The 57,671-nt window shown below is 60.1% G+C and carries 41 protein-coding genes (2 of these 41 running past the window's edge); 25 read left to right on the top strand and 16 right to left on the bottom strand.

The features are described from left to right. Nucleotides 1-1,241: the 3' portion of an MATE family efflux transporter gene (locus AB4P97_RS27315; protein WP_395601862.1), read on the top strand. 109 nt of this gene lie to the left of the window's left edge; only the last 1,241 of its 1,350 coding nucleotides appear in the window; the start codon falls outside the window, past its left edge; it ends in the stop codon at nt 1,239-1,241. On the opposite strand, the gene AB4P97_RS27310 is transcribed toward AB4P97_RS27315, so the two are convergent. The 7 genes from AB4P97_RS27310 to AB4P97_RS27280 all read right to left on the bottom strand — a co-directional run bounded on the left by AB4P97_RS27310 (nt 1,235) and on the right by AB4P97_RS27280 (nt 8,816). Next, nucleotides 1,235-2,110, bottom strand: a complete 876-nt coding sequence (locus AB4P97_RS27310) for an alpha/beta hydrolase (RefSeq protein WP_395601861.1) — start codon at nt 2,108-2,110, stop codon at nt 1,235-1,237. The genes AB4P97_RS27315 and AB4P97_RS27310 overlap by 7 nt on opposite strands. 17 nt (nt 2,111-2,127) lie before the next feature. Beyond that, nucleotides 2,128-2,922 (bottom strand): DUF4123 domain-containing protein, encoded by a 795-nt coding sequence (locus AB4P97_RS27305; protein ID WP_115145888.1) that lies wholly within the window; start codon nt 2,920-2,922, stop codon nt 2,128-2,130. Next, complete coding sequence (locus AB4P97_RS27300; protein ID WP_395601860.1) at nt 2,919-4,262, bottom strand: type VI secretion system Vgr family protein; 1,344 nt, start codon at nt 4,260-4,262, stop codon at nt 2,919-2,921. Before AB4P97_RS27300 ends, AB4P97_RS27305 begins: the two co-directional genes overlap by 4 nt. A 233-nt stretch (nt 4,263-4,495) precedes the next feature. After that, on the bottom strand, nt 4,496-6,409 hold the full coding sequence (speA, locus tag AB4P97_RS27295; RefSeq protein WP_042557480.1) for an arginine decarboxylase: 1,914 nt from the start codon (nt 6,407-6,409) through the stop codon (nt 4,496-4,498). 219 nt (nt 6,410-6,628) lie between these two features. Continuing rightward, the gene (locus AB4P97_RS27290) at nt 6,629-7,000 is read right to left on the bottom strand and encodes a translation initiation factor Sui1 (protein WP_016984929.1); all 372 of its coding nucleotides are present in this window, start codon (nt 6,998-7,000) and stop codon (nt 6,629-6,631) included. Between the two features lie 187 nt (nt 7,001-7,187). Next, on the bottom strand, nt 7,188-7,745 hold the full coding sequence (locus AB4P97_RS27285) for an NUDIX hydrolase (protein WP_042557479.1): 558 nt from the start codon (nt 7,743-7,745) through the stop codon (nt 7,188-7,190). Nucleotides 7,746-7,748: 3 nt separating this feature from the next. Beyond that, nucleotides 7,749-8,816: a DUF2333 family protein gene (locus AB4P97_RS27280; RefSeq protein WP_042557478.1), complete on the bottom strand. Its 1,068-nt coding sequence runs from the start codon at nt 8,814-8,816 to the stop codon at nt 7,749-7,751. 423 nt (nt 8,817-9,239) lie between these two features. Between AB4P97_RS27280 and gcbA the strand changes: the two genes are divergently transcribed. The 12 genes from gcbA to AB4P97_RS27220 all read left to right on the top strand — a co-directional run bounded on the left by gcbA (nt 9,240) and on the right by AB4P97_RS27220 (nt 25,502). Further along, on the top strand, nt 9,240-10,910 hold the full coding sequence (gene gcbA / locus AB4P97_RS27275; protein WP_047299544.1) for a diguanylate cyclase GcbA: 1,671 nt from the start codon (nt 9,240-9,242) through the stop codon (nt 10,908-10,910). 51 nt (nt 10,911-10,961) lie between these two features. Then, the gene (locus AB4P97_RS27270) at nt 10,962-12,908 is read left to right on the top strand and encodes a methyl-accepting chemotaxis protein (RefSeq protein ID WP_395601859.1); all 1,947 of its coding nucleotides are present in this window, start codon (nt 10,962-10,964) and stop codon (nt 12,906-12,908) included. Nucleotides 12,909-13,173: 265 nt separating this feature from the next. Further along, nucleotides 13,174-13,626 carry a type II 3-dehydroquinate dehydratase gene (aroQ, locus tag AB4P97_RS27265; RefSeq protein ID WP_042557475.1) on the top strand — a complete coding sequence of 151 codons (453 nt, stop codon included), beginning with the start codon at nt 13,174-13,176 and terminating at the stop codon, nt 13,624-13,626. A gap of 48 nt (nt 13,627-13,674) precedes the next feature. Next, nucleotides 13,675-14,133 carry an acetyl-CoA carboxylase biotin carboxyl carrier protein gene (gene accB, locus AB4P97_RS27260; protein ID WP_042557474.1) on the top strand — a complete coding sequence of 153 codons (459 nt, stop codon included), beginning with the start codon at nt 13,675-13,677 and terminating at the stop codon, nt 14,131-14,133. A gap of 17 nt (nt 14,134-14,150) precedes the next feature. Then, entirely contained in the window at nt 14,151-15,509 is a 1,359-nt protein-coding gene (gene accC / locus AB4P97_RS27255; RefSeq protein ID WP_042557473.1) for an acetyl-CoA carboxylase biotin carboxylase subunit, read from the top strand. Nucleotides 15,510-15,791: 282 nt separating this feature from the next. After that, nucleotides 15,792-16,670 carry a 50S ribosomal protein L11 methyltransferase gene (gene prmA, locus AB4P97_RS27250; RefSeq protein ID WP_115145893.1) on the top strand — a complete coding sequence of 293 codons (879 nt, stop codon included), beginning with the start codon at nt 15,792-15,794 and terminating at the stop codon, nt 16,668-16,670. Nucleotides 16,671-16,700: 30 nt separating this feature from the next. After that, on the top strand, nt 16,701-17,963 hold the full coding sequence (locus AB4P97_RS27245; protein ID WP_395599423.1) for a DUF3426 domain-containing protein: 1,263 nt from the start codon (nt 16,701-16,703) through the stop codon (nt 17,961-17,963). A gap of 185 nt (nt 17,964-18,148) precedes the next feature. Next, on the top strand, nt 18,149-19,159 hold the full coding sequence (gene dusB, locus AB4P97_RS27240) for a tRNA dihydrouridine synthase DusB (RefSeq protein WP_042557469.1): 1,011 nt from the start codon (nt 18,149-18,151) through the stop codon (nt 19,157-19,159). Continuing rightward, nucleotides 19,156-19,476, top strand: a complete 321-nt coding sequence (gene fis, locus AB4P97_RS27235; RefSeq protein WP_003221275.1) for a DNA-binding transcriptional regulator Fis — start codon at nt 19,156-19,158, stop codon at nt 19,474-19,476. Before dusB ends, fis begins: the two co-directional genes overlap by 4 nt. Before the next feature lie 82 nt (nt 19,477-19,558). Continuing rightward, nucleotides 19,559-21,166, top strand: a complete 1,608-nt coding sequence (gene purH, locus AB4P97_RS27230; RefSeq protein WP_200614986.1) for a bifunctional phosphoribosylaminoimidazolecarboxamide formyltransferase/IMP cyclohydrolase — start codon at nt 19,559-19,561, stop codon at nt 21,164-21,166. Between the two features lie 166 nt (nt 21,167-21,332). Next, nucleotides 21,333-22,628, top strand: coding sequence for a phosphoribosylamine--glycine ligase (gene purD, locus AB4P97_RS27225; protein WP_042557467.1), 1,296 nt, complete (start codon nt 21,333-21,335; stop codon nt 22,626-22,628). Nucleotides 22,629-22,727: 99 nt separating this feature from the next. Then, a complete protein-coding gene (locus AB4P97_RS27220) occupies nt 22,728-25,502 on the top strand; it encodes a response regulator (RefSeq protein WP_395601858.1) in 2,775 nt (924 codons plus the stop codon). A 5-nt stretch (nt 25,503-25,507) separates the two neighbouring features. On the opposite strand, the gene AB4P97_RS27215 is transcribed toward AB4P97_RS27220, so the two are convergent. From AB4P97_RS27215 to AB4P97_RS27205, 3 genes are read right to left on the bottom strand one after another with little or no spacing between them, the layout of a single operon-like run. After that, complete coding sequence (locus tag AB4P97_RS27215; RefSeq protein WP_395601857.1) at nt 25,508-26,149, bottom strand: hypothetical protein; 642 nt, start codon at nt 26,147-26,149, stop codon at nt 25,508-25,510. Continuing rightward, a complete protein-coding gene (locus AB4P97_RS27210) occupies nt 26,134-26,847 on the bottom strand; it encodes a hypothetical protein (protein WP_395601856.1) in 714 nt (237 codons plus the stop codon). Before AB4P97_RS27210 ends, AB4P97_RS27215 begins: the two co-directional genes overlap by 16 nt. Before the next feature lie 57 nt (nt 26,848-26,904). Continuing rightward, nucleotides 26,905-27,693, bottom strand: a complete 789-nt coding sequence (locus tag AB4P97_RS27205; RefSeq protein ID WP_115145897.1) for a hypothetical protein — start codon at nt 27,691-27,693, stop codon at nt 26,905-26,907. A gap of 231 nt (nt 27,694-27,924) precedes the next feature. On the opposite strand from AB4P97_RS27205, the gene AB4P97_RS27200 reads away from it, so the two are divergent. Beyond that, nucleotides 27,925-28,518, top strand: a complete 594-nt coding sequence (locus tag AB4P97_RS27200; protein WP_042557462.1) for a MarC family protein — start codon at nt 27,925-27,927, stop codon at nt 28,516-28,518. Between the two features lie 56 nt (nt 28,519-28,574). On the opposite strand, the gene AB4P97_RS27195 is transcribed toward AB4P97_RS27200, so the two are convergent. From AB4P97_RS27195 to cobG, 5 genes are all read right to left on the bottom strand, one after another. Then, nucleotides 28,575-35,717: a TcdA/TcdB pore-forming domain-containing protein gene (locus tag AB4P97_RS27195; protein WP_395601855.1), complete on the bottom strand. Its 7,143-nt coding sequence runs from the start codon at nt 35,715-35,717 to the stop codon at nt 28,575-28,577. 306 nt (nt 35,718-36,023) lie between these two features. After that, the gene (cobJ, locus tag AB4P97_RS27190; protein WP_395601854.1) at nt 36,024-37,724 is read right to left on the bottom strand and encodes a precorrin-3B C(17)-methyltransferase; all 1,701 of its coding nucleotides are present in this window, start codon (nt 37,722-37,724) and stop codon (nt 36,024-36,026) included. Further along, nucleotides 37,724-38,458, bottom strand: a complete 735-nt coding sequence (locus AB4P97_RS27185) for a precorrin-2 C(20)-methyltransferase (RefSeq protein ID WP_390896383.1) — start codon at nt 38,456-38,458, stop codon at nt 37,724-37,726. Before AB4P97_RS27185 ends, cobJ begins: the two co-directional genes overlap by 1 nt. After that, nucleotides 38,455-39,081, bottom strand: coding sequence for a precorrin-8X methylmutase (locus AB4P97_RS27180; RefSeq protein WP_042557460.1), 627 nt, complete (start codon nt 39,079-39,081; stop codon nt 38,455-38,457). Before AB4P97_RS27180 ends, AB4P97_RS27185 begins: the two co-directional genes overlap by 4 nt. Then, nucleotides 39,081-40,385, bottom strand: coding sequence for a precorrin-3B synthase (gene cobG / locus AB4P97_RS27175; protein WP_395601853.1), 1,305 nt, complete (start codon nt 40,383-40,385; stop codon nt 39,081-39,083). Before cobG ends, AB4P97_RS27180 begins: the two co-directional genes overlap by 1 nt. A 132-nt stretch (nt 40,386-40,517) precedes the next feature. On the opposite strand from cobG, the gene cbiE reads away from it, so the two are divergent. The 8 genes from cbiE to AB4P97_RS27135 all read left to right on the top strand — a co-directional run bounded on the left by cbiE (nt 40,518) and on the right by AB4P97_RS27135 (nt 48,885). Then, nucleotides 40,518-41,729: a precorrin-6y C5,15-methyltransferase (decarboxylating) subunit CbiE gene (gene cbiE / locus AB4P97_RS27170; RefSeq protein ID WP_395601852.1), complete on the top strand. Its 1,212-nt coding sequence runs from the start codon at nt 40,518-40,520 to the stop codon at nt 41,727-41,729. Beyond that, a complete protein-coding gene (locus tag AB4P97_RS27165; protein ID WP_395601851.1) occupies nt 41,722-42,819 on the top strand; it encodes a cobalt-precorrin-5B (C(1))-methyltransferase in 1,098 nt (365 codons plus the stop codon). The genes cbiE and AB4P97_RS27165 overlap by 8 nt, the downstream gene beginning before the upstream one ends. Next, on the top strand, nt 42,816-43,544 hold the full coding sequence (locus tag AB4P97_RS27160) for a cobalt-precorrin-6A reductase (protein WP_395601850.1): 729 nt from the start codon (nt 42,816-42,818) through the stop codon (nt 43,542-43,544). Before AB4P97_RS27165 ends, AB4P97_RS27160 begins: the two co-directional genes overlap by 4 nt. Nucleotides 43,545-43,801: 257 nt before the next feature. Continuing rightward, the gene (locus AB4P97_RS27155; RefSeq protein ID WP_395601849.1) at nt 43,802-44,200 is read left to right on the top strand and encodes a DUF2946 domain-containing protein; all 399 of its coding nucleotides are present in this window, start codon (nt 43,802-43,804) and stop codon (nt 44,198-44,200) included. A 48-nt stretch (nt 44,201-44,248) separates the two neighbouring features. Continuing rightward, nucleotides 44,249-44,728, top strand: coding sequence for a copper chaperone PCu(A)C (locus tag AB4P97_RS27150; protein ID WP_395601848.1), 480 nt, complete (start codon nt 44,249-44,251; stop codon nt 44,726-44,728). Between the two features lie 21 nt (nt 44,729-44,749). Then, nucleotides 44,750-45,181: a DUF2946 domain-containing protein gene (locus tag AB4P97_RS27145; RefSeq protein WP_395601847.1), complete on the top strand. Its 432-nt coding sequence runs from the start codon at nt 44,750-44,752 to the stop codon at nt 45,179-45,181. A gap of 84 nt (nt 45,182-45,265) precedes the next feature. After that, the gene (locus tag AB4P97_RS27140) at nt 45,266-47,386 is read left to right on the top strand and encodes a TonB-dependent copper receptor (protein ID WP_115145906.1); all 2,121 of its coding nucleotides are present in this window, start codon (nt 45,266-45,268) and stop codon (nt 47,384-47,386) included. Nucleotides 47,387-47,511: 125 nt separating this feature from the next. Further along, a complete protein-coding gene (locus AB4P97_RS27135; RefSeq protein WP_395601846.1) occupies nt 47,512-48,885 on the top strand; it encodes a PepSY-associated TM helix domain-containing protein in 1,374 nt (457 codons plus the stop codon). A gap of 125 nt (nt 48,886-49,010) precedes the next feature. On the opposite strand, the gene AB4P97_RS27130 is transcribed toward AB4P97_RS27135, so the two are convergent. Continuing rightward, on the bottom strand, nt 49,011-53,699 hold the full coding sequence (locus tag AB4P97_RS27130; RefSeq protein WP_395601845.1) for a DUF4329 domain-containing protein: 4,689 nt from the start codon (nt 53,697-53,699) through the stop codon (nt 49,011-49,013). A gap of 320 nt (nt 53,700-54,019) precedes the next feature. On the opposite strand from AB4P97_RS27130, the gene urtA reads away from it, so the two are divergent. The 3 genes from urtA to urtC form a co-directional block, all read left to right on the top strand. After that, nucleotides 54,020-55,285, top strand: a complete 1,266-nt coding sequence (gene urtA / locus AB4P97_RS27125) for an urea ABC transporter substrate-binding protein (protein WP_042557449.1) — start codon at nt 54,020-54,022, stop codon at nt 55,283-55,285. Nucleotides 55,286-55,446: 161 nt separating this feature from the next. Further along, on the top strand, nt 55,447-56,949 hold the full coding sequence (gene urtB / locus AB4P97_RS27120; RefSeq protein ID WP_115145909.1) for an urea ABC transporter permease subunit UrtB: 1,503 nt from the start codon (nt 55,447-55,449) through the stop codon (nt 56,947-56,949). Further along, nucleotides 56,949-57,671, top strand: partial view of an urea ABC transporter permease subunit UrtC gene (urtC, locus tag AB4P97_RS27115; RefSeq protein ID WP_047299523.1) — the 5' portion only. It continues 357 nt past the right edge of the window; the window shows 723 of its 1,080 coding nt (coding positions 1-723); its start codon is at nt 56,949-56,951; its stop codon lies beyond the right edge, outside the window. The genes urtB and urtC overlap by 1 nt, the downstream gene beginning before the upstream one ends.

Here is a 57,671-nt window from a genome sequence, read left to right as displayed (position 1 = left end):
TCGACAGCACCGTCATCGGCCACTTGCCCCACGCCCATCAACTGGGCGCGGTGGCTGTCGGCTCCAGCCTGTATACCTTTCTCGCCTGGGCCATGGGCTTCCTGCGCATGGGCACCACCGGGTTCGCCGCACAAGCGGCCGGGCGCAGTGATGGTGCGGCGCTGCGGCAGATTCTGTTGCAAGGTTTGCTGCTGGCAATGGGACTGGCACTGGTACTCGGCACTCTGGGCGTTCCGCTGAGCGGCGTGGCGTTGCATTTCATGCAGCCGTCGGCGGCGCTTGATCAGCTCACTCGCGAGTTCTTCCACACCCGGTTGTTCGGCCTGCCCGCCGCGCTGGCCAGTTATGCGCTGGTCGGCTGGTTCCTCGGCACCCAGAACGCGCGGGCGCCGCTGGCGATTCTGCTGACGACCAACCTGATCAACATCGTCCTCAATCTTTGGTTCGTCATCGGCCTGGACTGGGGCGTGGTCGGCTCCGCTCGGGCCTCGGTCATCGCCGAATGGAGCGGCGCCCTGCTCGGCTTGCTGCTGACCCGCAAAGCGTTGCGCGCCTATCCCGGGCACATCGCCTGGGCCGCGCTGAAGGTGTGGCAGAGCTGGCGACCGCTGCTGGCGGTCAATCGCGATATCTTCATCCGCAGCCTGGCGCTGCAATCGGTGTTTTTCCTGATCACGGTGCAAGGTGCGCGGCTCGGTGATGCGACGGTCGCCGCCAACGCGCTGTTGCTCAATGGCTTGTTGCTGACCGCCCATGCCCTGGATGGTTTGGCTCATGCGGTCGAAGCGCTGTGCGGACACGCCATCGGTGCCCGTGACCGCTTGGCCTTGCGCCGTTCACTGGTGGTTGCCGGTGGCTGGTCGCTGATCGCCAGTCTCGGCTTTGCCCTGCTGTTTCTCTTGGCCGGGCACTTGTTCATCGAGATGCAAACCGACATCCAGAATGTACGCGACACCGCGTTCGTCTACCTGCCCTACCTCGCCGTGCTGCCATTGGTTGCGGTGTGGAGCTACCTGCTCGACGGTCTTTTTATCGGCGCCACCCGGGCCCGGGAAATGCGCAACGGCATGCTCGTGACGGTGATTTTGCTCATGCCGTTCGCGTGGGCGCTGCAAGGTTTGGGCAACCATGGCCTGTGGATAACGTTCCTGCTGTTCATGGTGCTGCGCAGCGTGACCCTAGGTGCACAAGCCTGGTGGCTGAAGCGCAACGACGGCTGGTTCACCGGCGCCGCTCACTGATTGGGCGTGTGCTTGATGAAGCCGACCACTTGATCAAGCACCGGCGCCAGTCCGCGTAACGGTCGCGACAGCGTCGCCACCAGCGTTATGTGATTGGGCCGCGAATAGTAGAAATCCTGCACCGGCACCCCGGCTGCGCGCAGTTTGTGCGCCAGGCCGCCGGTGTTGCGCGTCGGGTTGACCAGATCATCCTTGCTCGCCGCGATCAGCAGCGCGGGCGGCGCATCGCGACTGACATGATTGATCGGCTGCGACTGCGGCGGCGAGTTCGGCCAGAAAAACACCGGACGCACAGCGGGGTTCTCGATCGGCAAAAAGTCGTACGGCCCGGCCAGACCGATCCAGCCGCGCAGGTCCTTGGGGGACATGCCGGCCGCAGCGAGCAGATCGCCGTCCAGTGCCAGCATCGCCGCGTTGTAGCCACCCGAGCTGTGCCCCATCAGGTACAAACGCTGTGGATTGCCGGAAAACTCGCGGATGTGCGCCTTGGTCCATGCCACCGCCCGCGCAGCGTCCTGCAGAAACAGTGGATAACGCACCTGCGGATACAGCCGATAATCCGCCACAACCGCGACAATGCCCCGCGACGCCAACGCCTCGCCAACAAAGTTGTAGTCCTCGCGCGAACCGCTGTTCCAACTGCCGCCGTAGAAAAACACCACGACCGGCGCATCGGGCAAAGCGTGGCGCGGCACGTACACATCAAGTTTTTGCCGTGGATCGTCGCCATAAGCAATACCGGCGGTTTTGTCGAACGTGCTGTCCGGGGTCAGCGCATTGAGCAGCTTGACCGGCGAACAGGCACTCAACACCAACAGCAAAAAACCGCCGAACAATGCACCGAATCCTTGCCGGAAAAAACCTGCCATACGCGCCGAACCTCAGGTCAAATTTGATCGCTGCGCCATTGGCGCCGCACATGGTCGAGCCGCTCTTGCTGAGTCAAATCCTGCGGCGGCGGCACCAGCACTGCACGCGGATGCTGCAAGCGTAGCCACAACCAGCCTTCGAGCACGGTGCGGTCGCTGAAGCCCAACGCCAGGCCTTGTTGAACATGGGAGGCCATCGCCGCGTAATCGGTTCCCAACGATTGGCACCAGCGCCAGATGTGTTGCTCCAGCAGGCAGGTTTGCAGGCGTTCGCACTGTCGCCGGGTAAGGCTTTCTTCGATGCTCAACGGCTCCACGGCCAGACCCGGATTGCGCAACTGCTGCCAGCCCTGGCTGCCGATGGCGCGATCGGCCCAGGTGCCACCGAACCAGTGCAACAGGCGGATGGGCCCGAGCCAGCGACTCAGTTCCGCGGCATCGCAGGCGTCGAAAAAATAGCTCGCGGTCTGGCGGTTGTAATAGCTGAGCAGGGCCCGATGGCTCATCCCGAACGAAACCGTGAGCATGCGTTGCAAGTGGTTCAGCAGTTCCCGAGGTGATGCTTCACTGTCCATCAACAGCCCGCGCCAGGTGTCCGGATCGGTGTGACACAGCGACGCCAGCGCCGGGCTGTCGCGCATATCGACAAGCACGGGACCGTGTTCACTGACCGGCTCAAACTCGGTGCCGTCGAACAGCTTGAAACTCGGCAACCCGGCGAAACCCTGGCGCAGCGTCGTCAAGGCCCGCGCTGCGTCCGCGCCGTCGAGCAACAGCCATTGCGCTATCGGCTCAAGCGCCACGCCGCTCATCTTGCGCTGCTCTGTTCAAGCGTGGTGACCAGCCGACAACTGCAAACCGCCTCTGTGCAATGGTTGAAACTGCCGCCCCCAGGGATCAGGCACAACAACAGCAATGGCTCGCCTGATGTCAGCATTTGCTGCAAGCCTTCACTCGCCAAGCTGTCCGGCAGCGGCGGCGTTGGCGCATCGCTGATCTGCGCAGTAGCGACTGACGACTGTAAAATGCCGCTGATCATTGGCTGATCCGGGTCACCCTCAAAGAAGCTCACCACCACTTCGACACCATCGCCCAACGCCTGCAAAGGTGCTTCGGCCAAGGCCGGCGCGAGCGGCAGCCAACAATGACTCGGCGCCGCACCTTCGCCCTGATAGAGCCAGTCGAACTGCACCGCCACCGGCCTGAATCGGTCGGGTTGCGGTTCGTCTACGGTCACCACCCAGGCCCGTTGCAGGCTGTGCATGCGCAAGCGCGACGGTGCCGATGAGGGTAACTGCGCGGCGGCAAACAATCGGTTGGCATACGGCAAATCAAGGGAAAGATCAGCGCTGTGTTCGATTCGGGTCAACAACCATTGCCGATTGCATTCGGGGAAAGGATGCCCGACCAGGCGCAGCCAATGCCCGCTGCGCAACGCCGCGAGATCACTGCGTCCTTCGGCATTTGTTGCCTGCCGCAAGCCTTGCGAGCCAGCCTGCATCGCTTCATGCAACTGCCAATGGTGCACCGCAGGACAGGTACTTTTGCCGTCTTGTTCACTTTGATACGGCGCGGCGCCAGTCAGCGGAAAATGCGCCGGATCATCGCCGAACACCAGGCAATGCCTGTCGTGCGTATGCTCGAAGAAATAGTGAATACCCGCCTGTGTGCACAAGCGTTGCAGCAGTTGCAGATCCGATTCGCGGTATTGCGTGCAGAACGTGCGGGCCGGGTAGTCGCCACGCAATTCGAAGCGTCGCTGGGCACCGACGATCCCGTGCTCCCTGAGCACCTGCTCGATGATCTGTGGCACCGAGCGGCCGCTGAAGATCCGCTGGCTGATGCGCAGATCAAGGCAAGCGAGTTTCGCTCCCAGACGGATCCGGCTCAACCGCGAACCGTGTCCGTGCTCATGCTGGACAAGGCTCTGCAACTGCCCGTGCACGCCCTCCCCCGACGGTCCGAAACAGAGGAACGCCGAACGATAAAGCAGGCCGGCGAGGTCCAGTTGCGGATCGTCGATCAACACATCGATTTCGAACGCAAAAGGTTCGTTGAGGGCTTCGCTACCGGTAAAGGCCAGGACTTCGAAAGGGTCGGACAGGCCCGCTACATCGAGACGAAACGACGACTCGTTGACTGGATCGAACATAGGCAGATCTCTACAGGAGGGGCGGTCGGGGATTCTCGCCGAGAGCCATGGCCGAGTAGAGAGCTGAAGTACAACTTAGGAAATGACCTACGCGAAAAGCAGACCGGATGACTTTGCTGACCGGGATAGCCAAACATATCGCGAAGATTTTGGGATATGTCCTACCGGGCTATCCGAAATTTCCACAGTAATGGGGAAAATTTCAGACAACCCGGCGAGACAGCAACCTGGTCTCAGGAAGACAGGTAGGAGGAGCGGGTCAGGCCCAGACGCAAGGCATCGAGAAATTGCGTGCGCTCGCTGGCACTGATGCGGGCACTGGCGCACTTGTCGCGGTAGTGAGTCATCAGTTCTTCCGGCGACAAGTGCACATAACGCAGCATGTCTTCGATGGTGTCGTGGGTCTCGATGCCGGCGTGGTACACGCTGCCATCGGCGTTCTGATAGATGTTCACCGAATCGGTGTCACCGAACAGGTTGTGCATGTCGCCGAGGATTTCCTGATAGGCGCCGACCAGGAACACGCCCAACAGATAGTCCTCGCCTTCGTTCAAGCCGTGCACAGGCAGGCTGGTCTCGATGCTCTGCTCGTCGACGTACTGGTTGATCTTGCCGTCAGAGTCGCAGGTCAGATCCTGCAGCACCGCGCGCCGCAGCGGCTCTTCGTCGAGACGGTGCAGCGGGATGATTGGCAGGACCTGATCGATCGCCCAGGTGTCCGGCAGGCTCTGGAATACCGAGAAGTTGCAGATGTACTTGTCGGCCAGCTTGTCGTTGAGCTCGTCAAGCACCTGACGGTGCGAACGCTGACGGGCCTTCAGAGAGTTATGCAGGCGGCGGCACACGGCGAAGTAGCACTGCTCGGCCAAGGCTTTTTCAGCCAGGGTCAGCTTGCCATCGGCGTACTGCGCGGCCACGTCGCTCATGTAGTGGGTGGCGCGCCAGTAGGTTTCGGTGACCATTTCAATGTCGGTCGGGCCGAGCAGGTCAACCAGCCACTGCACGGTTTCCGGCAGCGACTCCTTGTTTTCGATCTTCGGGATCTCGTCGTTGTGCTTCTCGACGTCAGTCACCTGCACCACCAGCATGGCGTGGTGCGCGGTCAGCGAGCGGCCGCTTTCGGAGAAGATGTGCGGATGCGGCAGGCTCTGCGCGTCGCAGAATTCCTTGAGCATGCCGACCACGACACCGGCGTAATCGTCCATGTCGTAGTTGATCGAACTGGCGTTGCGCGAGTGCGTGCCGTCGTAGTCGACACCCAGACCGCCACCGACGTCGATGTGATCGACCGGCAGACCGAGATTGCGCAGCTCGCCGTAGTAACGGATCGCTTCCTTGAAGCCGTGCTGATAGTCAGCCAGGTTGGCAATCTGCGAGCCCATGTGGAAGTGCAGCAGGCGGATGCCCTGATCCAGGCCGGCCGCGCGGAAGCGCTCGACCACCGACAGCAATTGCGCTGCCGACAGACCGAATTTGGATTTCTCGCCGCCAGTATCCGCCCACTTCGACGAAGCCAGCGACGACAGACGCACGCGCAAGCCGACCTGTGGCTTGACCTTGAGCGAGGCCGCTTCTTCGATCACGAGCGCAACTTCGGACTCTTTCTCGATCACGATGAACACGTTGTGGCCGAGCTTCTGACCCATCAGCGCCAGGCGGATGAACTCGCGGTCCTTGTAACCGTTGCAGACGATGGTGCCGCCCTTCGGCGCCAGCGCCAGCACGGCCAGCAGTTCCGGCTTGGAGCCGGCTTCCAGACCAATGGAGACATCCTTGGTGGCGATGATGTTCTCGATCACCGCTTCTTGCTGGTTAACCTTGATCGGGTACAACGCGGTGTACTTGCTCTGGTATTCCAGGCGCTCGATGTTCGCATCGAAGGCGCCGGTCAGCTGGCGTACACGGTCTTGCAGGATGTCGGGAAAACGAACCAGCAACGGCAAGGACAAACCGCTTTTGCGCAGTTGATCGACTTGCTCGAACAGGTCGATAGGCGAGCTGCTCGGGCCGTTCGGACGAACTTCGACGCGACCGGCGTCATTGATCGCGAAATACCCGGCCCCCCAATGGCGAATCCCGTAAACACTGCGGCTGTCCGCAACTGTCCATTGGCTGCCATCGTCTTTGCGTGTGCGTCGTACGGACATCGAAGTCCCCTATAAAGAAGTCATAGTGCGTCGCCTGATCTCAGGCCGGCGCAGTCTAAAGTATGAAAATGACGGTTCGTCAGCGCGGCGGTAGACCGCGCTGACCGCGTGGAGTTTAGAAACCGGTCATGAACAGGCTCTGTGAAAACCATGGAGACGACGCCGGAGCTGAAACTGTTCAGCTCCGGATCAAGCCGCTGGTGGCTTTCACAGAGGCTGCTAGCCGCCGGATTTCTTCGCTTTGAAACCGTGCTTGATCAGTTCCGCCAAGAGTAGCTCGACATGATCGCCCTGGATTTCGATGATCCCGTCCTTCAACGCCCCGCCGGTGCCGCAACGTTTCTTCAACGTTGTCGCCAGCTCCTTGAGCGCGTCTTCGGCCAGTGGCACGCCGGTGATGGTGGTCACCGTCTTGCCGCCCCGGCCCTTGCTCTCGCGACGCACGCGGGCAATGCCGTCACCGGCAGGGATCACGGTTTGTTTGCAGATACAGGCGTCCACCGGCTGACTGCATTCCGGGCAATGACGACCTGCGTCGGTGGAAAATACCAGACCGCCAAGGGCGGCGAAGGATGCGGCTTTTTTGGCCACCGGCAATCCTCTTGGGAGGACAAAGACTGATCGCAACCTTGGGCAAGGTTATCGACCGCGAAGCCCCACTCAGGCAGGGGCAGCGCTACTGCACCGGCGCTTCAACAAAAGCAGGTCGGTGCAGCTTGAAAAGGTCGCGCAGTGTAACGGCAAAAAAGCCAATTGCTAAGTGCCAATCAGCGCCAATTTATGTGTTCTTTGCGACGTCGCTTTGCTGCGCCTTCAGATAGCGCTTCAAAGCTGCCAGAGAGTCCGGGCAATAAGGCTTTTGCCGGATTTCCTGCATGACCTGTTCGACCGGAATAAAGCGCGCTTCCAGGACTTCTTCCGGCTGCAGTTTCAGCGGGCCGTCCCACACGGCGGAAAACGCCGAACACCAAAGACGATTGCCGGTGTCCTCGAAGTAAAAATGATCGTGAGCGGTGAGTTCCACACCGCTGACCCCCAACTCTTCCGCCAGCTCACGGGCAGCCGACTCGGCATAGGTTTCGTGGGCCTGCACCATGCCGCCCGCCGCCACGTCCCAGTAACCGGGGTAGATCGCCTTGCTCAAGGTTCGCCGGTGCACACAAAGCTCACCGGCGGAATTGAACAACATGATGTAAGTGCCGCGACCGATCAGCCCGCGTTCACGCAGATCGGCACGCACCAGGGCACCGAGCAGGTTGTCCTGCTCGTCGACCCAGGCGATCTGTTCGGCATCCGAGGCGGCGCGATGGGCCGCCTCTTTGGCGTTCTGACTCATGTATCAGCCCTGGTTGAGCAGTTGACGCAAGTCGATGACTGCCGCGTTGGCCCGGGAAATATAGTTGGCCATGACCAGCGAGTGGTTGGCCAATACGCCGAAGCCGCTGCCGTTGAGAATCATCGGGCTCCACACTGGCTCTTGCGACGCTTCCAGCTCACGGATGATCTGACGCACGCTGACCGTGGCGTTCTTCTTCGCCAGCACATCGGCGAAGTCGACTTCGATGGCACGCAGCAAGTGCGACAGTGCCCAGGCCTGGCCGCGCGCTTCGTAGAACACGTTGTCGATCTGCATCCATGGGGTTTCGACGACTTCTTCGTCAAGCTGCGGTACTTCGCCGACAGCCGGAACTTCGGTTTTCAGCGCAGTATTGAGTTTGACCCGACCAACACTGGCCGACAGACGTTGCGACAGCGAACCCAGACGCGTGCCGACATCGCCGAGCCAGTTGTTGAGGTTGTCAGCGCGTGCGTAAAACAGCGCGTTTTTCTGCGCGGGGTCAGACAGGCGCGCCTGATAACGGCTCAGGGAGTTGATGCCTTCCTGATACTCGGACTCACTCGACGGCAGGATCCAGCTCTTGTTGTCGAAGTTGAAACGCGGTTCGGCCTTGGCCAGATCGGAGTCTTCGGCCGACTGCGATTGCGAACGGGCGAAGTCTTTGCGCAAGGCGCGGGTCAGGTCACGGACCTGCACCAGTACGCCGTATTCCCAGCTCGGCGTGTTGTCCATCCACAGGCCAGGGGGAAAACGGTCGTTGGAAATGTAACCGCCCGGCTTGTCGAGCAATGTGCCGGCCACGGACTTCAGGGTTTCGACTGTGGTATAGCCGATCACCATCTGCTTGCCTTCTTTCTCGGCGGCCACTTGCGCGTTTTGCGCCACCGGAAATAACGCCGGCTCCTGGCTCCAGTACCAGCCCAGGCCAATGGTCACCAACAAATAAATACCGAGCAGAGTGGCCAACGCACGGCTGAACAACAGCCCGCCGACATAGCTGCGGGCGGCCGATTTGGGCTCGGCGGCACGTTCAGGCGCGGCGCCCGCGCGGTTTTTCCAGTCCAGCATGGCGATATCCTTTCAATCACTTGGGTTCAACGGTTCGACCACAACCATACAACAACGTGCCAAGGCCGGGCACCTGCGAGTGAAGATATGCCGCAAATGGTGCAGGCGCTCGACGCATCCGTCAGGTCTAAGGGAATCCCTGATGCCATTCACCTGCTATTTCGACGCAGAGCCGTTAATACGCCGTTTCGCCCTATCGGTGTGAGACGCACAGAGTTGCCTGAAATGTTAGCCGCTATATATTAAGGTGCCCTGCTTGCGGGGACTTTGCCGACGTCCCGGCCGAAAACAAAACCACTCGGTCAGAAACTGAATAGTGACGCATTACAGATTATTGACGTGCGACACTCGTCTAAGGGAAAAGAGGTGCTAGCATAGAGCCACCAGTCGATCTCAGCATGCACCCTAACTAGTAGTCAGGATATGACCGAGCCAGAAGACCCCAGCCGTGAGCGTCTCAAGCACCACTTTGCCCAGCGGGTAATTCATCAGGCACGTCAGATTCTTGAGATATGGCAGCGCCTGCAACGCAGTGAATGGTCCACCGTCGACCTCGCCGAACTGAGCGAGGCCAACCTGCGCCTGCTGCGCTTTGCCGAGCGCTTCGAACAGCCGGAACACACCCAGCTCGCGCGCCACATCAGTCAGTCGCTGGAAGCAGTGGACGCCAATCGTGGACGCCTGAGCAGTGGCTTGATCACCGATCTCAATCGTTTGATGCAGCGCTTGTCGCGTACCGGCTTGCGCCAGGGCGATCAGCTCGACCAGACCTTCCTGCCACCGCTGCGCAAACCAATTTACGTGATGCTGCAGGATCACGACCGCGCCGAGCGGCTGGCCAAGCAACTGGAATTCTTCGGCCTCAGCGCGCAGTCGCTGGACAGCGTCGCGGCGTTTCGCTCATCGATGGTCGAGCGGTTGCCGGCCGCGATCGTCATGGACGTGGATTTCAGTGGTGCCGGCGTTGGCCTGAAACTCGCTGCCGAAGCCCAGGTCGGTCTCGAGGAACCGTTGCCGCTGCTGTTTTTCAGCCTGCACGAAACCGACACCCCGACACGCCTCGCGGCAGTACGCGCTGGCGGCCAGGAATTCCTCACCGGCACCCTTGAAGCGTCGAGCCTGCTGGAAAAGATCGAAGTCCTGACCTGCGTCGCCCAGTACGAACCTTATAAAGTGCTGATCATCGATGACTCCCGCGCCCAGGCCATGCACACCGAACGCCTGCTCAACAGCGCCGGGATCGTGACCCGCACCCTGATCGAACCGATTCAGGCCATGGCTGAACTGGCGGATTTCCAGCCTGACCTGATCATCCTCGACATGTACATGCCAGCCTGCACCGGCACCGAACTGGCCAAGGTGATCCGCCACAACGACCGCTATGTCAGCGTGCCGATCATTTACCTGTCGGCCGAGGACGATCTGGACAAGCAGCTTGACGCCATGAGCGAGGGCGGCGACGACTTCCTGACCAAGCCGATCAAGCCGCGTCATCTGATCACCACCGTGCGCAACCGCGCTGCCCGCGCGCGCAACTTGAAAGCTCGGATGGTGCGCGACAGCCTCACCGGGTTGTATAACCACACGCATATCCTGCAACTGCTCGAAGATTGCTCGTTCCGCGCCCGCCGCGAGAACAAGCCGCTGAGCTTTGCCATGCTCGACATCGACCACTTCAAACGGGTCAACGACAGCCACGGCCACCCGATGGGCGACCGCGTCATCAAGAGCCTTGCACTGTTTCTCAAGCAACGTTTGCGCAAAACCGATTTCATCGGCCGCTACGGCGGCGAAGAGTTCGCCATCGTCATGCCCGACACTGACATGGAAGCCGCACACAAGGTGCTCGACGAGATCCGTCAACGTTTCGCCGAAATCCATTACCCGGCACAACCTCATGACTTGTGGTGCACCTTCAGCGCCGGCGTGGTGGATCTGCGCGATGATTCCGACAGCCTGATGATGGCCAGCCAGGCCGACGAGGCGCTGTACCGCGCCAAGAATGGCGGGCGTAATCGAGTGCAAAAGGCGCGGGAGTCAAAGCAAAGTGCCACCTTTTCATCGGAATCCACCGATTCGGTCATAACCCTGTAATAGAACCGCAATAAATTCAGGCGCTTACCATTTCTGTCGTTGGTAGCTGTCATGCGCCTGAAGTTGCTCACAAATCTTAATACCCTGCTGCTGGTCGCCGTGTGCCTCGCACTCGGCGCCACGCTGTGGTGGTCGCAAAAAGCGCTGGAACGCCCGTATCTGTTGATGGAGCGTTATCTGGGGCTGTCGCAGCAATTTCAGAACGAGGTGGCGCGCAACGTCGAGGACTACCTCGCCAGCGGCGATGCCTTGCGTCTGAGCGGCGCCAGTCAGGCCATCGACAGCGTACAAAAACAACTCGGCGAACTGCCACCGACGCTTGCCGATACGTTGCGCCCGAGCCTGTCGGGCCTCGATGAATTCAGCAAAACCGACCTACTCGCCGCCGGCAAACTGGCCGGTGATCCGCAGGCATTACTGTTGCAGGCCGAGCGCGAATTGAGCGCCAGCCTCGAGCAGCTCAGTGCCTATGCCAGCGGCAACGCGGCCTACCTGACGCCGCTGCTTGCCGCCTCTCAGCACTTGGGCAAACTTTCACTGGCGCGAGACAAACTGGTCAGCAGCGGCCGCAGTGAACTGGCGGTCGACGTTGAGCGCGAAGTCAGCAATATCCGCGCTCAGGCACAGTTGATCGATGCCCTGCCCCTGCTGGGTGTAGTGGCCAGCAACGAATCCAGCAGCGACGACTTCGCGGCGATGATGGGCATCGAAAGCAGCGAAAAAGCTGTTGCCGAGGATGCCGGTGTCGGCCTCAAACGTGAACTCAACAGTCTGCTCGGTCGCTACCCGGCAGAGCTTGCGCGCACCCGCGAGCAAATCCAGAAACGCAGCGAACTCAGCACCGCCACCCACGCGAAAATCGCTGCAGTGCAACACGCCATCGCCGGTCTGGAGCCGGTGGTGCGTGCCCAGCACGGGCAAATTCAGGGCGAAGTGCGGCTGATGCAAGGCGTGATGATCGGCCTGATTCTGCTGATTGCGCTGCTGATCGACACCCTGCAACGGCGTCTTGCGCGAACCCTGACCAACCTCGCCCCGGCATTGTCTGTCTGGGCCGATGGCGATTTCAGTCGCGACATTCAACTGGGCAAGACCAACCGCGAACTGCACGACATCGAGGCCTCGCTCAATCGCTTGCGCGCGTATCTGGTGGATCTGGTCGGGACCATTCGCGGCAACGCTGAACAAGTCGCGGGCAGCAGTCGCACCCTCGCCGAGTTGAGCAACGACTTGCACAGCGGCGCCGAACATCAGGCCGGGGATACCGCGCTGATTCGCGATTCGCTCGGCGAACTGGAAGCGACTATACAGCAAGTTGCCGGGGACGCGCGTCAGGCCGCCGATGCCAGCCGCCATGCCGGTTTGGCTGTCGAGCATGGTCAGACCGTCATCGGCCAGAGCCTCACGGGCCTGCACGCCTTGGTCGGCGAAGTGCAGGGCAATGCACAGATGATCGAGCACCTGGCTGAAGAGTCAGCGACCATTGGCGGTGTGCTGACGGTGATCCGCTCGATTGCCGACCAGACCAATCTGCTGGCACTGAACGCGGCGATAGAAGCGGCGCGCGCCGGGGAAATGGGCCGCGGGTTTGCCGTGGTGGCTGAAGAAGTGCGCTCCCTGGCGCAGCGTACGGCCGGGGCGACGGCGGAAATTCAAACCCTGATTGCCGGCCTGCAAACCGCTGCCCGGCAATCGGTCGAAGGCATGCGTGCGCAAGTCGAGCACGCCGAAGCGACGGCGAATCAGGCACAAGCGGCGGACGGTGCGCTGGACAAGATTGTCGGTGCGATCCAGACCATTTCCGAGACAGCGATCCGCATCGCCGATATCACCGCGCAGCAAAGTGGCGCGGTCAGCGAGATTCGCGATCACAGTGAGCGGATTCACCAGTTGGGTGGGGATAACTTGCTGCGTATCGGCCAGGGCCGCGAACAGGGTGAGAACTTGCTGGTGTTGGGCGGACAGTTGCACACAGCCGTGCAAGCCTTCCGGGTTTGACGACATTCCCTGTAGGAGCTGCCGAGGGCTCGGGCCGCGATCGGACGATCTTTTGATCTTGCCTTTAAAAGTCAAAAGATCGCAGCCTGCGGCAGCTCCTACACAGTTGTGTGATGCAAATGACCGGATCAGATCACTCGGTCACATATTTTGCGCAAACATCGGCCATCGTGCTGGCTATTGCATAGAACTGGACAGTCATAAAGTCTTTGCGGCATAGTCGCCGGGTTCTGACGACTGCTCATTGATGACAAGGACAACGCAGATGGCAACCCTACTGGTGCTGCACGGCCCCAACCTGAACCTGCTCGGCACCCGCGAACCGGGCACCTATGGGTCGACGACCCTGGCGCAGATCAATCAGGATCTGGAGCGTCGCGCCCGTGAAGCCGGCCATCATCTGCTGTATCTGCAAAGCAATGCCGAGTACGAATTGATCGACCGCATCCACGCCGCACGCGGCGAGGGTGTGGATTTTATCCTGATCAATCCGGCCGCATTTACACATACAAGTGTTGCATTACGTGACGCGTTGCTGGGAGTGAGCATCCCATTCATCGAAGTGCATTTGTCCAACGTGCACAAGCGCGAACCTTTCCGCCATCACTCTTACTTCTCCGACGTAGCGGTGGGAGTGATCTGCGGCCTTGGCGCCAGTGGTTACCGACTGGCCCTGGAGGCTGCACTAGAACTGCTTGAAACACAGGCAACGACTTGAACGACAAGCGTTAAGCGCCCCTGACCGACCCTTGGGAGTTGATGATTCATGGATATCCGTAAAGTTAAGAAACTGATCGAATTGCTGGAAGAGTCCGGCATCGACGAGCTCGAGATCAAGGAAGGCGAAGAGTCCGTACGCATCAGCCGTCACAGCAAGACCCCGGCTCAGCAGTACTACGCGCCTGCACCGATGCAAGCGCCGGCCGCTGCACCAGCCGCCGCTCCTGTAGCTGCAGCTGCTCCGGTTGCCGCTGCTGCCCCGGCGCTGAACGGCACTGTTGCCCGTTCGCCGATGGTCGGCACGTTCTACCGCAAGTCTTCGCCAGCCTCGCCGTCCTTCGTTGAAGTCGGCCAGACCGTGAAGAAAGGCGACACTCTGTGCATCGTTGAAGCCATGAAGATGATGAACCACATCGAAGCTGAAACCAGCGGTGTGATCGAGTCCATCCTCGTCGAAGACGGCCAGCCGGTTGAGTACGACCAACCGCTGTTCACCATCGTTTGAACTGCGGAGAGCCTTTGATGACTGCGAAGTTGGAAAAAGTTCTGATCGCGAACCGCGGTGAGATCGCCCTGCGGATTCTGCGTGCCTGCAAAGAGATGGGCATCAAGACCGTCGCCGTTTACTCCAAGGCCGACAAAGAGCTGATGCACCTGGGTCTGGCAGACGAATCCGTCTGCATCGGCCCGGCATCGGCCTCTCAGTCTTACCTGCACATCCCGGCCATCATCGCTGCCGCCGAAGTGACTGGCGCTACCGCCATTCACCCAGGCTACGGTTTCCTCGCGGAAAACGCCGACTTTGCCGAGCAGGTCGAGAACTCCGGTTTCGCTTTCATCGGCCCGAAAGCCGACACCATTCGCCTGATGGGCGACAAGGTATCGGCCAAGCACGCGATGATCGAAGCAGGCGTGCCAACCGTTCCAGGTTCTGACGGCCCACTGCCGGAAGACGAAGAAACGGCGCTGCGCATCGGTCGTGAAGTCGGCTACCCGGTGATCATCAAAGCCGCTGGCGGCGGTGGTGGTCGCGGCATGCGCGTGGTGCACAAGGAAGAAGACCTGATCTCGTTCGCCAAACTGACCCGCACCGAAGCAGGCGCGGCGTTTGGCAACCCGATGGTCTATCTGGAAAAATTCCTGACCAACCCGCGTCACGTCGAAGTGCAGGTTCTGTCCGACGGCCAGGGTCACGCCATCCATCTGGGCGACCGCGATTGCTCGCTGCAACGTCGTCACCAGAAGGTTCTCGAAGAAGCGCCGGCACCGGGCATCGACGAGCAGGCTCGCCAGGAAGTTCTGGCTCGCTGCGTCAAGGCGTGCATCGACATCGGCTACCGAGGCGCCGGCACTTTCGAGTTCCTGTACGAGAACGGTCGTTTCTACTTCATCGAAATGAACACCCGTGTTCAGGTGGAGCACCCGGTTTCGGAAATGGTTACCGGTATCGACATCGTCAAGGAGATGCTCAGCATCGCCGCTGGCAACAAGCTGTCGTTCACGCAGGATGACGTGGTTATCCGCGGTCACTCGCTGGAATGCCGGATCAACGCTGAAGACCCGAAAACCTTCATGCCGAGCCCGGGCACGGTCAAGCATTTCCACGCTCCAGGCGGCAACGGCGTTCGCGTCGATTCGCACCTGTACAGCGGTTATGCCGTTCCGCCGAACTACGACTCGCTGATCGGCAAGCTGATCACTTACGGCGCTACCCGCGACGAAGCCATGGCCCGCATGCGCAATGCCCTGGACGAAATCGTGGTTGACGGGATCAAGACCAACATCCCGCTGCACCGTGATCTGGTTCGTGACGAAGGCTTCTGCAAAGGGGGCGTGAACATTCACTACCTCGAGCACAAGCTGGCTGACGAGAAGCACTAATCTTCAGCCCGCACCAGACAAAGCCGCCTTCGGGCGGCTTTGTTGCATCTGCAGGTTTCACCCCCCCTGTGGGAGCGAGCCTGCTCGCGAAGAGGCCGTGCCAGTCGCCACCTTCATTGCTGACCCACCGCGTTCGCGAGCAGGCTCGCTCCCACAGGTTCCACGCTTCGCTCAACATCTGCGCTACAAATGCAGCTCCCACAAACCCTGCGCGCTCGCGTAAACTTGCGCGCTTCTCGCAGACCGCTAGTCTGCAATCAATATTTTTCAAAGGTGCCCGCCATGCCTTGGCTGCAAGTACGACTCGCCATCAGCCCGGAACAAGCCGAAACCTACGAAGACGCTTTCCTTGAAGTCGGCGCTGTTTCGGTGACCTTCATGGACGCCGAAGACCAGCCGATCTTCGAGCCGGAACTCAACACCACTCCGCTGTGGGCACACACTCACCTGCTGGCCCTGTTCGAGGGCGGCACCGAGCCTGCCCCGGTGCTGGCCCACCTCGAATTGCTGACCGGTAGCCCGCTGCCCGAGCACCACAGCGAAATTATCGAAGACCAGGATTGGGAACGCAGCTGGATGGATGGTTTCCAGCCAATGCGTTTCGGCCAGCGCCTGTGGATCGTCCCGAGCTGGCATGCCGCACCCGAGCCTGACGCAGTCAACCTGCTGCTGGATCCGGGCCTGGCGTTCGGCACCGGCACCCACCCGACCACCGCGCTGTGCCTGGAATGGCTCGACGGTCAGGACCTCAAAGACTGCAACGTGCTGGATTTCGGCTGTGGCTCGGGGATTCTGGCCATCGCCGCCCTGCTGCTCGGTGCCAAGGAAGCCGTCGGCACCGACATCGACGTGCAGGCGCTGGAAGCCTCGCGCGACAACGCCGGGCGCAACAATATCGCCGATGAGCTGTTCCCGCTGTACCTTCCGCAAGATCTGCCGCAGGTCAAAGCCGACGTGCTGGTCGCCAACATCCTCGCCGGCCCGCTGGTTTCGCTGGCACCGCAATTGTCCAGCCTGGTCAAATCCGGCGGGCGTCTGGCGCTGTCGGGCATCCTCGCCGAACAAGGTGATGAAGTCGCTGCTGCCTACGCTCAGGACTTCGATCTCGACCCGATCGCCAATCGCGATGGCTGGGTGCGCATCACCGGGCGTCGGCGCTAGAATGGCCGCCTGCATAATCCGGATCGCCGCATGACCGACAGCTTCGTCACTCAGTGCCCGCATTGCCAAACCAGTTTCCGCGTCAGCCACGCTCAATTGAGCGTGGCCCGCGGGGTGGTTCGCTGCGGCTCCTGCCTGCAAGTGTTCAACGCCGCCAAACAGCTGCTTGAGCAGCACGCGGGCAAGGATGCGGTGACGCCGGTTGCACCCGCCAATGCCGAACAACTGCCGGTTGCACCACCGCCGGTGGTTGAATCGCCCGCGGTCGTCGAGCCACCTGTCACCCGCGCCATCAGCCAAAAGCAATGGAGCGCTGCGGATCTGGACCTCGACAGTCTCGACCTGGACGAAGAACTCGCCCGCCTCGAACAACGGGAAATCCAGCCGACCACCGAATTCGGTCGCCCGCGCGAAGACTCCCTCAGTGCCCGCCGCGACAGTCCGGAACCGGATGAAGCGGTCTGGCCCGACAGCCTGTTCAGCCAGCCTGCCGATGAGAGAGCAGAGCCTGAAGCCGAACCGCAAGTGATCGAGGATCCGATCAAACCCGCACGCACCGAGCCCTCGCTGTCGCTGGAGCCGGTGGATCTGGATGATGAACCGGCGATCCCGCAATTGCGCCTGCACGATCCGATCGATCCGAATGCCCGCCGCGAACGCTTGTCCGCCAGTGACGACAGCGATGACGATCTGCCATTGCTCGAACCGCAGCGCAAAAAACGTGAGCGCGCAGACTCCGGCGTACGCGCCGAAGTCTTGCAGGACCTGACTGACGACCCGCTGCAACTGGACTGGCAAAAGCGCCGCTCACCCTGGGCCCGTCGCCTGCTGTGGCTGGTGTTGGTGTTGCTCGCCGCTGGCGGCCTCGCCGCCCAGTACATCAGCTACCATTTCGACGAACTGGCGCGGCAGGATCAATACCGGCCATGGTTCCAGCAAGTCTGCCCGCAAATCGGCTGCACGGTGCCGTCCAAGGTCGACATTGCCAGAATCAAAAGCAGCAACCTGGTCGTGCGCAGCCATCCGGAGTTCAACGGCGCGCTGGTAGTCGACGCGATCATTTATAACCGCGCAACGTTCTCCCAGCCGTTTCCTTTGCTGGAGCTGCGGTTTGCCGACCTCAACGGGCACCTGATCGCCAGTCGGCGCTTCAAACCCGGCGAATACTTGAGCGGCGATCTCGAAGGTTTGGCGGAGATGCCGCCACAAACGCCGATCCACATCGCGCTGGATATTCTCGATCCAGGCCCTAAAGCGGTGAATTACAGCCTGAGTTTTCACTCGCCCGAGTGAATCGCTTCATCGTTTCTGAATTGACGGCAATTTTCTGACTTCGCGCCGGGCTACCGAACCGCTGGCGATAAGAAAATAACTGTTCAGATTTTGTTCAATTCAGCCTTTATCCAGTCATCGAGAGCGGGTATCATGCCAACCCTTTTTCGAACTCTCATGATCCGGCCCCACTTCAGGGAAGTCCTATGTCGGCGGTACGCATCGGCCCATATACATTACAGAACGGCTTGATTCTCGCCCCGATGGCGGGGGTCACCGACCAGCCCTTTCGTCAGCTTTGCAAGCGTTTGGGCGCAGGGCTTGTGGTCTCGGAAATGGTCACCAGTGACATGAGCCTGTGGAACACCCGCAAGTCGCGCATGCGCATGATCCACGAAGGCGATCCCGAGCCACGCTCGGTACAGATTGCCGGTGGTGATGCACAGATGCTGGCAAATGCGGCCCGCGCCAACGTCGAACTGGGCGCACAGATTATTGATATCAACATGGGTTGCCCGGCAAAGAAGGTCTGCAACAAGGCCGCCGGCTCCGCGTTGTTGAAAGATGAAGCACTGGTGACCGAGATCCTGCAGGCCGTCGTGGCTGCGGTTGATGTGCCGGTCACCCTGAAGATCCGCACTGGCTGGGATCGCGACAACAAGAACGGACTGACTGTGGCGAAGATCGCCGAGCAGGCCGGGATCACCGCGCTGGCAGTGCATGGCCGCACTCGCGCCGATCTTTATAAAGGTGAAGCCGAGTACGACACGATTGCCGCGATCAAGCAGGCCGTGTCGATCCCGGTGTTTGCCAATGGCGATATTGATTCGCCGGAAAAGGCCCGTTACGTGCTCGACGCGACCGGTGCCGATGGCCTGTTGGTAGGCCGAGCCGCCCAAGGGCGGCCATGGATTTTTCGCGAGATCGATCACTTCCTGCGCACTGGCGAGAAATTGCCGGCACCGGAGCTGACCGAGGTGGAACACATTCTGCTAGAGCATCTGGCCGCACTTCACGCTTTCTATGGGGATGTGATGGGCGTGCGTATTGCTCGAAAGCATGTGGGCTGGTATCTCGCAACCTTGCCGGGCGCCAAGGAGTTTCGCGCCCACTTCAATCGTTTGGATGGTACGGAAACACAATGCGCCAACGTTCGGGAGTTCTTCGCCGAGCGTTACAAGAGCCTGACAGGGGACGAAGAAGGGGTGGCCGCATGACGATGATGACCGAGACTTTAGTGAGTGGAACAGCACCCGTGAGCGACAACGTGAATTTGAAACAGCACCTCAATACGCCGAGCGAAGAAGGTCAGACCCTTCGCGGGAGTGTCGAGAAGGCGCTGCACAATTATTTCGCCCACCTTGAGGGCGCGTCCGTCACGGATGTGTACAACCTTGTGCTCTCCGAAGTCGAGGCTCCCCTGCTCGAAAGCGTGATGAACTACGTCAAGGGCAACCAGACCAAGGCCAGCGAGCTGCTCGGACTCAACCGAGGCACGCTGCGCAAGAAACTCAAGCAGTACGATCTGCTGTAAGCATTCAATCAAACCAGAAAGGCGCCCGCGTAAAACCGGTCGCCTTTTTTGCTGACTTCCTTTGCTTTTGATGGAAATTGAGATGACCGACCAGACTACCCGCCTGCCGATCCGCCGCGCCTTGATCAGCGTTTCCGACAAGACCGGGATCCTCGAATTCGCCAAGGAGCTTGAAGCCCTGGGCGTCGAGATCCTCTCCACCGGCGGAACGTTCAAGCTGCTGCGCGACAACGGCGTTGCCGCAGTGGAAGTCGCGGATTACACCGGTTTCGCGGAGATGATGGACGGTCGGGTGAAGACCCTGCACCCGAAAATCCACGGTGGCATCCTCGGTCGTCGCGGTATCGACGACGCCATCATGAACGAACACGGCATCAAGCCGATCGATCTGGTAGCGGTCAACCTGTACCCGTTCGAAGCGACCATCAACAAGCCAGGTTGCGACCTGCCGACCGCCATCGAGAACATCGACATCGGCGGCCCGACCATGGTCCGTTCGGCAGCAAAAAACCATAAAGATGTCGCGATCGTGGTCAACGCCAGCGATTACGCCAACGTCCTCGAAAACCTCAAGTCCGGTGGCCTGACCTACGCTCAGCGTTTCGACCTGATGCTCAAGGCGTTCGAACACACCGCCGCCTACGACGGCATGATCGCCAACTACATGGGCACCGTGAACCAGGCCGCTGAAACCCTCAGCACGCAAGGTCGCAGCGAATTCCCGCGCACCTTCAACAGCCAGTTCATCAAGGCTCAGGAAATGCGCTACGGCGAGAACCCGCACCAGAGCGCGGCGTTCTATGTGGAAGCCAAACCTGCCGAAGTCGGCATCGCTACCGCGACCCAACTGCAAGGCAAAGAGCTGTCGTACAACAACGTGGCCGACACCGACGCTGCGCTGGAATGTGTGAAGAGCTTCGTCAAGCCAGCCTGCGTGATCGTCAAGCACGCCAACCCGTGCGGCGTGGCGGTGAGCCCGGACGCCGAAGGCGGCATCCGTCAGGCCTACGAACTGGCTTACGCTACCGACACCGAATCGGCGTTCGGCGGCATCATTGCCTTCAACCGCGAACTGGATGCCGAGACCGCCAAAGCGATCGTCGAGCGTCAGTTCGTTGAAGTGATCATCGCCCCTTCCGTGAGCGAAGAAGCCCGGGCCATCGTTGCCGCCAAAGCCAACGTGCGCCTGCTGGCCTGTGGCGAGTGGTCGGCTGACCGCGCTGCCGCGTGGGACTACAAGCGCGTCAACGGCGGCCTGCTGGTACAAAGCCGCGACATCGGCATGATCGGCAGCGAAGACCTGAAAGTCGTGACCAAGCGTGCACCGACCGAACAGGAAATCAACGACCTGATCTTCGCCTGGAAAGTGGCCAAGTACGTCAAATCCAACGCGATCGTCTACGCCAAGAACCGCCAGACCATCGGTGTCGGCGCTGGCCAGATGAGCCGCGTAAACTCCGCACGTATCGCTGCGATCAAGGCTGAACACGCGGGTCTGCAAGTGGCGGGTTCGGTAATGGCATCGGACGCGTTCTTCCCGTTCCGCGACGGTCTGGACAATGCGGCCAAGGTCGGCATCACTGCGGTGATCCAGCCAGGTGGCTCGATGCGTGATGCTGAAGTGATTGCCGCTGCCGATGAGGCAGGGATTGCGATGGTGTTCACAGGTATGCGCCACTTCCGCCATTGAAGCAGCCACAAGTTTCAAGCTGAAAGCTGCAAGAAAGAGCAGACAGGTGTCGCTCCCTCTTGCAGGTGCAGCCTTATTAATTCAAAGCACAAGCTGTAAATGAGCGCCACGCAGTCGCTCTAACTTGCAGCTTGTAGCTTGCAGCTTTCTCCGAAGGAGTCTCTCTTTGAATGTTTTGATCATTGGCAGCGGTGGCCGTGAACACGCTCTGGCCTGGAAAGTGGCTCAGGATCCGCGCGTGCAGAAGGTTTTCGTTGCCCCGGGCAACGCCGGTACGGCGATTGAAGCCAAGTGCGAGAACGTCGCCATTGACGTGCTGGCCCTTGAGCAGCTTGCCGATTTCGCCGAGAAAAACGTTTCCCTGACCATCGTCGGCCCGGAAGTGCCGCTGGTGGCTGGCGTTGTCGACTTGTTCCGTTCCCGTGGCCTGGACTGCTTCGGTCCGACCGCTGGCGCTGCACAGCTAGAAGGCTCGAAGGCGTTCACCAAGGACTTCCTGGCGCGCCACAAGATCCCGACCGCCGACTACCAGAATTTCACCGAGATCGAGCCAGCCCTGGCTTATCTGCGTGAAAAAGGCGCACCGATCGTGATCAAGGCTGATGGCCTGGCCGCCGGTAAAGGCGTGATCGTTGCCATGACCCTGGCTGAAGCCGAAGACGCCGTGCGCGACATGCTTGCCGGCAATGCTTTCGGCGATGCCGGTTCGCGCGTGGTCATTGAAGAATTCCTCGACGGCGAAGAAGCCTCGTTCATCGTCATGGTTGACGGCAAGAACGTCCTGCCGATGGCCACCAGTCAGGACCACAAACGCGTCGGCGACGGCGACAGCGGCCCGAACACCGGCGGCATGGGTGCTTACTCCCCTGCCCCGGTAGTGACCGCCGACGTGCACAAGCGCGTGATGGACCTGGTGATCTGGCCGACCGTGCGCGGCATGGCCGATGAAGGCAACGTCTACACCGGTTTCCTCTATGCCGGTCTGATGATCGACAAGGCCGGCAACCCGAAAGTCATCGAGTTCAACTGCCGTTTCGGTGATCCGGAAACCCAACCGGTGATGCTGCGTTTACAGTCGAGCCTGGTGCTGTTGGTTGAAGCTGCCCTGGCGCAAGCGCTGGACAAGGTCGAGGCGCAGTGGGATCCACGTCCGAGCGTTGGCATCGTGCTGGCCGCTGGCGGCTACCCGGGCGACTACGCCAAAGGCGCCGCGATCAACGGTCTGGACGCTGCGGCAAGCCTGGAAGGCAAAGTCTTCCACGCCGGCACTGCGCTGAAAGATGGCCAGGTCGTAACCGCCGGTGGTCGCGTACTCTGCGCCACCGCAATGGGCGCCAGCGTCAGTGATGCGCAACAGCAAGCCTACAAGCTGGCGGCCGCGATCGACTGGGAAGGCAGCTTCTACCGCAAGGACATTGGCTACCGCGCCATTGCCCGTGAACGTGGCGAAACCCAGGAATAAGCTGTCCATGAAGTCCGGTGAGGGATACCGCTCCTCGCCGGGCTGTTCCGCCGCCGCGCGTCGTTATACTCTGGCATCAACCTAAGAAGGGATTTCGCCGTGCGCTGGCTCAGGATTGCCATAAGCTTCACCGTCACGTTGCTGACCTTGCTCTGCATGCTCCCGGCCCAGGCCACGCAAGGCAGTGGCTGGTCGGTATTGCTCGACGATCTGGGCAATCTGCAACTGAGCGATATCCGCTCAGCCCGTTACACCAACCAATTCAGCCCCATCGACCTTGACCGCCTCACCGCGGCCGAGCCCGAGGGAGCACTGTGGCTGCGCTTCAGGCTCGCGCCCGGCAAGCACGAACAAGTGCTGCGGATCTTCGCCCCGGACCTGTCACACCTCAATCTGTACGTGCTTGACGGCGACCAACTGATCGAGCAACGCAACACCGGCACCTACCAGCCCCAGGCTGAACGGCCGCTACCGAGCAGCGACTTCATGCTGCCGCTGCCGCAAAGTAGCAAGCCTCTCGACGTCTACGTGCGGCTGGTTTCCGACCATCAGTTACGCCCGCACATCACCCTGCAATCGGCGGTCATGAGCGCGGCCGACCAGAACCAGACACTGATCTTCGGCTTGCTGTTCGGCTGCCTCGCCATGCTGTTGCTGCACAATCTCGTGCGCTACGCCTACTCCCGCTCACGCAGCAGCCTGTGGCTGGCGATCTGCGAGGGTCTGTTGGGACTCAGCCTGTTGCTGTTGCTCAACCTCGCCGGCCCCTGGCTACCGAACTGGCATGCGATCCAGACGCCCGGGGCTTATCTCGCGTTGCTGCTGACCGCGCCGGCCGGTTTGATGTTTGCCTTGCGCTTCTTCGCCCCGCTGGGCCCGCATCCGCTGAACAAACTGTTGCTGGGCGACATTCTGTTTATCGTGACGTGCAGCTTGTTGCTGTTGTTCGTCAACACCTTGCCCCTGAACATCATCACTTACGCGCTGGTGGCACTCGCCGGTCTGAGCATGTTGTTTGTCGCGTTCTATCACTGGCAGAAGGGCTACCGCCCGGCGCGGTTGTTTGTTGCTGCCATGGTGGTGTTCAACATCGGTACGCTGATCATTTTTCCGGCATTGCTGGGCCTGACACTGGTCGCGCCGCAAGGCCTGATCATGACGTTGATGGTGTTTATCTGCATCAGCGGGCTGTTGATGAGCATTGCGCTGGGCGAGCGTCAACGCAGCATCACCGAAAGCCGTTTCAGCATCAGTCGCGACCTCGCCGCAAGCAACGCCGAGATCAACGCCAAAGCCGAATTCCTCGCCAAGATCAGTCACGAGATTCGCACGCCAATGAACGGCGTGCTGGGCATGACCGAGTTGCTGCTCGGTACCCCGTTGTCGGTCAAACAGCGCGATTACGTGCAGACCATCCACAGTGCCGGCAACGAACTGCTGACATTGATCAACGAGATCCTCGACATCTCCAAACTCGAATCCGGGCAGATCGAACTGGACGACGTGCAGTTCGATCTCAACGCGTTGATCGATGACTGCCTGAGCATCTACCGCGCCAAGGCCGAACAGCAGAACGTCGAGTTGATCAGCTTCATTCAGCCGCAAGTGCCGCGGGTGATCAGCGGCGACCCGACCCGTCTGCGCCAGACCCTGCTGAGTCTGCTGGAAAACGCCCTGAAAAAAACCGACGAAGGCGAAGTGCTGATCGTCGTCGCCCTCGATGAGCGCAGCAGCAAGCCGCGCCTGCGCATCGCCGTGCAGGACAGCGGCCAGCCGATGGAGCAGGAAGAGCGTGACGCGCTGATGCACGCCGAGCTGCACAGCAAGCATTTCCTTTCGGCCAATCGTCTGGGTGGCAATCTGGGCCTGGTGATCGCGCGGCAACTGATCCGGTTGATGCAGGGTGAATTCGGCATCAAAAGCGGCACCAATCAGGGCAGCACCCTGTGGCTGACGCTGCCGCTGGACCCGGATCGCCTTGAACACCCGACCTCCGACCTCGACAGCCCGTTGCAAGGCGCGCGGGTGTTGGTGGTCGATGACAACGACACCTGTCGCAAAGTGCTGGTGCAGCAATGCAGTGCCTGGGGCCTGAACGTCAGCGCCGTGCCGTCGGGCAAGGAAGCGCTGGCGCTGCTGCGCACCAAGGCGCACCTGCGTGATTACTTCGATGTGGTCCTGCTCGATCAGAACATGCCCGGCATGACCGGCATGCAACTGGCGGCCAAGATCAAGGAAGACCCGAGCCTGAACCACGACATCCTGTTGATCATGCTCACCGGCATCAGCAACGCGCCGAGCAAGATCATCGCGCGTAACTCGGGGATCAAAAGGATTCTGGCCAAACCGGTGGCCGGGTATACGCTCAAGACCACCCTCGCGGACGAACTCAACCAGCGCAACAAAGGCCAGGTGGTGTTCCAGCCGCAAGTGGTGACCGCGGCCACCGTGGCCAAAGTGCCGAGCGATTTCCGCATCCTCGTTGCCGAAGACAATACGATTTCGACCAAAGTGATTCGCGGCATGCTCGGCAAGCTCAACCTGCAACCCGACACCGCCAGCAACGGCGAAGAAGCACTGCAAGCGATGAAAGCCCAGCGTTACGACCTGGTGTTGATGGACTGCGAGATGCCAATCCTCGACGGTTTCTCCGCAACTCAGCAATTGCGCGCGTGGGAAGTCAGCAACCAACGCATCCGCACGCCGATCGTCGCGTTGACCGCGCACATTCTCGCCGAGCACAAGGAGCGCGCACGCCAGGCCGGAATGGACGGGCACATGTCCAAACCGGTCGAGCTGTCGCAATTGCGCGAATTGATCGAGCATTGGGTGGCCCAACGTGATCAACAGAACCGCACGGCGTCGACCTTCTGATTCGCTCAGATCTCCAGACTGCTCAGGTAGTTGAGCGAGCCGGTCAGCACCGACTTTTTGACCCTATCCCGAAACTGGGCGTAATGAAGGGTGTTGAACGTGATGGCGGCGATCTGTTCGACGCTGTTGTGGATGAGTGTCTCGTCTTCGCCAAACAGAAATCCCGAGACCTGTCGCCTGATCCTGAACTGACGATGGTAGATGCCCATCTCAACCTTGTTCGGGCCGCTCATGACGCAGGGAATTATCTGAAAATAACCGGCATCGCCACGAATGCTCGTGGACTCGAACCGTTTGAGCGCCAGGGTATTACGCTCAATTGCCAGCAGCGCACGACGCATTGGCTCGGAAAATTCCTCGCCCATGATGGTTGAGATCCGTTGCGTCGCCTGGCCGGCCATCAGACTGTTGCGTGATGGCGTCAGGGTCTGTGGTTTCGGCACATCCCAGCCGATAAACCTGAGTACCTTGCAGTAGTACTCAAACCAGTCAGTCGCTAGCCCGTCCTCAATTGCCGCGCGTGTCGCCATTTGTGCATGAGCGGTGCTCATGTAGATGTCATCCCGATGGGGCGTCGGCACACCGCTGGCGAATGCGACAACACTGGCGCCCACCACGGCGGCCTGCGGTGTCATGGGATCCGACATGACTTCACCTCCGCTGGCAGGGTCAACGTCGCAACATTGCCCGCAAGCCTGTCCCTGACTTTCACAGCAATCGCCGCACGCACAGGAACGTAGAGCTGTTCAACAAGGGTTTCACACGCGTGATGCACATGAACCAAACCGTGCAAATCATCAGATTGATACGACGGCTGGAATGGATTGGGGCTCAATACCTTTCGCGTCTTGAACTCGACATACGCACTGGTAATCGAGGTGGGAGATTTCGCGTCTATCACCAGCAAACGTACACTCGTCAACGGAGCTGACACTTTGGCTGGCGCAGGCTCAACTAATGCTTGCATGTGACATCGCAGCAGTTGGAGCGCCGGCTCTTTGTCCGGCAACTTTGCAATTCGCGCCAGAACCGCGGCGATTGTATGGGCGCCACCTAATGCACCGTGAGTCAACATAGCGGTAAACACATTTGGCACGAGTTCTTCTGTGTTGTGTCTGAACCCCCATGTCTGATTGGCCTTTTTGGGTCGTAACCAGTAGGCATCGAGTACTTCCATATAGGCGTCATACCAGATTAACCCAGGCGTTTTTTCAATCTTTTTATTAGCCACCAGCTGTGCCAGCAAGATCGAGTTGATCAGATCATCGTAAGCCGCCGCACCATCAACTTCAGGCACAAGCACAATGGAATTTCCCACCACCATCGTCAAACATTCGTCGACCATGTCACCCTCCTGAATATAAAAAAGGGCAGCCGACCCCGACCACCCTTCCAGCACTGATTAAATCTCGAACTCTTCGATTTTAGAAAGTGCATTCAGACCCAACTTGGTGCGTATATAGTCGCGAGTCGCATTGGCGGTATCCGTGTTTTTTTCAAATACGGTCTCGCCCCGATACATTTTCACGTTACGAACATCCACATCGACGAACAGCACTTTGTCCGACGTATTGCGGCGCTGAAAACGAACTGCACCGACAGCCATCAAGGGCACACCATTTACTTCGGTGCAGGCTCCGGTCGAGATGCCACCCACGCCGTTATTCAGAAGGTTTCGCTCATACAGCGTTAAGGCGGTCTCACGTTTGCTCAGTGCTGCAATTGCATCGGTTGCCACTTTCAGCATCAATGCACTAGTCGGACCGGGCAATGCCAGACCCGAGATAACCGAACCCAGAATTTCCAGTACCAGTTTGTCCATACGGACACTGGTACCGCCGACTTCAAGGTTATTGTAATAGATGCTGGTAGAAGACCAGCCCGCTTTGTTCATCACGTCACGGAACAACAAGTACCAATCCTGGCCCTGGTCTTCCCGCGGATACTTTTTGTTCGCTACCAGACTTGCGAAAAGATAGGCATTTTGTGCATCGCTTCGATTTACCTCACTGAGATAACCCGTAAAGGTCAAAATACCTTCACCAACGATAGAGGCTTTTTCCGGCACCACAACAGTATCGCCCGATGAAAAACTGCGGCTACGAATAGCAGGCATGTCACCAACATCATATTGCTGAATATCGCTCAAACACTTATCAACAAACGCTTTCTGCATTACCTGGTTACTCATCACGAATTCCTTGTCATTATTAAAACAAGTCCTCATGAACTTGCGAGAGCAACCATAACCAGCCAATCAAGAACATACAAACCTGAACATGTAACACAATCATCAAGCAAACAAAACGACAACTAACTACCAAACAACAGCAACTCGAAACACTTTAAAAAGTCGCTACCGACAAAAACCTGAACGACTGATAGACTCCATTCCCACACTCTCCTGTCGTGAGCCCAAACCATGCTCCACGTGTTATTCAGCGTTTACCTGAAGATGCTGGTGCTCTACAGCCCGTTCTTCGTGTTGTCCTGCTTCATCAGCCTGACCCGTGGTTATTCGCGCAAGGAGCAACGGCGCCTGGCGTGGAAAGTGGCGATCGCTACCCTGGTTTCCAGCGTCCTGCTGTATTTGTTCGGGCGAGTGATCTTCGACGTGTTCGGCATCACCGTGGACGCGTTCAGGATCGGTGCCGGTAGCGTGCTGTTCATCTCGGCGCTGGGCATGGCGCAAGGCAAGTCGGTGGTGCAAACCGACAATGTGCAGCAGGATGTGACCATCGTGCCGCTGACCATTCCGTTGACCGTCGGCCCCGGCACTATCGGCGCCTTGTTGGTCATGGGCGTCAGCCAGCCACACTGGGACGACAAACTCACGGCGATCGTGAGCATTGCGCTGGCCAGTTTCACCGTCGGCGTGGTGCTGTACCTGTCGAACCGCATCGAGCGGATTCTCGGCGATCAGGGTTTGCAGATTGTCAGTCGTTTGATGGGACTGTTTGTGTGCGCACTGGCGGCGCAGATCATCTTTACCGGGATCAAGGGTTATCTGGGGTAAAAAGGGTCGTGAGCTGATCCGCTCACGACCCCTCGTGTTCAGTTTGCCGTGAAATGTCAGGTGATCTTTTCAACGACTGCTTTGAGCGTGGCAACCCCTTGGTCATTTTTGGTTTGTGAAATGGCGCTCAGCCATTGTTCGACCGGGAATGCGCAATGCTCGTCTGCAACTCTGACGCTTATCTGCATCGACATGCCCGGTTTGCCCTCTTCGGGTATGACATGCCGCACGATCAGACTGTGTGCGTTGTCCGGATCGGTGAACACCAGTTGCCCATCAACCTGCGACATCAGCAGGCGCTCATTGCCAACCATGTCCAGAACCAGCGTGCCCTCACCGGCGACTTGCCGGGCGGATGGCCGGCGACTATCAACCACAATGCAATCCAGGCGCTGCCACGCGTCATCCAGGATCCGGTAGCTTGACGTCTGCGCACCAAAAGCCAGTACCAACGTGTTGATCCCGTCCGGCAGCAGCGCCACGAGATCGCTGACCTCGCCACTCACTTCAAGCGACAGCAACTCCCCTTCACGCTGTGCGTAACTGCCCGCCAGCCAGATGTCCTTCTGCGCACCACGGCTGAAAATCAAGCCGTCCACCGGATCGAACAGCAGCGGCACCGACTCATCGCGATTCCCCAGAAACACCGCCCACTGCCCGTCGGCGCGACCGGTAACATCGAACAGCCGGTCCAGTTGCGGCACGTAGTACGTGTAGCGACCCGCATGACGTTTGATTGGCAGGAACGGCGCGTGGTTTTGCTTGTTCAATAGTGCTCGCAAGCGCTCCTGCAACTGTTCGGGACGTTGGCCGGCCCCATCCGACCATTTGTTTTCGAAACTGATAATGCGTGCAGGCTGCTGATCTATCAGTTCCAGGTTGACGCCTTCGCGGGTTTGTCCGATCAGGCCTTGGCCGTCCATCAGCACTTGGGTAAAGGACCATTGCGACCAAACCATTTCCGCATCTGGCAAATGCTCCGGATGTAACAGGCGACTGCCACCGGCAAACGCCCGACGCAGTGCCTCGATATTCGTCAGAGGCTGGCGATAGAGCCGTCCCCAAATATCCATCAACCACGCGGCCTGTTTGTCAGGTGTCAGTCCAACCAGATCCAGCTCCGTGGTACCTGCGATTTTGGCCAGCAAGAACTTGTCGTCGACGCACCACATTGCCAGCGAATGTGTGCCGCCGACATTTTCCAGACCATTGATCGAGAACGGCGCAGTTTTCCACGTTTCGGCAAGCGCCGGTAAAGCGGCGAGCCAATCCGTATGCTTGTGCAACCAGTGCGTCCCGACGCCCACAAACTTCATCACGCCTTGCTTGTCGACCTCGAACAACAGGCCGTCTTCCCGGGTGGCGATGAAACGCTGAGCGAATTGGCTGACATCGATGACGTCGGTTGCGATAACTTGCGAGTCATCCGTTCCGGCCCCCCGCTGCAGCAGTCCGGCGCTTTTGCTGTAGAACAGCGGGAGATCACCCAGACCTGCATCCCAAACCAGCATCTTAGTATCCAGATCGAGGCCACTGGCACGGTTTAACTGGAAATACAGACCATCGGCCAGACGAATCCAGCCAACATCTCGAACCTCTTGCTGGACGTGACCGCGTATCTGCACAAACTGAGCTGGCCGCCAAATGGCCAGCCCCGCTGCCATGCCGGAGGTACTGTCGGCGTAGTCACGCGGCGTTTTGAAGCGATCAATCAATGAGCGCCAGTAACTGGCCGGCCGGCGCGGTGTGTAATCGCCCCAGGCAGCCGAAGTGTTGATGCACTCAAGCGTTACCGTGGACTCAGTCAGAAAATATTCAAAACCGGTCTCTACGCCGTTGTCGACCGCAAGCATCGTTTGTCGCACCCGAATGCCGCCGACAGTCTGTTCACAACCGACAATCCTTGAGCCACTGGCGGGATTCATCAACCGGTAGCGCTGGTTGACCGTGCCGGTGATGATGTCGACGCGCCAGACCGTCGCATGCTCGGGGTGATAGAACCAGGCGTGCCTGGCATCGGCTGCCGCCAGTGTCACGCCATCATTGATTGCCTCAGGCAGGTTGCGCGCATACAACAACCGCGCGTTCGCCACGTCATAGTAGGCGGTGACGAACACCGGCTGGTTTGCCGCGCTCAGTGGCACCCTGAACTTGTTCAATGGCACATAAGCGGTGGCGACGCGTTGCTCTGCCGCCAGCATTCGAATTCGCGCCAGCACCGCTGCCTGCGAGGTTTCTCTGCCTATCGAAATTTGCAATGTAGAAGCATTGGCCAAGGCAGTGGGATGCTCCAGCGTGATGGACACCAGCATCAGCCGCACGGCTTTCCAGTCGAGACGAAACAACTCACCGTTCGCCAGCTCGATGAAATCCACATGACCTTCGATGCGAATCCCGTCGACGTTGAGCGACACGCCATCAAAACCAACGCTTTTTTCGCTGGCCCAAGGTGCATGAAGTATCCACTGCGTCGCCGCGTAGTTGCGCAGGGAAACCGCAACAAGGCCCGGCGTCAGCCAGAGCTGACGCGTGCCTGGGGAGTGGCTGAAGATCTCGTAGGAAATGCACTGCTTCCACTCCTTCGGCAACTGCGGGACGACCAACTGACGGACATGTTCATCCAGCTGCACGTCTATGTTTGTCGGCTTATGGACCGGTAGCAGTTTGTAGAGGATGTGTTTCAGCGATGGAGTGCTGTACAGGTAAAACCGTTGGTTACCTTGTTTGTCATACTCCAACTTGTAAGCCGCACTGTTGCGTAACTGGGGATAGCGGGTATAGATGCCATCGTTGAAGCTGTCGACAATCGCTTCAAGGGCCACAGCAATAGGCGAACGGTATGAATACCAATGCGGCCCGGGGGCCTCACTCGAGGCACGCGGCGCAACCACCTCTCCTGGCTTTGGCACGTACTTGTGTCCCGTGCCCCCCAGTTGATACTCATATCCGTAAAAGCAGACAGGCGTACACGGCAGCACAACCGTATGGCGATCGCCGGCTCGGCCCTTGTCGAGCGTCATGACTTCGGGCAGTTCGAATGCCTCCCGAATGTTGATGGCCCGGTGCATGTGCTCTGGGGCAGAGGTGGACTGTGGTAACTCCGACCAGCTGCCCACCCACGGGTAAAAACTCTGGCTGTTGAACCGGACCTGATTATCTTGCAGATCAAGGCTCGTGATGACCGCCTCGGCCGGGAACTGCAAAACCCCGTGTTCGAGGGTATAGGCGCCGGGAGTGTAGGCATTCTGGATATCGCGCAGATGGTTGCCGACGGCCGTGGCCTTGTCCCGGATCTGCCCCAGATTGCTGGCGATGGCTGTCACGCCGATGCCGATACCGAGCAAAGGCACAGACAGGAAAGCCGCTGCCCCGCCAACGACGCCACCGGCCGCCAGCGCAACGATATCCAGCCCCAGCGCCGCCACGTTGAAGGCCAGCGACGTGGAAAACCTCGATCGCTGCTCATGGTTTTCGGCAATCGACAGGTTGTAAATATCGAACCCGATATTCGCCAGGGAAAATACGAAGCCGGCGCCAGTGGCAGCACGACCGGCCAAACGCCCCGAAACCGAGGTCTGTTTCAGCGCTTGTTCGGCCGCCGACACCTGTTGCACCAGCCGGGCGATCTGCACCACATCGCTGACCACGCCGAAACCCAGTTGTGCGTAGTTCACATACACCTGAACCTGAAGGGCAATCGCCAATGTCGGCATCTGTCCTTCACCGTCCTGGTAATCCCGTTGGCGCATTTCGGTGATCAGCGTCTGAATCGCAAAGGCGAAACTCAAGCGACTCCCGCCGTCGGCTTCACCCGCATGGGTGGGCTCGCCGGCCAGGGTTTTCACCAGTCGCTGAAGGTGGTGCCTGATCTTGCTGAACCGCGCGTCGGTGGTGGAAACCTTGAGTGTGTTCTGCGGGTGAAGAACGTCAGCCATGGTCAGCGAGTAACCCGCCTCCGGCGTTTTTTCGACGGTGTCCAGCAACGGCAGATATTCACGTCCCAGTTTGTACTCGGCACGCAAAAGGTCAGTGGCCTGGGCAAATTCCTGCGTCCAGTAACGAGCATCCAGCTGCGCCAGACTGGACCCCATTCGAGCGTTTTCACTCAAGGAGCGGGTGCGCCCGAGCGCCTGCTTTTCCCAGACCGACACACCTTGAACATCCGAAATCGCCTGGTTTTTCAGAAAGCTGTCGAGTCGCAGATTCGAAGAAAGCACTGTGTCGGCAATCTTCGTGGTGTTCAGTTCAGTAACATTGAATTGTGCTTTGGCGATGTCGCCCAGACCGTAAAGCCTGGCCATCGCGCCGTTTCCGGCACTCAAATAGAGCGCCATGCCCAGCGACAACTGTTGCGCCCCGGCAAAGCCGAAAATCGCGAAGTTGGGGTCGTAAAAACGAAAAACCGGCGTGTCGCCCTGCATGACTTTGGCCACCAGCAACGCGTGATTACCGGTATCGAGCAGCATGACGGCGGGTGCCGTTTTCGCTTGCAGCATCTGCACGACAGCCTCAACCCCCTGCAGACCGTGCGCGGTTCCGTGATCGGTGACTGGCGTTTGATGCAGCTCATCCAGCGCCAGCAGCAACGCTCGGGAATCAGCGTCAGCCGGTGTCTTGCCAGCGTTGGCAACACGCCCGATCAGCGCCCGCTCGGCCGCATCGCCCTGGGCCAGAGCCGACGCCGTCAGCAGGACCAGCGGATAGCAACGCCGGCCTGGATCGCCCGCGGTGTTCATCAGCAGATCCTGCGGCATTTGCCGGGTGGAAATGGCCCCGGCCTTGAAAAACAGTTCACGCACCTGACCGCCGCGCTGAAGGATTTGCCCGCGGTATTCACGTTGCGCAGTGCGGCTGATCTGCTCGATCCGTTCATGCCATCTGTTCAGCGTCAGCGGCTCGGTCAAGGCGAGCACCTTGAGCTCCCGCGTGGTGTGCGTGTCAGGCTGACCGCGCGGCGCCGGTGCGCTTTCGTTGTCTGCAGACTGGCGCTGACGCACGGCGTTCTCGATGGCGTTGTAGCGAGCGAACACACCGCCTTCCGAGGTTTGCCGAGCGATATTCGACACTTGCTGCCAAGCGTCGACGAATCCCGCGTCACCCAGGCTCGTGGCGCCGAAGATGCCACCCAGTATCACCCGCAGCATCGGGCTCAAGTGCTCAGGGTGGAGCGAGCCGTGGGCGACGTGGGTAAACAGTTCATTCAGGTTGCTGGTGAGCTCGACGCCATGGGAAGCGGGAATCTGGGTGTCGGATTGCGCGATGATTTGCTGACGCGTTTCAAAATCTATGGTGAAGGCTGTGTCGAAGGTGAAGTCACCGCTCAACTTGTCCTTCATCACGCGAATGAAGGAACCGCCCAGTTCATCCATCAACTGTTGTAATACCGAAGTCAGCAACACCGGTTTGCCTTCGATCACCGGCCAGCCTTGCTTGAACGTCAGGGTCTTTTGCTTCAGCAGGTCAGCCAATTGCCCGGCGTAACGCGCTTTCAGTTTTCCGGTTTGCCATTTTTCCTGCTCTTTAGCCAGCCATTGCTCGGGGTCGTCGTTGACGGTCCAGCCGGAGATCCTTTCCTCTTCCGTGACATCGTTATAGCCTTCGAGCAACTGCAGGTGATGGCTTATCTGATCAATCTGATCGGGCATCAGTTGCTGCTCGATGTACTGGGTCAGCCCCGAACTTGCGGCACCGGGACCGGTAAGAGTGACGGTGCCTCTCGCGCCGATTCGAATGCCGTCCGCGTAGTAGCTACCAATGGCATCAATGAGTTTGTACGCACGAAAAAGCGCGTCTGATTCAGGCAGTTTGCCCCGCGCCTGCATTTCATTGACCACGTCTTGAATAACATCAAACAACCGACCTTCATCCGCTGTGTCGATTCCGGCTTCAATGGAACGGCGTTCTACTTCCTGCAGACAATCATAATTCACCCGGATCATCTGCAAATACGCCATGGTCATGGCACTGCCCGGATGAGCAATGAAGTGAGCATTGACTTGTCCATTCTTCGAAAAGCCATGGAGCGTGCCGAGGCGAAGAGCGTCTAACGGGGCCGAGCGATCTTGCGGTGCAACAAAGATTTCATGAGCGGCGGGTTTGCTGCGCGCGAATGTGGTTAACGCCTCCGCATACTGAACAGGAATTTCTCCGGTAATGTCTTTGTAGCGAACTGCGTCGCGACCCGGCATCAACGCTTCGTTGTGATCCAGTAAAAGTTTCAGAACCCAAAGTTGCTGGTTGACATCAAAACCACTGATATCCACGCCACCCAACTTGCTGGCCAACGGTGGCAAGTAATCCATGTCACTGTAACGGCCACCTTCCAGATGCACGGCCTGCAAACGCACGACATCGCTCGCCGCTGCAAAGTTACCGCGCATGGCGATTTCGCGCTGATAGACATCCTGTAAAAAGTGCCCGGCGAACTCCTGGCGAACATCTCGCAATTGCAGGTCGGGACCGACCATTGCCAAATGCGTTTCCAGGCGTCGTTGGCGAAGGGCTTCGAGCGTCGATCGATCCATGCCGTAGGCGCGGACCATCAGGTCAATACGCGCATCATCTGCCCTGCCGCGCCACTGCGGTTGTTCGATGTACGCGAACATCTGCTGTTTCAACACCCGCGCCCGTTCCTCGATCATCTGCGACAACCGGGTGGATTTGGTGGCTTTATCGCCTCCCGATTCCATCGCATCAGCTCGTGCACTTTCAAGAATTACCCGATTCATCTCATGCGCCAACATTGCATCGCTGTCGTACCAGAGATTGAACTTGTATTCCTGAGACTTCAGCACCTCGCGCCAGATGTTCATATAGTCACGCTGGATACCGCCGACTTCACCACCGCCCACCCAGACAAAGTGCATGATTTTCGGCACGGGTTTGCCTACTCCAGCAAGCAGGTCCGCCGTCGCTGAAAGCCTCGCGATGTATTGACTCAATTCGGACTGAATCCGATTGATCGCCACGGGGGCGGATGGCCTGCTTTGGCTCAGTAATGACCCAAGCTTCTCCTGAAACAGCTTCACTGCCAGCAGCTTTTCGGCGGCATCGACGGTTTGACTGGCAACTTCATGAAGCGCAATCAGCGCCGCATATTCCGTAGAGCCGGCAAGCTCGACCAACGCCTGTTGCAGTATTGAAAAATCTTCCGCCGAAACAAACCCACTCTTGCTTGTAGAACTATTCAAAGTCCCCATCAGCCTTCATCCTTGAATCAATAGTTAATAGATCAAACAAAACTATTGATTAAGTCGGGCGAGCTCAAATATCAAAAAAAACAATCAGTGTCGCGTGCAACATCGATCAACATTCAAACTGCATAACGGTAGGATCCAGCGACAAGTTCATCCACAATACTTTCACCTGCGAACGCACAAGGCCGCGAACCCAAAGGGGTCGCGGCCTTGTTTTTGTTATCGCACTTTAAAATTGAAAGTATTAACCCAATGTCACGCCAACTGGAAGTTACTTACAACTTACCTCCGTGATCAACGGGCGACTGTTCAGGAAATCGGCTTTTCACCATACCAACGTGGCGTATAAACCCATTCCCCTCCTTCAGCCCGCGCAAAAGTGCAAGTAGTGGAGGAACCGATCAACACCATGGTGCGCATGTCTACCTGGTCCGGTGTCAAGGCGCCGAGAGTCGTGGTGCGCAGGGTCTGCCCCGGCCGGCCGATGTCACGTCCCAGCACCACAGGGGTTTGCGGTGTGCGATGTTGCGCGACGATTTCCAGGGCCCGCCCCAGTTGCCACGGACGGGCGCGCGAGATCGGGTTGTAGAACGCCAGCGCCAGATCCGCCTGCGCGGCCAGGTCGAGACGCTTCTCGATGATCGACCACGGTTTGAGGTTGTCCGACAGCGACATCACACAGAAATCATGGCCCAGCGGCGCGCCTGCCTGGGCAGCGGTGGCGAGGGACGCTGAGACGCCCGGGAGGATTTCCAGATCGACACGGTGCCACGCCGGATCATCGGACTCGTGCAACGCTTCGAGCACCGCCGCCGCCATGGCGAATACGCCCGGATCGCCGGACGACACCACGATCACCGAACGGCCCTCGGCCGCCAGTCTGAAGGCGTGGCGGGCGCGCTGCATTTCTTCGCGGTTGTCGGTGCAATGCTGCACTTGATCGTCGCGGAACGGGCCGGCCATGCGCACGTAGGTTTCATAGCCGAGCACGTCGGTGGCGCGAGCCAGTTCCGCTTTTACCGCAGGCACCATCAGTTCGGCAGCGCCGGGGCCAAGGCCGATCACCGCGAGACGACCGCGCGGGCGACCGATGTGCGCGACGTCCAGTGGCTGCTCGGCGACAGCGATGGCCAGGCCGTTTGCCTCAACGATTCTGGCTTCTGGCACCGCAACGCGCGCCAGTGCGCCGATGTCGCGTTGCGCCGTGACAAACCGCAATGGCACATTCAGTTCAAGTGCGGCTTCGGGCAGGTCCGCCGAAGCCATCTCGGTATCAGCCGCCACCAGACAAGCCAACGCCTGAACCGCGACGTTCGCCTGCTGCAACGCCGCACGAATCACACTCGGCAAATCCGCCACGTCTGCGCTCACCGCCACCGCCACACTGCGCGGATAGATCAGCAACTCATTGGCACTTGCCGCACGCTCGGCACTGCCGACATGAATCGAACGCTGCGCCTGTGGATCTTCCAGCAGTTGCGCCTGATCCAGCCACGGCGCCACGCCTTCGATGCGCACGCTATGCCCGGCCAGCAGATCGGAGACGAAGCGTTTACCCAGCTCCAGATCCGCCAGCGCGTAGCCGCTCGGAGGATTGAGCAGGCAGGTGCCAAAGCGCAGTTCGCCGCTGGTGGTGATCGCCGCCGCGACTTGCAGCCCTGCAGCGATCTCCCGCGCCATGACATTCACCCCGCCAAGACCACCGAGCAGCGGCACCACGGCGCTGCCGTCTTCGGCGACGGCCAGTACCGCAGGCTCGGCGCCTTTCTCCAGCAACAGCGGCGCCAGTGTGCGGATGACAATGCCGGCTGCGCACAGGGCAATGATCGGCGTGGCCTGCTGGTACAACTCGCGCAGGGTCACGCCGAATTCCTGATACGTGCAGTCGGCGCCTTCGACACGACCGGCGAGACCGTGGATCTGCGCCGCCGGATACACCTGCTGGATGCGCCGGGCAGTGGCCAGGCTACCCTGACCAAGAATGACAATCGCGGGAGTGGATGAAGTCATCAGCCTTGCCACCGTTCGCCGGGCACGATGATCAGCGAGAAGTACGGCGACGACATCGGCTCGACCTGGTCGATCGGCACGATCTTCTGATTGGCCATGGTCGCACGCTCGACGTACAGCGCCCGTTCGGCCAGGCCAAGTTCTTCCAGCACCTGCCGCACTTTGTGGAAATTGCGTCCCAGCTTCATGATCACTGCCGCGTCGGCATCGGCCAGACGTCGCTTCAATTCTTCATGAGGCAAGACGCCGGAGAGCACCGACAAACTCTGATTGCGATACACCAACGGCGCGCCCAGCACCGACGCGCCGCCAAGCATCGAGCAAACACCCGGCACCACTTGCGCCTCATAGCGGGTGGCCAGTCGATCATGCAAATACATGTAGGAGCCGTAGAAGAACGGATCGCCTTCACAGATCACCGCTACGTCACGGCCGGCGTCCAGATGCGCCGCAATCGTCTCGGCGGCTTCATCGTAGAAATCACTGATCACCTGTTCATAAGACAGCGGCGCCGGCAGCGCTTCGGTGGTCACCGGGTACACCAGCGGCAGCAGATTCTGCGCGTCCTGCAAGTGCGCTTCGATGATGCCGAACGCGTTGCCCTTCTTGCCCTTGGCGACGAAGTACGCCACCACCGGCGATTCGCGCAGCAGGCGCAAGGCCTTGACGGTGATCAGTTCCGGATCACCGGGGCCGACGCCCAGACCAATCAAACGTCCTTTGGCCTGCATCATTCGATCTCCGTCGCGAGGGCGTTGACCGCCGCAGCCGCCATGGCGCTACCGCCGAGTCGACCTTGCATGATCACAAACGGCACGCCACGGCTGTCGGCGGCCAGCGCCGCTTTCGATTCTGCCGCGCCGACGAAGCCCACCGGGAAGCCGAGAATCAGCGCCGGTTTCGGTGCGCCGGCATCGAGCATTTCCAGCAGATAAAACAGCGCGGTCGGCGCGTTGCCGATCACCACGACGCTGCCCTCCAGGTGCGGGCGCCACAGTTCCAGAGCGGCGGCGGAGCGGGTGTTGCCCAGTTCACGCGCCAACCCCGGCACGCTGTCGTCGCGCAGGGTGCAGATCACTTCGTTGTTGGCCGGCAGGCGCGCGCGGGTCACGCCTTCGGAGACCATTCGCGCATCGCAGAGGATCGGCGCACCCGCGGCCAGCGCAGCACGCCCGGCCTTGCCCGCACCCTCAGAGAATTGCAGACCGTCGATGGCCTCGACCATGCCGCAGGCGTGAATGACTCGCACCGCGAGTTTCTCCAGATCGGCGGGAATGCGCGCCAGATTGGCCTCGCTGCGAATGATCGCGAAGGAGTTGCGATAGATCTCCTGACCATCGCGGATGTAATCAAGCATCAAGGGGCTCCGGGAGCGGGCGTCGGGCAAGCATCGATAAGGACTGCCGCGGCCGCTTCAATAGTAAGGTTGCGTGCGTGCAGCGTGCCGAAAACCGGCTGTGCTGCATCGCGAAAATAGAGATCGTATTGACCGGCACTGACGGCCAGCAAGGTCGCCGGGGCACAGTGCGCGGCGGCGCACGAACGCGTGCAACCAGACAGATGTACGCTTTGCGCTTGCGGCAGCAGCGTCGCCAGCAAACGGGCATCGCTTTTGGTGTCGGCCAAGCCTTTGCCACAGCCGTTGGCGCCGGTGCAGGCGATCATTCTCGACAATGGCTCAGCGGCATCGGTCAGCAGGTGCAGCTGTTTGAGGCCTTCGATCACCTGGTTTACGTCGGTCTGCGTCACGTTCGGCAGCAGCAGGCTTTGCCACGGCGTGAAACGCAGGCTGCCGTCGCCGAAACGACGAGCCAGTTGGGCTACACCGCGCAGCATGGTCGGGTCGAGGCGACCGAGTGGCGGCACGCCTGCGACGTAGACAAGGTTGTTGGTGTTTTGCGGATGAGGGCCGATGTGCAGATCGTCCGCAACCGGCAGACGCTGCCAACCGCTGATCGCTTTGATCGGCAGGCGTGCTCTGAGCTGCTCAAGAAACACCAGCATCGGCAGTTCATCGAGCAAATGGCGCATGCGCGTTTGCTCGGGCCGCGCCAGTTCGAGGAACAGCTCCAGCACCGCGACCACCAGCGCATGGCCATTTTCCAGCGTCACCGCCCCGACCGCGCGATCGGTCGGGCACCCGGCCAGACCAAACGCCAGCAACGTCTCGCCATCGCGCTCGAACGCCGACAACCACAGGTCGTGGGGATGTTCGAGCATCGCCAGCGCTTCGCCGCCATCGAGTTGCACGGCGAACTTGGCGCTCAACTCGTGGAAACGTGGATGGCTCTGCAGCGTGACGAGGATCTGCTCGGCGAGTGCGCGGGTGTCGAAGCGCATCTGCCGGTCGATCCCGGCGGTTGGGCTGAGCATCAGATTGCGCACATCATCGCCTGCGGCGGTGCGCGGCCCGAGTCCGGCAGCCAGCAAACTGTCGATCAGGGCAGCGGATTGCCGGCCGATGCCACGAATTTGCAGGTTGGCGCGATTGGTCGCCTCAATCGCCCCGCCTGCGAACTGTTCGGCGGCATTGGCCACCGCGTCAGCCTGATCGGCGCTGATTGAGCCGCCATCGAGCTTGATCCGGCAGATGCCCCCGTCCAGTGCCTGGACGATACGCAGCAACCCCGGGCAAGCCGAGGGGCGTATGGCGGTGGACATCGGGCGTTCGTTCAAGGGGCTGACCGGCTGCGTGGGAAAGGCGCTTCGCGGGCGAAGGCGCGGTATTATGCCTGCTTTGTCCGGCGGCATGAAAAGACTGCCCGTCGGAACGGCATGTTTAGAGGAATATAGATGTCACCTTGGCTGACGGTTGTGGGAATCGGTGAAGACGGCTTCAAGGGCCTGGGCAAAAACGCCCGGCGTGCCCTGATGGGCGCCTCGCGGATCGTCGGCGGTCAGCGCCAACTGGACTTGTTGCCGCTGTGCATTGGCGGCGAGCGGCAGTTGTGGCCGAGCCCCTTTTCGCTGGCGCCGGTGCTTGAGCAGCGCAGTGCAGCGGTGTGCGTACTGGCCAGCGGTGACCCGATGTTCTACGGCGTCGGCGCCAGCCTCGCGCGACAACTGCCGAGCGACGAGATGCTGATCCTGCCCGCGCCATCCTCCTGCTCGCTGGCCGCCGCCCGCCTCGGCTGGCCATTACAAGACGTCGTGACGCTGTCGCTGGTCGCCCGTCCGCTGGCCGCGCTCAATGCGCAGTTGTTCAGCGGCGTGCGTCTGTTGCTGCTGAGCAATGACGGCGCCAGTCCCGCGGCCGTCGCGCAATTGCTGCGTGAACGCGGCTTTGGTTCGAGCCGCATAAGCGTGCTGGAACATCTGGGCGGCGACGCCGAGCGGCGCATCGACGGCAGCGCCAATGACTGGTGCGACCCGCCGATTGCCGATCTGAACGTGATCGCCATCGAATGCCGCGCCAACGCCGACACCCCACGGCTGTCGCGTCTCGCCGGTTTGCCCGACTCGGCATTCCAGCATGACGGTCAACTGACCAAACGCGACGTGCGCGCGATCACCCTCGCCCGCCTCGCCCCGACTCCCGGCGAACTGCTGTGGGATGTCGGCGCGGGCAGTGGTTCGATTGGCATCGAGTGGATGCGTGCTCACCCAAGCTGCCGCACGTTGGCCATCGAAGCCGATGACGGCCGTCAGCAGTTGATCGAACACAACCGCGATGCGCTGGGTGTGCCGGGGCTGCAATTGATTCGTGGCAAAGCACCGCAGGCATTGGCGGGACTGGAGCGACCGGACGCCATTTTCATCGGCGGTGGCGTGACCCGCGACGGTGTGTTCGAGGCCTGCTGGGAGCAACTCAAACCCGGCGGTCGACTGGTCGCCAACGCGGTCACCCTGCAAAGCGAAGTCACCCTGATGCACTGGCGCGAACGCTACGGCGGCGAGCTGACGCGCATCCACGTCGCTCAGGCGCAACCGCTCGGCGAGTTCGATACCTGGCGTCAGGCGCTGCCGATCACCTTGCTCGATCTGGTCAAACCTTTCGATGCGTGACGAAACCGCCGAACAACCCGCGCCCCTGCGCAGCGGCCTGACCACCGGCAGCTGCGCCACCGCCACCAGCCTCGCCGCCGCCCGCCTGCTGCTTGGCGGAGCCTGCGCCGATGCCGTGCAAATCATCTTGCCCAAGGGCAAACAGGTGCAGATGCGGCTGGAGTTCTGCCGATTGACCGACGATGGCGCCGAAGCCGGGACGATCAAGGACGCCGGCGACGACCCGGACGTGACCCACGGCGCCTTGCTCTATTCGCGGGTGCGGCTGTTGGCCGAACCGGGGATTCGCTTCAATGCCGGTGCGGGCGTTGGCACCGTGACCCGGCCGGGACTTGTGCTGGCCGTGGGGGAGCCGGCGATCAATCCGGTGCCGCGCAAGATGATCAGCGACCACTTGAGCCTGCTCGCGGCCGAGACCGGTTATGCCGGTGGCTTCGAGGTCACCGTCAACGTCGAGGGCGGCGAAGCCCTCGCGCTGAAGACCATGAACCCGCGCCTGGGGATTCTCGGCGGCTTGTCGATCCTCGGCACCAGCGGCATCGTCCGGCCATTTTCCTGCGCGGCGTATATCGCCTCCATTCATCAAGGCATCGACGTCGCCAAGACCAACGGCTATCTGCACATCGCCGCCTGCACCGGCAACGCCAGCGAAGACACCATGCGCCGGGTGTACAACCTGCCGGAAATCGCCCTGATCGAAATGGGCGACTTCGTCGGCGCGGTGCTCAAGCATTTGCGCAAAGTGCCTGTGGATAAACTCAGCCTGTGCGGCGGTTTCGGCAAGATCAGCAAACTGGCGGCCGGGCACATGGATCTGCACTCACGCCATTCCAGCATTGACCTGCCGCAACTGGCCGACTGGGCGGCGGCAATCGGCGCCGATGAGACTTTGCAGCAGAATATTCGTGAGGCAAACACCAGCCAGCAGGCGCTGGCGATGGCCAGTGCCGTGGGCATCGCACTGGGCGATGAGGTGTGTCGTCACGCGTTGGAGTTTGCTCGCAGCGTGGTGCCGGCGCAGGTGCAGGTCGAGGTGTTTGCGATAGATCGTCAGGGTGGCGTCGTTGGCCATGCCGGAGGTTTTGCATGAAACGGATTCTGTTGTTGGGCGGCGTGACTGAGGCGCTGGCGATTGCCCGTACTCTCGACCCGCAACATATTTACAGCCTGGCCGGGGTTGGTCGTGTGCCAACTGATCTGCGCTGTCAGGTCCGCGTCGGTGGCTACGGTGGCGCTGAAGGTCTGGCGCAGTTCATTCGGGATGAAGGCGTTGATCTGCTACTCGACGCCACCCATCCCTACGCCGCACAAATCAGCCAGAACGCCGCCACCGCCGCGCAACAGACCGGCATCCCCTGCTGGGCCCTGCGCCGTCCGGCGTGGCAGCCGCAGCCCGGTGATGACTGGCGTGAAGTCAGCGACTGGGCCGAACTGATCGACGCCCTCAAACCGTTTCGCCGCCCCCTGTTCACCTTGGGCCGCGAACCGTTGCAACACCTCGACGAAATCCCCGCCAAACAATTCTGGACCCTGCGCGCCCTCGACGTTTATCCCGGTAACGAACGCTGCGAAGTCATCGGCGCACGTGGGCCGTTTGTGCTGGAGGATGAACGGGCGCTGTTCGAGCGGCGCCAGATTGATGTGCTGATCAGCAAGAACAGCGGCAGTACGGCGACCGAACCGAAGCTGGAAGTGGCTCGGGAGCGTGGGGTGCCGGTGATTGTGTTGAAGCGGCCGGAGTTGCCGGGGGTTGATCGGGAGTTTGCCTCGGTCGACGAAGTCATCACCGCCCTAGCGACCTTCAACCGTATTTAAATAGATCGCGACCGAGTAGCGCTCCGAGACGTCATGCAGATCATTCGCGCACGAATAGAAAGCGACTCGGATTTCGCCCAGGCAATGCGAATCGAAGCCGCTACACTCATTTGTAACGGCGAAATCGAGCTGGGCCGCAGACTTCTCAAACTCTTGCAGGAAGCTCTGCGACACCAAACCGCACGACGCTTTTTTACTTATCGGCCCTGATCAGGCTAAATAGCCACGCCTGATCGCCCACCCTATGGATCTGTCCCATGAACCGACAACGGCTCGCGCTTGCCTGGATTGCCTGCTTTGCAGTGCTGTTCAACATGCTTGCCATGCCGATGACGGGAGCGATGGCACAGGCGGCCAATTCACCGGCCGAGCAATTGTTGTGGAGCAGTTTCTGCGCTGGCAGCGGGACGAAAATGGTGGCGATCAACATCGGCACCACCGATCAGCAAGCCCCGCCGAATGACACCCATTCCAACATGCAGCATTGCTGGTGTTGCTCGGGCTCGGCGCCGCTGGTTGCGCTGCCGGGGCATGCACCGCAGCTGTATTTCGCGCGTTTCGAAAGCAATCGCAGTGTGGCACCCGTCTCATTGCAAGCCCCCACGCCGCGCCAGCAATGGCCGAGCCTGAACCCCCGAGCCTCCCCTCTGGTTTGATTTGTTCGCGCAATTAATCTGCGTTTCAAATCGTTCTGGAGAACTGCCATGTTGAACAAATTCATCGTCATCGCTGCGCTGTTGCTGTCTGCGTGCTTCGCCCATGCCCACGAATACAAGGCCGGCGAGCTTGAAATTGCCCACCCGTGGTCACAGGAATTACCGCCCAATGCACCCACGGTTGCGGCGTATTTCGTGATTCACAACAACGGTAAAACCGCCGACCGCTTGCTCAGTGTCGACTCGCCCATCGCCCCCGAAGCACAGCTGCATGAGCATGTGATGCAGGGCGATCTGATGAAGATGCAGCAGGTGCCGAGTGTCGATATTCCTGCAGGCGGCAACGTGACCTTCGCGCCAATGGCCTATCACGTCATGCTGCTCAACCCGACGGACCGCAGCCTGCTCAGCGACGGCAAACGCTTCCCGTTGACCATGCACTTCGAGAAAGCCGGGGACGTCACCGTCGAAGTCGCCGTGCAGAAGAAACCGCCGGAAGCTACAAAGGCCCACGCGCACGCTCAGTAATCAGCCCGGCTGATCCTGCCCATGCGCCCGCCTCGCGCCAGGTCCATCGACAACCGCCGTCAGCACGGCAGTTGGATCGCCCTGTTCGCCATGTTGATGATCTTCATCGGCCCACTGATTTCTCAGTCGATGCCGATGAATCAGCACGCCTCGACATCCACGCCAATGAGCATGGACATGTCGATGGACATGCCCGGCATGGATCACGCCGGGCATGGCGCAAAACCCTCCGCCGAACATTGCCCGCCACAATCCTCGCAGCATGTGCTGTGGGAAAAATGCGGCTATTGCAGCCTGCTGTTCAATTGCCCGGCACTGACCGGCGGCGGCGATTTCGTTGCCTTCAATATCCTGCCGCTGAGCACCTTCACTTCACCCTCACCACGCCTGGGTCATGCCCGGCCAACCTTCTTTCCCGGCGCCCGCCCCCGCGCCCCGCCCGTCACAGCGTAAACACGCACCTTTGATTGCACACGGTTGAGAAGACAGCCTCAGGCTGCCGGCCGTGTCGTTTACGACTGTTTGATGGAAATTGTCATGTCCAGGTTTTCTGCTGTTCCCCGCTCGGGCTCTGCCCAGGCGTCCTTCGCTTTGAACGAATCGCGCATTCGTTTCAGGCACGCTATCGCCGTCCTTTGCGGCATCCTGCTGTCCCCGCTGGTGCTGGCCGATGATCACGCCGATCACCGTGAAGAACTGAGCCCGACGGTGATTACCGCCATCGCCCCAAGCTCACCGCTGACCATCGTCACCAACCCCAAAGACCCGCGCCAGCCAGTGCCGGCCAGCGATGGCGGCGACTACCTGAAGACCATTCCCGGCTTTGCACTGGTGCGCAACGGTGGCACCAACGGTGATCCGGTACTGCGTGGCATGTTCGGGTCGCGCCTGAATATTCTTACCAACGGCAGCATGATGCTCGGCGCCTGCCCAGGCCGGATGGACGCGCCGACCTCGTACATCTCGCCGGAAACCTACGACAAACTCACGGTGATCAAAGGCCCGCAAACCGTGCTCTACGGCCCGGGCGCCTCGGCCGGGACCGTGCTGTTCGACCGTGAACCGGAAAGCTTCGGCGAACTTGGCACGCGGGTGAACGCCAGCATTCTGGCCGGCTCCCACGGACGCTTCGACAAAGTCGTCGACGCCGCTGCCGGCGGGCCGCTGGGCTACGTTCGGGTGATCGGCAACACCGCGCACTCCGACGACTACCGCGACGGCAACAACGACATCGTCGCCTCGCGCTACGACAAGTGGAACGGCGATGTCGCCGTGGGCTGGACGCCGGACGCCGACACCCTGATCGAGCTCACTGCCGGCAAGGGTGATGGTGAAGCCCGCTACGCCGGACGCGGCATGGACGGTTCACAGTTCCTGCGTGAAAGCCTCGGCCTGCGTATCGAAAAATCCAACATCACCGACGTGCTGGAGAAGCTGGAAGCGCAGGTCTATTACAACTACGCCGACCATGTGATGGACAACTACACCCTGCGCACCCCGTCCGGCACAGGCATGATGGCGGGGCCAATGGCATCCAATGTCGACCGCCGCACCCTTGGCGCACGGGTCAAAGCAACGTGGCGCTGGGCGGACATTCAACTGATCACCGGTCTCGACGCGCAGACCAACGAACACCGCCAGCGCAGCGGCATGGGCATCGACACCTACAAGGATCAGCCCTACACCAAGGACGCCGACTTCCATAACTACGGCGTGTTCAGCGAAATGACCTGGTACGCCGCCGACCGTGATCGGCTGATCACCGGCGCCCGCGTTGACCGTGCATCGGCCAAGGATTACCGCCAGACCAGCGGTTCGGGAATGATGGCCCGGCCCAATCCGACCGCCGATGACACCCGCTCCGACACCTTGCCGAGCGGCTTCGTGCGCTACGAGCATGATCTGGCCGACAGCCCGACCACGCTCTACGCCGGGATTGGCCACGCGCAGCGCTTCCCGGATTACTGGGAGCTGTTTTCGCCGAAATCCGGACCTGCCGGCTCGGTCAATGCGTTCGACTCGATCAAACCGGAAAAGACCACCCAGCTGGATTTCGGCGTGAACTACAAGAGTGCCGATCTTGAGGCCTGGGCCTCTGGGTACATCGGCGTGGTGCGCGACTACATCCTCTTCGACTACACCCCGGGAATGATGGGCATGAGCACTTCGCGCGCCGAGAACATCGACGCGCGGATCATGGGCGGTGAACTTGGCGCCGCGTACAACCTCACCGACCACTGGAAGGCCGATGCGACCCTGGCTTACGCCTGGGGCAAGAACAGCAGCGACGGTTCGGCCCTGCCACAAATGCCGCCGCTGGACGCACGTTTGGGCCTGACCTATAGCGAAAACAACTGGAGCGCCGGCGCACTGTGGAGGGTGGTTGCTGCGCAAAACCGTATCGATCAGAACAAGGGCAACGTGGTCGGCAAGGATTACGACAAGAGTTCGGGCTTCGGCGTGTTCTCGCTCAACGGTGCCTACCGGATCAACAAAAACTGGAAGGTCAGCAGCGGCGTCGACAACCTGTTCGGCAAAGCTTACGCCGAACACCTGAACCTGGCGGGCAACGCCGGTTTCGGCTACCCGGCCAACGACCCGCAAGCCATCAATGAGCCGGGGCGCACGCTCTGGACCAAGGTGGACATGAGTTTCTAACAAAAAAATCAAAAGATCGCAGCCTTCGCCAGCTCCTACAGGTTGAACGCTGTCCCCATGTAGGAGCTGGCGCAGCCTGCGATCTTTTGATCTTGAAAAATGATTCGCCAAGCGGAGCAAACGTGATGCAAAAGCCCAAACCGAATTTCTACAGCCTGGCCTGGCGTTGGCATTTTTATGCCGGATTGTTCGTCGCGCCATTCATGGTGATGCTGGCCCTGACCGGCATCATTTACCTGTTCAAACCGCAACTCGATTCGCTGATGTACAGCAGTCTGCTCAACGTCCCGGCCGGTCATCACACCGTGCCCGCCGATGACCTGCTGCAGCGGGTCAAAAGTGCTTATCCCCAAGGCCAGATCACCCAGTACCTGCCACCGGTGAACCCCGAGCGCAGCGCGCAATTTGTCGTGACCAATGCCGGGCAGGAGCTGAACGTATTCGTCGATCCGTACCACGGCGACATCCTCGGCGAACAGGATGCCAAGCAGAATCTGCAAGCCATCGCCCGCGCCATCCACGGCGAGTTGATGATTGGCACCGTCGGTGACCGACTCATCGAGATGGCCGCCGGTTGGGGCGTGGTGCTGGTGGTGTCGGGGCTTTTCCTGTGGTGGCCGCGCGGTCAGGCTGCGGGGATTCTGTGGCCACGCCTGAACAGTCGCGGCCGCGTGTTGTGGCGTGATCTGCATGCGGTCACCGGGTTCTGGGGCGCGACATTGCTGCTGGTGATGCTGCTCAGCGGCATGACCTGGACCGGTTTCTGGGGCAAGCAATACGCGCAGGTGTGGAACGTGTTCCCGGCGGCGATGTGGGAAAACGTGCCGACCTCCGACGTCGAGGCCCGCAGCCTCAACAGCGCCACGCGCCAGACCGTGCCATGGGCGATGGAAAACACGCCGATGCCAATGTCCGGCGACCACGCCGAACACATGGCCCACGGCGCTGCCCCGGCCGGCCCGGCCGCGCCGAGCATCAGCCTGCAAGATGTGCAGAACATCGCCTCTGAACGCAAAGTCGAACCGGGCTACAGCATCACCCTGCCCACCACCGCGACCGGTGTGTTCACCATCGCCGTGTTTGCCGACGACCCACGCAACGACGCCACGCTGCATGTCGATCAGTACACCGGCAAGGTGCTCGCCGACGTGCGTTTCGAGCATTACGACACGGTCGCGCGAGCCACGGAAATCGGCGTGATGCTGCACGAAGGCAAGATGTTCGGCACCTTCAACCAGATCGTCGTGCTGCTGATCTGCCTGATGATTCTGCTCAGCGCCGTCAGCGGCGTGGTGATCTGGTGGAAGCGTCGCCCACAGGGCAAGTTCGGCGTGCCACCGCTGCGTCATGACCTGCCGAAATGGAAAACCGGCGTGGTGATCATGCTTGCGCTGGCGGTGATCTTTCCGCTGGTGGGGGCTTCGCTGGTGGTGGTGTGGTTGCTGGATAAGTTTTTTATCGCACGGCTCAGTCAGCAAACCGCGGATTCGGTTAACTGACCGTTCTCTGACCCTCTCCCTGATGGCGTTGCCATTGGCGGCGATTGTTTGATCCTGACGCTGAATCAAACAATCGCAACTTGTGGCAGCCCATCAGAGATTCAGCATTGCACGCTCAGCCGTAATCAGAGTTCGTCATGGCTGCGGGTCAGTCCGGCGCTCGGCGGTTGCTGGCGATGGGTTCTCCAGTGGTTTGCGATGCGACCGGTCTGCCTCCAGTAATAGCCTGCTACCAGTACCCTTAATTCGCCAAGTTCGCTGAGCCTGGAAATGAATTCGCCGGGGCTCAATCGACTGATCCACCGCCCGCCTTCGAATGCCACCGTTCGGGTCAACAGCAGATCTCGCTCCTCGTCCTTATAGACGGGGGTGTATTTGAGCAGCACACCGCCAGGGCTTGAATAGTAGTAATCCAGAATCGCAAAACCCTGTTTTTTCAATTCATGCGTATGCGCGTACAAGAGGGCGGGCGCGGCGAAATTCGCATGGACTTCGTCAGCGTCACCGCCGAGTGTGGTGTTCCCTGACAGATGGAACTGGTGGCTGGCGACAAAGGTATAGCCTGCAGGATAGCGTGGTGCCGGATTGCGCAAATTGGTCGCCGGATCGCCGGGAGCGCGGAATATCCGGCTCAGCGGACTGTCCTCATTAGCCGAGTAAGCAATCGGTTCCAGCGGGACAAACCGGTTGGCCGCAGACGTTCCGAGAATCGCCCCCTCGTAACCGATACCCAAGACCGGCTCGTGGCTCGCTTTCGTGCCTGCATGGCGTGCGGCGTCATCGGCATGATGAAAAATCGGCCCCAGCGCCGGAGAGTGGTTGCCTATCCATCTATCAGCGCTGGACACGTCGCTCATGCGAGGCTGCCAGTCATCACCCAGTACGCCATGGCGTGACCAGTGTTCACTGGTTTCGATAACCTCCAGCGTACCGGCCCTGGCCATGCGCCGAACGTAATCGGTGAAATTGAATGTCCCGCTGGCAATGTCACGCTCATCGTTCGCGGCTTGTTCCGGCGTAGCAAACGAGTTGGGCCGCAATTCAATCTGGCCGAGCCGGTCGAAGAAGGTTCCGGGCTCGTACGAATGCAGTGACAGCTTGAGCAGCGCGCCATCGGCGCAGGAGAAGTAAACGGGTTTGTACCCATGGGGAGCGTCGGCCCTGGCGCGTGCCTGCTGCACGTCAGTGGGCATGACGAATACATGCCGGACGTCATCAAGACCCGAGCCCAGAGGTGGCAGCGATGCGCGAATACAGATCGAGTCCAGCTCAAAACCGGCAGGCAGCTGGCCGTTCTGGAATACCCGATCCAGCGCTAACGACGAACGTTGAACCTCGACGGGCACACTGGCCATGAACGAGCCTTCCGCGGAACGGAGGATGAAGCCAAAGGTCTGGTTGTTTCGGCTCAGCCCGGCTTCATGAACGTAGCGGGCGGCTGCATCTGCCTGGATGAACAGCGGACTGCATACCGGCGCGTTCAGGGCTTTGCGGTACTGCGTCGGCGCAAGCGAATCTGCGGAAAATGCCGTCCAATGGGTCACGGCTCGTGGAGCACCCCATAACTGACTGCCGACGATGACTCGCAGATTGCCGGCCTTGGCCAATGAGTCGATCCAATCTCCCGGTTTCAATTCTCCGGTGCGGATGAACTGTTTGATTGCCTTGGCGTCGAGATCGGCGGGCAGCCCCTTGTAGTCTTTCAACAAACTGGCGATATGCGCGCGAACGCGATCGAGTACTCCGCACTGGTAGCAAACGAGCGAACCGTCGGGGTTGAACAGGTACTCGTCCAGTGCGTCGGTCGAAGCCTGCGTGAGCGCCGTGAAGAGGGTATCCACCGATAGCATGTTCAGATACGCCTGTTTCTCGACTGACGAAAGCAAGACTGACACGCCCCTGCCGATGCGGGATCGATATCGCGCCATGACCTGGCAGCCGGCGGGAAACAGCCCCGTGGTCTTGCTGCTTTCGGGGTAGATCTCAGTAACGTCGAAATCCTCTCGGGAAACTTCGATCGGTACAGTGGCCACGTATAACCCATCAGGTCTTTTCAGGATCAGGCCGCCGTGGGTCTTTTTCGCAAAAGCGGGTATTTGCGAGCGGGCATGGACTGCCGCGTCGCCTGGGCTCTGAAAAACCGGGCCGAGCCACCGCCGCTCAAGATTCATCCAGGGCCTCCAGTCTGCATCAACGCGGCCCGCTCCATTCCAGCAAAGGCTCGTACGAAGCACGTTGAGTTGGCCACTGCCGGCAACAATCCGGACAAACTCCTCGGGCAGCAACTTGCCCTGCTTCAGATTTCTATTGATGAATTCCAGGGTCAGGTCGAGATTCGGTGCGGCGGCGTCGAACAGCCGACTGCTACTGCTTCGTTCATATTTCAGCAAGGCGCCGTCCTGGGTCGACATATACAGAGGGATGCCTTTATTGGACTCCACCACGGAACGGCGTTGGGTGTAATACGTTGCGATGGCGATGTCTTCTGGCGGGATGAAGTACTGCGCCAACCAGGAGCGGGGATCGCTCAGCGAATGTTTCACTCGCTGGCGCGAATAAAAAAACGCGTGCCGATCGAAGCCTTCGGGGAACTGGTACCACGGCGGTGCCAGTTGTCGAGCAAACATGCTTTGTAGCTGGAACACGTTGTTTCTGGACTCGCCGACGGGAAACATCTCCGTGGCGACGTATTCCTCGCGATCCTTGTGCTTGAGGATAAATCCGAACCAGGCACGCTCGGAGTCATGCAGACGCGTGTCACGAGCATAGCGTTCCTGCGCGGCCTCATCGGCCGACGCCCAGACCGCGCCGAAGGCGACGTGCTCGGGACGCTTCCACGCCCAAGGCGCGGCAGGCGAAATCCAGTCAGGCGTTATCTGCCCTCGCTCTCCCCATAGCTCACTGTTGAGCAGTACCGTCAAGCGACCGGCCGACGCTTGCTCCTTGATGAACGCCTGCGGCAGGGTTTCGCCAGTCGCCAGCGAACGGGCCAGTGCACCGGGATGTTTTGCAGTGCCCAAACGTCGGGCCAGGTCCTGGGCCATTGCGGTCTGGTCGGGCACGAACATGACCAGTCCATTCTGCGCGGCGGACACATACAGCGGGATGTTATCCAGAAAGACCTGTCGCGCTTCCTCGACGCTGACCATTTGCAGACTCAAAGCAGCATCCTGCCGGCTCCATCGGCGTACCAGCAAATCCGTGGGTTCAAGCTGCGAGAGTGCTTTGTGAGACACATAACGGGCATACAGAACATGATCGTCAGGGAAAACCGGATTGCCCTTGGTGTCGCAGGGATAAAGCTCACCGCGGCTGATGACAGCGATGTCACCTTCGAGCGGCTCGGTCACCACGAAGCGTTTGTCTTCGCGCTGAAAAACATAGCCTGCGTACGTGTGCTCGCGCCGCTGGCCAATCTGCTCATGGGCATATCTAACGGCGTCGTCGGCCGTTAAAAATGCACGGCTCAATATTGGCCAGGAGAAGTTCGCAAACGGCGTCCAGTCGATATCCACTGGACCGAGCCGCGCCCACAGGGCACTTCCGCGCAACACCTGCAGGCGTCCGGCGAGAATCACGAAAGAGACGAACTCCCGCGTGCGCAAAGAGCCACTGCGAAGTCTGGCTTGCAGGCCCGCCCCGTCAGTCCCCTTGACGCCAAGCGCGGTCTCGACCTGACTGCCGCTGAAGGTGTACTTCAACAACGCGTCATCTTTTGCCTGCATGTACAGCGACAGAGGTTGGCCCGACGCGGCCAATCGTTCGGCCTTGGCGCGGCTGGCGATGGCATCGGCCATCTCCTGCGGGGTGAAGAAATTCTCGTAGAGCCATTGCTGGGAAGGCGGAAACTCCTCGGGACGGGGACGTGAAGCGAAGTAAAAACCCTCCAGCGCATAGCCTTTGGGTAGCTTTAATTGCCCGTCGGATCCGGGAGGGAACCAATTTTCCGGATCCCACGCCGCCAGCCCCGCCGGACGCGGATGGGTCGCCACGTATTTTTCCTCTGTCAGGCTCTTGAGCACCAGACCTGAAGTCTGTGCGTCAACAGTCTTGAGCGCGGCACGAACCGCCCCTTCGGCACTGACACAAACCCGGGTCATGAGGGGAAAGTCCGACACTGTCCCTCCAGAAAAGGACTGCCCGGCTTTCCAGTCCGCTGGCACGCGGCCGACGGAATTGCCCCAGTCTGCATTCGAGGCAATGACCTTGAGCTCCCCCACCGATGCAACCTTGTTGATGATACTCATCACGTCATAGGTACCCACCGGATTGCCGGTGGGCGAACCCGCCCGACGCCAAAGGTAGTAACTGTGCTCAGCGCTCGAGCCGCTGGGGGAATACTTGAGCAACGTCCCGTCGGGACCGGAGAGGTAGGCGGCGGGAAAGAAATCCCGTGCAGCCACATCAGCCACAAAATCGAGATCAGAAAAAAAGCTGATGAATAACCTGACCAGCAATTCGTCCCACTTCGGATTGTGCTCGCGGATCTTGTCGTGAAGCGCCGCGTGGCAATGCAAATTCGCGACACATTTATAACCGTTGGGATGAACGTAACTTCCCTTTGCGTCGACTTCGATAACAGTGCCGAAATCGAAACGGGTAACCTCCCCCGCGATCGGCACAGTGGCGACAAATCCGCCATCGGGTCGCTGCAGGATTACGCTGCCATATTCCCTGTCCGGCTTGAGTGGAATTTTGCGGTGAGCCCAATAAGCGGCATCTTCCTGCGTTAAAAAAGCCGGGCCCACTTGCGGTAACTTCGGCTTTCCGGGGGGATTGGCGGCACGGTCGATCCGGCCTGGTACATCGTCCATGATAAAAATCCTGCGAGTAAAAATCGGGATATCGAATCAGTGACTGTGCGCGCACGCCCCTCGTGATTTGCATTACATAATTATTGGTTGTGTAACCATTCTTGTGCGTGAGGCCTTTTCTTACGCACAGCACCATTTGCGCGCAAGGCCCTGCACTCGCGTGGCCATCCTGCCTGTTTTTAGTGCGGCGTCCGCCGGCTTACGGGCCTGCATCCTCAAGATCACGCCATTCCCTTTTTGGGCACAGCCCTTGCAAAACACCCTTCAGTCGTCCGCATCTGCCAACCATAAAAAACTTTAACGTTCATGGAGATCGCACAATGAAGCGTCGCAGTTTGATCAAGGCTTTCACACTCACGGCATCCATTGCCGCGATGGGCATGACCTGGACTGTCCAGGCAGCCGAGACCATCAAGGTCGGGATTCTGCATTCGTTGTCCGGGACCATGGCGATCTCCGAAACGTCGCTCAAAGACATGGCGCTGATGACCATCGACGAGATCAACGCCAAGGGCGGCGTGAACGGCAAGATGCTCGAACCGGTGGTGGTCGACCCGGCCTCGAACTGGCCGCTGTTTGCGGAAAAGGGCCGACAGTTGCTGACCCAGGACAAGGTCGCCGTAGTGTTCGGCTGCTGGACCTCGGTGTCGCGTAAATCGGTGCTGCCGGTGTTCGAAGAACTCAACGGTCTGCTGTTCTACCCGGTGCAATACGAAGGCGAAGAGATGTCGCCGAACGTGTTCTACACCGGCGCCGCGCCGAACCAGCAGGCCATCCCCGCTGTTGAATATCTGATGAGCGAAGAAGGTGGCAGCGCCAAGCGCTACTTCCTGCTCGGCACCGACTACGTCTACCCGCGAACCACCAACAAGATCCTGCGTTCGTTCCTGCACTCCAAAGGCGTCGCCGACAAGGACATCGAAGAGGTCTACACCCCGTTCGGTCACAGCGACTATCAAACCATTGTTGCCAACATCAAGAAATTCTCGGCCGGCGGCAAGACTGCGGTGATCTCGACCGTCAACGGCGACTCCAACGTGCCGTTCTATAAAGAACTGGCCAACCAGGGCCTGAAAGCTACCGATGTACCGGTGGTGGCGTTCTCGGTAGGCGAAGAAGAATTGCGCGGTATCGACACCAAACCGCTGGTGGGCAACCTCGCCGCGTGGAACTACTTCGAGTCGGTGGAGAACCCGGCGAACAAGAAATTCGTCGCCGACTGGAAAGCCTACGCGAAGAAACACAACCTGCCGGGCGCTGACAAAGCGGTGACCAACGACCCGATGGAAGCCACTTACGTCGGCATCCACATGTGGGCGCAGGCCGCAGAGAAAGCCAAATCCACCGACGTCGACAAAGTCCGCGAAGCCCTCGCCGGCCAGACTTTTGCCGCACCGTCGGGCTACACCCTGACCATGGACAAGACCAATCACCACCTGCACAAGCCGGTGATGATCGGCGAGATTCAGGCCGACGGTCAGTTCAACGTGGTGTGGCAGACCGAGGGACCGATTCGGGCGCAACCGTGGAGTCCGTTTATCGATGGCAACGACAAGAAGCCGGATTATGCGGTGAAGAGCAACTGAGTCACTGGATGTCGGTCTTGCGCCTGACGCAAGGCTGACGCAATTCCCTGTGGGAGCGAGCCTGCTCGCGAAGACGTCGGCACATCCAACATTGATGTGACTGACAGAACGCTTTCGCGAGCAGGCTCGCTCCCACAATGTCCGCGTCAAGGCGACTGACTATGCCCACTGCCCTCTACCGATTCATCTGTGCCATCGCACTGCTGTTGCCGATGGCTGCCTTTGCCGGCGACGCCGAAGACTTCGTCGCCGCCAATCCCATGCAACAAGCCAAACTGCTGGAAACCTGGGCCGCGCAGCCCGACCCGGCCCGTATCGAACTGATCAACGCACTGCAACAAGGCGAGTTGACCGTCGACGGCCAACCGAAAACCCTGCGCCTGAACAATCGCCTGCGGGGTCTGATCGACACCGCTCTGGCCAGCCACCAATTGCTCGCCGCCGACGCCAAAATCCGTCTGAGCGCCGCGCAGCAATTGCAGAAAAGCGCCAAACCGGCGCAGCTGAAATTCCTCGACCAGCAACTGGCTGGCGAAAAAGATGAAAGTGTCCACGCGGCCCTGAGCCTGGCGCTGGCCAACCTGCAACTGGTCGACAGTGATCCGGCAGTGCGACTCGCCGCAGTGCGTCTGCTCGGTGAAACCGGCGACCCACTGGCGCGTACTCGCCTCGAAGGTTTACTCGAACCCGGCGTCGAAACCGATGCCGGCGTGCGCACCGCCGCGGAAACCAGCCTCGCCCAGGTCAAACGCAAATTGCTGATCGGCGAAGTGCTCGGACAGGCGTTCAGCGGCATGTCGCTGGGTTCGATTCTGCTGCTTGCGGCACTGGGTCTGGCGATCACGTTCGGCCTGCTCGGCGTGATCAACATGGCCCACGGCGAGATGCTGATGCTCGGCGCCTACTCGACGTATGTGGTGCAGTTGATGTTCCAGCGCTATGCCCCGCAGGCCATCGAGTTCTATCCGCTGATCGCACTGCCGGTGGCGTTTTTCGTCACCGCCGCCATTGGCATGGCGCTGGAGCGCACGGTGATTCGTCACCTCTACGGCCGACCGCTGGAAACCCTGCTCGCCACCTGGGGCATCAGCTTGATGCTGATTCAGTTGGTGCGTTTGCTGTTCGGTGCGCAGAACGTCGAAGTGGCCAACCCCGAGTGGCTGTCCGGCGGGATTCAGGTGCTGCCCAATCTGGTGCTGCCGTACAACCGCATCGTCATCATCGCTTTCGCGTTGTTTGTGGTTGTCCTCACCTGGCTGCTGCTGAACAAGACACGCCTGGGCCTCAACGTCCGCGCGGTCACGCAGAACCGCAACATGGCCGCCTGCTGCGGCGTGCCCACCGGTCGCGTCGACATGCTCGCCTTCGGCCTCGGTTCCGGCATCGCCGGACTCGGCGGCGTGGCGCTGAGCCAGATCGGCAACGTCGGCCCGGATCTGGGCCAGAGCTACATCATCGACTCGTTCCTGGTGGTGGTGCTCGGCGGTGTTGGCCAGTTGGCCGGTAGCGTACTCGCGGCATTCGGCCTGGGCATCGCCAACAAGATTCTTGAACCGCAGATCGGAGCGGTGCTCGGCAAGATCCTGATCCTCGCGTTGATCATTCTGTTCATCCAGAAACGTCCGCAAGGCCTCTTCGCATTGAAAGGACGGGTGATCGACTGATGAACCAGCCCCTGCTCGTTACGGCCACGCAAAAGGCCGGCCCGAAAATCACACTGGCGGTGGGTGGTGTGATCCTCGCACTGCTGATCGCCCTGCCGCTGCTGTCACTGTTATCGCCGGATAACGCACTGCATGTCTCGGCGTACACCCTGACGCTGGTCGGCAAAATCCTCTGCTACGCCATCGTCGCTCTGGCGCTGGATCTGGTCTGGGGGTACGCCGGTTTGCTGTCGCTGGGCCACGGTCTGTTCTTCGCCCTCGGCGGTTATGCGATGGGCATGTACCTGATGCGTCAGGCTGCCGGCGATGGCCTGCCGGCGTTCATGACCTTCCTGTCGTGGAGCGAATTGCCGTGGTACTGGACCGGCACCAGCAGCTTCCTCTGGGCCATGTGTCTGGTGGTGCTGGCGCCGGGATTGCTGGCGCTGGTGTTCGGCTTTTTTGCCTTCCGCTCGCGAATCAAAGGCGTGTATTTCTCGATCATGACCCAGGCCCTGACCTTCGCCGGCATGCTCCTGTTTTTCCGCAACGAGACCGGTTTTGGCGGCAACAACGGCTTCACCAATTTCCGCACGATCCTGGGTTTCGGCATCACTGAACCGGGCACTCGCGCGGTGCTGTTTCTGGCGACGGTTTTGTTGCTGGTGGCGAGTCTGTTTATCGGCTGGCGTCTGGCGCGCAGCAAGTTCGGTCGGGTGCTCACCGCGCTGCGTGATGCGGAA

The organism is Pseudomonas sp. A1230 (assembly GCF_044218825.1).
Classification (GTDB): domain Bacteria; phylum Pseudomonadota; class Gammaproteobacteria; order Pseudomonadales; family Pseudomonadaceae; genus Aquipseudomonas; species Aquipseudomonas iridis.
This window is presented reverse-complemented; position numbering and strand designations above follow the sequence as displayed.

Bases quoted from the DNA above. Each gene is read 5' to 3' on its own strand.
- AB4P97_RS27210 (WP_395601856.1), bottom strand. From the start codon at position 26,847: ATGGTCGACGAATGTTTGACGATGGTGGTGGGAAATTCCATTGTGCTT.
- speA (WP_042557480.1), bottom strand. From the start codon at position 6,409: ATGTCCGTACGACGCACACGCAAAGACGATGGCAGCCAATGGACAGTT.
- AB4P97_RS27205 (WP_115145897.1), bottom strand. From the start codon at position 27,693: ATGAGTAACCAGGTAATGCAGAAAGCGTTTGTTGATAAGTGTTTGAGC.
- AB4P97_RS27180 (WP_042557460.1), bottom strand. From the start codon at position 39,081: ATGCTTGATTACATCCGCGATGGTCAGGAGATCTATCGCAACTCCTTC.
- urtB (WP_115145909.1), top strand. From the start codon at position 55,447: ATGCCCACTGCCCTCTACCGATTCATCTGTGCCATCGCACTGCTGTTG.
- AB4P97_RS27285 (WP_042557479.1), bottom strand. From the start codon at position 7,745: ATGAGTCAGAACGCCAAAGAGGCGGCCCATCGCGCCGCCTCGGATGCC.
- AB4P97_RS27270 (WP_395601859.1), top strand. From the start codon at position 10,962: ATGCGCCTGAAGTTGCTCACAAATCTTAATACCCTGCTGCTGGTCGCC.
- AB4P97_RS27195 (WP_395601855.1), bottom strand. From the start codon at position 35,717: ATGGGGACTTTGAATAGTTCTACAAGCAAGAGTGGGTTTGTTTCGGCG.
- AB4P97_RS27165 (WP_395601851.1), top strand. From the start codon at position 41,722: ATGCGTGACGAAACCGCCGAACAACCCGCGCCCCTGCGCAGCGGCCTG.
- gcbA (WP_047299544.1), top strand. From the start codon at position 9,240: ATGACCGAGCCAGAAGACCCCAGCCGTGAGCGTCTCAAGCACCACTTT.
- AB4P97_RS27280 (WP_042557478.1), bottom strand. From the start codon at position 8,816: ATGCTGGACTGGAAAAACCGCGCGGGCGCCGCGCCTGAACGTGCCGCC.
- purH (WP_200614986.1), top strand. From the start codon at position 19,559: ATGACCGACCAGACTACCCGCCTGCCGATCCGCCGCGCCTTGATCAGC.
- fis (WP_003221275.1), top strand. From the start codon at position 19,156: ATGACGATGATGACCGAGACTTTAGTGAGTGGAACAGCACCCGTGAGC.
- accB (WP_042557474.1), top strand. From the start codon at position 13,675: ATGGATATCCGTAAAGTTAAGAAACTGATCGAATTGCTGGAAGAGTCC.
- AB4P97_RS27150 (WP_395601848.1), top strand. From the start codon at position 44,249: ATGTTGAACAAATTCATCGTCATCGCTGCGCTGTTGCTGTCTGCGTGC.
- cobJ (WP_395601854.1), bottom strand. From the start codon at position 37,724: ATGACTTCATCCACTCCCGCGATTGTCATTCTTGGTCAGGGTAGCCTG.
- dusB (WP_042557469.1), top strand. From the start codon at position 18,149: ATGTCGGCGGTACGCATCGGCCCATATACATTACAGAACGGCTTGATT.
- AB4P97_RS27155 (WP_395601849.1), top strand. From the start codon at position 43,802: ATGAACCGACAACGGCTCGCGCTTGCCTGGATTGCCTGCTTTGCAGTG.
- AB4P97_RS27305 (WP_115145888.1), bottom strand. From the start codon at position 2,922: ATGAGCGGCGTGGCGCTTGAGCCGATAGCGCAATGGCTGTTGCTCGAC.
- AB4P97_RS27310 (WP_395601861.1), bottom strand. From the start codon at position 2,110: ATGGCAGGTTTTTTCCGGCAAGGATTCGGTGCATTGTTCGGCGGTTTT.
- AB4P97_RS27130 (WP_395601845.1), bottom strand. From the start codon at position 53,699: ATGGACGATGTACCAGGCCGGATCGACCGTGCCGCCAATCCCCCCGGA.
- AB4P97_RS27185 (WP_390896383.1), bottom strand. From the start codon at position 38,458: ATGATGCAGGCCAAAGGACGTTTGATTGGTCTGGGCGTCGGCCCCGGT.
- AB4P97_RS27200 (WP_042557462.1), top strand. From the start codon at position 27,925: ATGCTCCACGTGTTATTCAGCGTTTACCTGAAGATGCTGGTGCTCTAC.
- AB4P97_RS27145 (WP_395601847.1), top strand. From the start codon at position 44,750: ATGCGCCCGCCTCGCGCCAGGTCCATCGACAACCGCCGTCAGCACGGC.
- AB4P97_RS27135 (WP_395601846.1), top strand. From the start codon at position 47,512: ATGCAAAAGCCCAAACCGAATTTCTACAGCCTGGCCTGGCGTTGGCAT.
- AB4P97_RS27160 (WP_395601850.1), top strand. From the start codon at position 42,816: ATGAAACGGATTCTGTTGTTGGGCGGCGTGACTGAGGCGCTGGCGATT.
- cbiE (WP_395601852.1), top strand. From the start codon at position 40,518: ATGTCACCTTGGCTGACGGTTGTGGGAATCGGTGAAGACGGCTTCAAG.
- prmA (WP_115145893.1), top strand. From the start codon at position 15,792: ATGCCTTGGCTGCAAGTACGACTCGCCATCAGCCCGGAACAAGCCGAA.
- AB4P97_RS27140 (WP_115145906.1), top strand. From the start codon at position 45,266: ATGTCCAGGTTTTCTGCTGTTCCCCGCTCGGGCTCTGCCCAGGCGTCC.
- AB4P97_RS27215 (WP_395601857.1), bottom strand. From the start codon at position 26,149: ATGTCGGATCCCATGACACCGCAGGCCGCCGTGGTGGGCGCCAGTGTT.
- AB4P97_RS27300 (WP_395601860.1), bottom strand. From the start codon at position 4,262: ATGTTCGATCCAGTCAACGAGTCGTCGTTTCGTCTCGATGTAGCGGGC.
- aroQ (WP_042557475.1), top strand. From the start codon at position 13,174: ATGGCAACCCTACTGGTGCTGCACGGCCCCAACCTGAACCTGCTCGGC.
- accC (WP_042557473.1), top strand. From the start codon at position 14,151: ATGACTGCGAAGTTGGAAAAAGTTCTGATCGCGAACCGCGGTGAGATC.
- AB4P97_RS27245 (WP_395599423.1), top strand. From the start codon at position 16,701: ATGACCGACAGCTTCGTCACTCAGTGCCCGCATTGCCAAACCAGTTTC.
- urtA (WP_042557449.1), top strand. From the start codon at position 54,020: ATGAAGCGTCGCAGTTTGATCAAGGCTTTCACACTCACGGCATCCATT.
- cobG (WP_395601853.1), bottom strand. From the start codon at position 40,385: ATGTCCACCGCCATACGCCCCTCGGCTTGCCCGGGGTTGCTGCGTATC.